This is a genomic window from Spongiivirga sp. MCCC 1A20706, from assembly GCF_046524175.1.
In the GTDB taxonomy this organism is placed as follows: domain Bacteria; phylum Bacteroidota; class Bacteroidia; order Flavobacteriales; family Flavobacteriaceae; genus Spongiivirga.
This window is the reverse complement of record NZ_JBEFZF010000003.1, coordinates 230,687-288,357: the sequence shown is the minus strand read 5'-3', so window position 1 is coordinate 288,357 and position 57,671 is coordinate 230,687. Positions and strand designations below refer to the sequence as shown.

Genomic DNA, 57,671 nt, shown 5'->3' with positions numbered 1-57,671 from the left:
AAAAATTAGTCCTGTAAAGGCCATTCGGTTTGACTAAAAAGCTTCTGCTAATGTGCTTCTTTATTGTAAAGATTACAAGTATCTTTGCAGCCTGAATATTGATACATGGAATACGCTAATAATATTTTGGAAACCATTGGCAATACGCCTATGGTTAAAATGAATAAACTGGTAGAAGAAGTTGATGCCTTAGTACTTGCAAAATATGAGACTTTTAACCCGGGCAATTCGGTTAAAGATCGCATGGCATTACAAATGATTGAAGATGCTGAAGCAGATGGGCGGTTGAAACCAGGAGGAACGATCATAGAAGGCACTTCCGGAAACACCGGAATGGGTTTGGCACTTGCAGCCATTATCAAAGGCTATAAAATGGTCTGTGTTATTAGCGATAAACAATCAAAAGAAAAAATGGATATTCTTCGAGCTGTAGGAAGCGAAGTGGTTGTTTGTCCTACGAATGTTGAGCCCGATGATCCGAGGTCATATTATTCTACTTCGAAGCGTTTAGCTGAAGAAACCCCAAATTCATGGTATGTAAATCAGTATGATAATCCTTCAAATGCTAAGGCACACTACCAAAGTACTGGACCCGAAATTTGGGAGCAAACGGATGGGAAAGTGACTCATTTTATTGTGGGAGTAGGAACAGGAGGTACTATTTCCGGAGTAGGTAAATATCTTAAAGAGCAAAATCCAAATGTGAAAGTTTGGGGAATTGACACGTATGGTTCAGTATTTAAGAAATATCATGAAACAGGAATCTTTGATGAAAATGAGATTTATCCGTATGTGACCGAAGGTATAGGAGAGGACATTCTTCCTGCCAATGTGAATTTTGATGTGATTGATGGGTTTACCAAGGTTACCGATAAAGATGCAGCTATTTACACACGCCGCTTGGCAAAAGAAGAGGGAATGTTTTTAGGTAATTCTGCTGGTGCTGCGATTAAGGGATTATTGCAGTTGAAAGAGCACTTTCAACCTGACGATGTGGTCGTTATTTTATTTCATGATCATGGAAGCCGATATGTAGGTAAAATGTTTAATGATGATTGGATGCGCGATCGAGGATTTTTAGAAGAAGAGGTTACCGTAGCCGTCGATTTAATAAAAGATCATAGTGATAAACCGCTAATTACAGTACGAACTGAGGAATTAGTGCAACATGCGATCGAGCGTATGCGTGAGTTTAAAATATCTCAGATTCCTGTTGAAGATCATGAAGGTTTTGTGGGGTCTCTTGATGAGTCAACACTCTTGCAGGCATATATAGAAAATCATGACATCGCTACAGTTGCGATTAAAGAGGTAATGCAAGATCCTTTTCCTATTGTAAAGGCTAATTCAACCATTGATAAAGTATCTAAGCTAATTACCAAAGAAAATCAAGCCGTTTTGGTTGATCTTGGTAACGGTAATCATCATATTATTACCAAGCACGATATTATTAGTGCGATCTAGCTTTAGGCTCGATTTCGAGTCAAATTGATTACTTTTAGTCTAAAATGAATTTGACATGAAATCGCTCAATTTTTTATTGCTGCTAGTAGTTTCTGCGTTAATCACACAACCTTTGTGTGCCCAAAAAAAGCTTTCTCGAAAAGAACGTAAGATTGTTAAAACAATCGAGCGCAATAACAATGATGCACTTCGGTTGCTCGAGAAAGTGGTCAACATAAATAGTGGTACTCAAAATTTAGCGGGTGTCAAAGAAGTTGGAATGGTGTTCCATAAGGAATTCACCGATATTGGTTTTGCGGCAAATTGGATTGATATGCCAGCAGAAATGAATCGAGCTGGACACCTCTTTGCAGAACATCAAGGAGATATCGGAAAGAAGATCTTGTTAATTGGGCATTTGGATACGGTTTTTGAAAAAGATAGTCCTTTTCAGCAGTTTGAAAAGATAAATGATAGTATAGCCAAAGGACCTGGAGCAAACGATATGAAAGGGGGTAATGTCATTATACTTTATGCATTAAAAGCGCTTCAAGAAAACAAATTGTTAAAGGATGCGCAGATCATTATAGCATTTACCGGAGATGAAGAAAGTACCGGAAAACCGCTAAGTATAAGTCGCAAGCCTTTAATAGATGCAGCAAAAAGAAGTGATATTGCATTAGGTTTTGAAACATCAACAGGTTATAATGATGCAACAACAGCTAGAAGAGGTAGTAGTGGATGGAAGGTGGAGGTATCTGGATTTCGAGCACATTCTGCAGGTGTTTTTAGCGAACGGGTTGGCGCCGGTGCCATTTTCGAAATGTCGCGAATCCTAAATGAATTTTATAATGAAGTAAAGGGTCCTGAATATTTAACATTCAACCCAGGTTTTATAATGGGAGGGACCGATGTATCTGTAGATTACAATGCGAGTAGGGGTAAAGTATTTGGTAAAAGCAATGTAGTAGCACAAAAAACTGTTGTTAAAGGCGGACTAAGATTTATATCAGAAGAACAAAAAGAGGAAGCCAGATCAAAAATGAGAGCAATCGTTTCCAAAAACTTACCTAACACAAGTGCCACTATCGACTTTACTGACAGTTATCCCGCTATGGGACCAACAAAGGGGAATGAAAAATTGTTAAGAGAACTAGATAAAGTGAGTAGAGATTTAGGACAAGGGCGTGTAAAAGCGTATGACCCTGGTGGAAGAGGAGCTGCGGACATTTCTTTCGTCGCTGAATACGTTGATTGTTTAGACGGACTCGGAACTATGGGAACTGGAGCCCACACACCGCAGGAAACGGTGAATTTAAATACTGTTGAAAGCCTTACTAAAAGGGCAGCCCTGTTAATTTATCGTTTAATAAATTTAGCGAACTAGCTTTTTAGCTTTGCAGGTTCTCCGTACAAGTCTTTTTTAAGTTTTCTAAATTTCTTAGTAAGCACATTATTTCTATATAACACATAGATTAATAATGCAATGGCAACTAACACTCCGCTACTAAGCAGAACGGTTATTTCTGTTGAGGATGCCACTTTAGCTGCCCGCTGGACAAATAAAGAAGGTTGAGGAGCTTCCGTTGCAGCGGGGCTGGACAATAATGTAGTAATTAAAGTAACTGCCTTGGCTTCAGCGATATAAGGTAGTGAAATACCAAATGCGCAGAGCAATTGTATGATGCGTTTCATAACAAGTAAGATTTTTGGTTGGGAATACAAATGTAAAACTAAAATCGTAAAAAAAAGTAGGAAAAATACTTCAAATTGTGTATTTCATCGAATTTAATTGCTTTTTGTGAGATTTTTATGCCAAAAACTTAGCGGTCCTAAATTTGTGTATTCGAAAAATATCGGATTAATTTACGCGAATAAACTGCACATAATCGTTATTTTTTGCGGCAATAATATATGACTTGCCATTAACCTTAATGGTTGCCATATCCTTGACATCTCCAGGGACGTAAAATCCGGATTTTAGCGTTGAAATTGGTTCGAACTTACCGTTGATCTTTCCTTTCAATAATAGGCCATTAGAAGCATCGTTTCTAGGAGTTTCAACTTCAGATGCATGAAGATTACCCGCTACTAAAATATCAAGTACATTATCGCCATCGTAATCGTCGATAAGGGTTTTATTAATTGATGAAATTTGTGCAAAACTTGGTAATTCATGCTGTATAAATCCATTCTCTGTATTCTCTAAATAGATACTGGCAAATGATTTTACCTGATAATGGAGTGACTTCTCAAGTTTGTCCTCTGAATAAATGTCATCCATTGTGGCTAACGAAAAAGATTCATAATCTTTGAATTTAGACTTAATTACCGGCATTTGTTGCGAGGTACATTCCCGACCTCTAACCGGAAATTTCTCACCATCATTATAATAACTTAAAACAATATCCTTCTTGTTATTTCCATCAAAATCATCAAAATAAATGTCAAAAGTTTCATCTTTTTGAGCTTTGTATTTGTAATTAAGTCCAAGATTGCCTACTACGTAATCATCGTCACCGTCATTGTCAAAATCAGCCTTTTCTATGGTAAACCACCAGCCGTTTGATGTTGATAAATTCATGTTGACAGTCTCATCCTCAAATACACCATTCTTATTTTTCAGAATGGTGATAGGCATCCATTCTCCAACAACTATTAAGTCAATATTGCCATCTTGATTGTAATCTGTCCATGTGGCATCAGTAACCATTCCTATTTTTGTAAGCATAGGGGCAATTTCCGGAGTTACATTTTTAAACCTAACATTTCCTTTTTCGCTTATGTTTTCTAATATATAGCTGTTTGCTGGAGAAGGATAATTGCCTGGAATAAGGCGGCCTCCAACAAAAAGATCAAGGTCTCCATCTTTATCATAATCATATGGCTTTACACGAGATCCACTGGTGATCATTTTAGGTAAGGCAGTAGTGGCTTTTTCAAACATACCTTTTCCGTTGTTTATATATAAACGATCTTGTAAATAATCAGAATCATGATCGAACTCATTACCGCCACTTACCATATAGATATCACGGTCACCATCACCATCGGCATCAAATAGTATAGTACCTAAGTCTTCATAGCCTTTATCCTTTTCCAACGCATTTATGGTCTGCAATTCAAATCCCTTTTCTTTTTGGAAATAGATAGCTGCGGTTTGATCTTTTGCTCCACCCACTATAAAGTCATCTTTTTGATCTCCATTAAGATCACCAACTGCGAGCCCAGGTCCGAACATAGAGGTACGATGTGGAAGCAGAATTTCATTGAGGAAATCATCAAAGTAATTTTCGACATGAAGATGTTTCGGTACTAAGAGGCTGTCATTAATAGTCGTGAATAGCGGTTTACGGTAATTAATTGATTCCCTTTTTTTTATGCTATTTGTATAGTCGAATGTAAGCGTGGTATTAATCGATGGTTTTGTTATCAGTTGAAAATTACCATCAGGCCAGACAATTTTAATAGAATCTACTTGTTTGGCTTGACCGAGCCCGAAATGTAACTGCGGAGCTACGGAAGATTGAAAACCTCTGGTAAGGGTTAGTTCTTGTAGCTGTGCTTGGTTATTTACAAACACATAGGCCTTAGCGCCCAATCCGTTTTTATTTTTTTCAGAACCATTTAATTTTACCGTAAGATGGTTGTTAGAATTTGCACTTTTATTTTCAAAAACTACCGCTTTATCATCTATATTATTAATGACAATTTCCAGGTCCCCATCATTATCGAGATCAGCATAAACAGCGCCGTTCGAAAATCCTTTAAAACTAATTCCCCAACGGTCGTTTGCTTTCTCGAAGCTTAGGTCTTTGTTATTTCTAAAGACGAAGTTGTCTATTTTTTCGGACGGAATGGCTAAACTTTTTGCTAAGAAGCTGTCTTTGGGTATTTTTCTGCCTTCAAGCGCCAAAAAGTAATCGCGATTATTGATTTCCCTTCTTGTGCCATTTGATACAAAAATATCTTTCCAGCCATCATTATCAAGATCAGCGAAAAGGGGACCCCAGCTCCAGTCTGTTGACGATACTCCGGAAAGACGTGAAATATTGCTAAAGTCGGGAAGGGAGTCATTAACCGCCCCATTATTTAATTGCAAACTGTTTTGCATGTATTGATAATGAAAACCTGAATTAACCGTACCCCAAAATAGGGCTGGGTTCATACTGGCCATATTTGCTTTTGCCCGACGGTTGTTTTTCGGGCTCATATCTACTTGAAAAATATCTGGAAGAAGGTCGTTGTTAAAATCAGCAATATCGACTCCCATGCCGTAGAAAGAGGTGTTTTTGGTTACTTTTTTTACGCTTTCCGAAAAGGTTCCGTCCTGATTGTTGATAAAGAAATAGTCAGGTGTACTAAAGTCATTAGACACGTAAATATCTGGCCAGCCATCACCATTGATGTCAGATATCGTTGCGCTTAATGAAAGCCCAAAATTGCGGATGCCTGATGTTCTAGTAACATTGGTAAATGTATTGCCATCATTTCTATACAATCTATCTGATTCAACATTTTTCAAATTTTGTTGCTTAAACCGATAAAAACTATTAGGAGCATTAAATGGGGTTGGTGGGTAATTCGCCACATACAGGTCCAAGTCACCATCTAGATCATAATCAAAAAAAGTGGCTTGAACACTGTTGCCAACATCGGCAATACCATATTCTTGTGATTTTTCTATAAAAGTATTGTCTCCATTGTTTATGAAAAGTTGATTTTTTTTATCCCCATCTTTACCTCCTACAGAACAATAAATATCCAGATAACCATCACCATTTATGTCTGCCATGGTAGATCCAGTATACCAACGTTTGTCACCCGATACTTTGGCGGTCTCTGTTATATCTTCAAATTTTAAATCCCCTTTGTTCAGGTATAGTTTATTTGAAACCATATTTCCGGTGAAAAAAAGGTCTATAAGTCCGTCATTATTGATATCCCCAGCGGAAACACCACCACCCATGTAGATATAGGCATAGGTAAAGTAGTTTATAGAATCATTTTCGGTAAGTGTATTCGTGAAATTGATTCCGGTAGTTTGTGCAGATAGTTTTTTAAATATTTTTTCATTATTCTGGTCGTCCTCTTCAATACACGAAGAAAAAACAAGAAAAAGGAACAATGAGAATAAACTAATTCTATTCATTTATGAGTAATACTTAATATAGACAAGATACTAATTAGGTAAAATATAATAGCTATAAAAAAGCGGGGTATTTGAAAAATACCCCGCTTAATATGTTAAATATTCTATGGGTTAAAAACCAGTATTTTGGTTCAAAACACCACCACTAAGGTCGATTGCGTTGATAGGAATAGGCAACATATCGTGTTTAGCTTCATAAGCATTTGGTTTACCGGCAAAAGAAGTTATTACTCTTCCTTCGTTCGTGAAATAGGTATTCATAACATCAACTCCGTTACCCCAACGTCTTAGGTCAAAAAGTCTATGCCCTTCCATTGCTAGCTCTAGTCTTCTTTCGAAGCGAACAGCTTTTCTAGCTTCTGTTTGATCTGCAAAAGCTGCATAAGGCTCTATTTGATAATTTGCTGCAGCACCACTTCCATCTAATGCTTGAACGGGAGTACTACCTTTTGCCCGATTACGAACTTGGTTAACATAATCTAATGCAAGTCCTAAGTCAGGAGCAGATTTTTCAACTGCTGCTTCAGCGGCCATTAGCAATACATCGGCGAAACGCATAATGTGGTAGTTAATACCAGAGTGTTGCTGTCCCCAAGCGCCAGTACCTTGATTCGCTCCTTCACCATTTTGATAAATGTTCTTTTTTGGTAAATACGGTCCAGAGATATCAGCGAAACTCGCTCTTATCCAATCTTTACCCACCATTCTCCCGTAACCATTGTAATCAATATCACGTCTTCCAACTGTATAATCTAATCTTGGATCTAAAGTTCCTGTATGTGCAGTGAAAGGAGTTGGAATTGGTTCATAGCCGTCTGGAACGGGATCTGGTGCGGGTTCAAAAGAATCCAATCCATAATCGTTGGTTACGTCGGTTTGATTAAAAGTGTCTAATAAAGGAAGACCACTACCATCAGTCTGAAAGGCATTAACTAAATCTTGAGTAGGCTGATAAAACCCGCAGCAAGATCCAAAAGGACCGCCTCCGGGAAAGTTCAACGTTCCACCTCTGTTTCCATTAAAGGATTGACCTGTATCTGCAGTAAATTGTATAGAAAAAACTGATTCACTACTGTTGTCGCCAGCAACCCTGAAGTTATCGGCATACTCACTAAGTAAAGAATAAGGTCCCATTGTAACAACTTCATTCAGTAGGGTAAATGCTTGATCCCATTCTGATTGAAATAAGTGGGCTTTACCTAAAAATGCTCGGGCGGTCCATGAGTTAGGTCTTCCTGGTTCTCCTTGGGAATCTGGCAAATTGTCAACAGCAAATTGAAAATCTGCTTCAATTTGATCCCAAATTGGCCCAGGATTAGGCTGATTAAATTCTACGTCAGAATAATTTTGCTCTGAAATGTATGGTACATTTCCATAAATCTTCTGAAGCTCCATATTAAAATGACCTCTCAAAAACCTTGCTTCTGCCAGCTTCGCTGATAAATCAACTCCTTCAATAGTGGCAATTAACGCAATAACAGCATTTGATCTGTTTACACCTGCGAACAGACCATTCCATTTTCCAAACACATAAGGATTGCTGCTTGTCCAGTCATAGGTTTCCAGTAAAAACAGATCCGCCTGATCTCCATCTGTACTTCCTTTGTGTGCATCATCTGCTAAAACATCAAACCACCAGTTGTCCCCAGAAACAGTCCAATCAGCAGCTCCCTGATTATTTCTAATCCCATCAAGGGCTGAGTAAGCGCCGGTAAGCAAGACGTTGACCCCTTGTTCATTTGCCAAATCGTCATCGCTTAATGCGCCAATAGCAGGTTGTTCAGTAAAGTCATCACTGCAAGCAAAGACCGCAATGAATGCTGTGAATAAATAAATTAATCTCTTTTTCATTTTTTAAAGTTTTAAGTTAACACCAAGTGTTAATATTTGTGCGTTGGGATAAATATTGCTATCTACACCAAGTGTTAGGTTGTCTCCTGTTGCAATTTCAGGATTTAAACCTTGATAATCAGTTATAGTAAATAAATTAGTTCCCTGAATAAAGAAGCGTAAACTATCAAACCCTGCTTTTTCAACAATACTAGATGGTAGGGTGTACCCTATTTGTAAGTTTTTAAGTCTGAAGAAAGAGCCGTCTTCCACAAAATATGAATTTGGTTGCGTTTCACTATTTGTAATAGTTTGACTAAGTGCAGGTAGTGTTGCATTTGTGTTCGTGGGCGTCCAAGAATCGAGTACCCTAGCGCTTCTATTTCCATTAAAGAACGTAGGGAAATCAGTAAATATTTTTTCGTAATTATAAATATCGTTTCCTTGACTTCCTGTAAAAAAGGCTGAGATATCAAATCCTTTAAATGCTGCATTAAGGTTTAAACCATAAGTGAAATCAGGATGAGGCGACCCGATGAAAGTACGGTCATCATCATTGATGTTTCCATCATTATTAACGTCTCTATAGGTAAATCTTCCGTTACCATCAAATCCTGTTACTTCACGTCCATAGAAAAATGAAATGGGCTGTCCTACTTCAGTTCTAGTGATTGCTCCTCCTCTAAATCCTGAATTACCAACTTGAAAATCACTTATTAATTCGGTAACCTCATTTTTATATCTAGATAGATTTAATTGGACTCCATAAGAAAATCCAGAATCTGTCTGATCATTATAACCGATAGCGAGATCGAAACCAGTATTCTTTACTGACCCTAAATTAACTAAAGGAGCAGAAGCATCAATTGCAGTTGTACTAATTTGACTGAAATCTCTAGTAATAAGATCTTTCGTTTCAATATTGAAGAACTCAAGGCCTAACGATAATTTATCGGATAAAAAACCCATTTCAAATCCAACATTCGTAGTAACACTAGTTTCCCATCTCAAATCAGGATTACCTACTTGATTAAGTATTACACCAGTTGAAATGGAACTTCCATCGAAAGAATAATTAGCTAAAGTTTCGCTTAACAAAGATATATTGAAGGTAGGATTACCAACTGGTAGAGATTGGTTACCAAGTTCTCCATAGGAAGCCTTCACTTTTAGTCTACTTATGAACGAGTCTTGTGGGAAAAAGTCTTCTCCACTAACTAACCATCCACCACTAAATGAAGGAAAAACATCAGACTTATTCTCTCCAGAAAATCGTGAAGTTTCATCTCTTCTTAAAGTTGCAGTTGCAAAGTATTTACCCCCATATGAATAATTAGCAGTTCCGAAAATTGAAAATAAGGAGGTTGCGCCATCAAAGGCAAAGTCCACATTTGGAGTTCCGGTACCATTACTTAATAAATAAAATTCTGGGGTTTCAAAAATATAACCAGATCGACTTACACCATTTCCTTTACTACCATCCTCTACCGCTTCAATACCAATTAGAGCATTCAATGAATGTTCTCCAAAATTTTTATTGAAGTTAAGCGTGTTAGTCCAAGTCCAATTAAAATTACTGAAATTTTGTTCGAAAAGCGTATTGGTAGCTAATGGCTCAGAATGTTCAGGGTCTAAAGCTTGGAACCTTCTTACGTTTCTAGATTCAATATTTCCTGAAAAATTCGTTTTAAAAGTTAGTTCTTCCATAATCTTTGCAGAAAGATATACATCACCGAAAACTCTGAAAAGTTTATTGAAATTATCCTTACCTCTCAATAACTGAGCGACAGGACTTCTAGCATTACCTAAACCAGCAGCAGCAGCATATGTTCCAGCTAATGCACCATCATCATCTCTAACAGGAATTAACGGGCTACTTCTAAGAGCGCCGTTTATTTGATTACCATCAACAGTATTAGAAAAGGAACCGTTTAAATGTTGACCAATAGTAACGTAATCACCAATTTTAAACTCTGAGTTTACCTGAGTATTTACTTGTTTAAAGCCCGTTGTGATTTGAACACCTTCTCTATTGACAAATCCTGCAGACATGAAATACTTTCCAGTTTCATTACCATTTGATAATGACATAGAAACGTTTTGAGTAAGTGCATTTTGCAAAATTGCGTCTAACCAATTAGTTCCTCCTGGCGCCACAGTTGCACTTACCGGAACTCCATTTAATGTTCCTGGAACCACAGGGGTAGCTCCCGAACCATATTGTGGATGTGTTACGGTAGCACCATCGTTACGTAAACTTTCGAAAATCATCTCACCATGTTGCTGCGCGCTAAGAAGCTCTGGTAAATCTACTGCTTTTGAAAAACCGGTAAATGCATCAAAAGAAATCTTAGCTCCTTGTTGGTTGTAACTTCCACTTTTAGTAGTTACAATGACTACACCATTAGATGCTCTTGCACCATAAATTGCAGCAGCACCATCTTTAAGCACATTCATTTGTGCAATATCATTTGGATTTATACTATTAAGGATGGAAGGATTGTCAGTTTGTACACCATCTATAATAAATAAAGGATTAGTATTGTTACTAGTTCCAAATCCACGGATATTGATTTGTGGTGCAGCACCAGGATTACCGTTATTAATTACGGTTACACCTGTTACTCGACCCTCTAAAACTTCTGCAGCATTAGTAACTGGTAGTTTTACCGCTTCAGAAATATCGACAGAAGCGACAGACCCAGTGATATCACCTCTGGTTTGGGTACTATACCCAGTAACAACTACTTCACTTAATTGATTTTCAGCTTCGGCAAGTGTTACGTCAATTGTACTTTGACCATTTACTGGAATTTCTTGAGTGGCAAACCCAACATAACTAAATACTAGGGTTGCATCACTTGCTGCTGAAATTGTGTATTTACCATCAAAGTCTGTTTGAGTACCAGTTGTTGTTCCTTTAACAACAACGCTCGCCCCAGGTAAAGGAGCGCCATCAGAATCATAAACGGTACCAGAGATCGATTGCTGGGCAAAAGCTGATACCGATAAGAACAACATCAAAAAAACACTCAAGAGTGCTTTCTTAATACTGCTCCGTTCAGGAGGGCAGAGTTTGTTAAGTTGTAAATCGTTGGTTTTCTTCATAATAGAGTTGTTTGAAATAAATTATGGTTGTTTGAAAAAATTAACTATTCTTATGAGGTTTTTGCATTTTTGATCAACTTGTTTTGCACTTCTCATAAGGATTAATACTTAACACTAATTTAACCTAAAGATTGTCTACTCAATTAGTACTATTTTGTCATAATTATGTGGTATCCTAAACCTTTTTAAGAGTTTTTGTCTAACGTTGAATGGTGTGGATATGCCCAAAAGGCTTTAAAAAACACACCCAAAACATTCAAAAGTTGATGTTTTGGGTGCTTAATAAGCATCTTTATTACGATAGATATCGCCTTAAAAACTATATTAATCAGTAAAACAGTGTTTTACTTTTATTCAAACCTTATAGCTGGTGTGATGCTTAATTTAGTATGCTAATTCAGTCTAGAGTGGTGGGTGATTTTCTATTTATAAACAAAACTCTTCAAATGTAATTTTTTTGTTAATATTGCGATGATATAATATTGTCATTTCTTAATAAGAAAATTAACATTTAATGATTGGTTACGGAAAAGCGCATCGGGAAATTACCCAGCTTAAAGCACAGGATAGTTTTTTGGTATTTGATAGGAGGAAAGACCATTTTGATTTTCCCTTACATTATCACCCAGAATATGAGTTGGTGCTAGTTTCAAATGCAAAAGGAATTAATCAATTTATTGGTGATAGTATGGACGAGATAGGTAATTTGAATATGATTCTTATCGGGCCAAATCTTCCTCATGGTTGGACCAATGGTAATTTTGAAGGTGGTGAAATTCACGAGGTAATGGTTCAATTTCATGAAAATTTATTTAATGAAGATTTGTTGTCTAAAACAATCATGAAGCCCATTAAGGATATGCTTGCCAGATCAGTTTACGGAATTTCGTTTTCTGAAAAAATCATCAATGAAATCAAACCTCGAATGATTCGCGTGTCCAAACTTGATGGCATGGACTATTTTTTAGAACTGATTTCTATTTTACATGACCTTGCGATATCCCGTAATCAGCGCTTAATCTCCTCTAGTGTTGGTTATAGAGGGAATTTTGAAAATAGTGAAAAGATCAAACAGGTTTACGATTATGTTCAAGAAAATTATTCGAAAAAAATTAGCCTTAAAGATGTCTCAGACCTCGTGAATATGAGTAGTGTTTCATTCAATAGGTTTATCAAAAAACGAACAGGTAAGACATTAGTTGATTACGTTAATGAGGTCAGAATTGGGTATGCAACCCGATTTTTAATCGAGAAAGATCTTAGTATCTCTGAAATAGCTTTTTTATGTGGCTTCAATAATATTGCCAACTTTAATAGAATATTTAAACGAAACAAAGGCCGCACTCCCACCCAATATCGTCAGGAATTGTCAGGTATAAGAAGAGTGCTTTAACAATAATAATTATGAAAAGAATAGGAGTAAAACGAGTTTTTCTATTAATGGTTTTGACGATTATGGGCTGTAAAGAAAAAAGAGTTGCAACAAAAATGGATTTGTCAGAGGCAGTTTTAATTCCGAAACCTGTGCAACTTAATGCTACTGGGAGTTCTTTCCTGCTAAACTCAGAAAGTAAAATATATGTTGATTCTGCTAATGACCAATTTATGAATCAAGGCCAACTTTTAGCAGCGACAATCAAAGAAAGTATGGGGATTGAAGTTTCTGTATCAGCTTTTAACGAAGAGTTTGATTCAGGTAACATAATACTGACTGAAAAAAATACGCTGTCAAATGATGAAATGTATGAAATAGCTATTGATGAAGATCTTGTCTATTTAAGGGCCAAAAATGCCACTGGCTTGTTTCGGGCTATCCAAACATTTAAGCAATTGTTACCTGTAAGTACTGGAGAAGAATCCCGTATGGTTGAAATTGCATCTGGCGAAATAATTGACTATCCTAACTACTCATTTAGAGGTGCAATGTTGGATGTGTCGCGTCATTTTTTTAGTGTGGACGATGTGAAACAATACATTGATTATTTAGCAATGTTTAAAATGAATGTATTGCATTTACATTTATCAGACGATCAAGGTTGGCGAATTGAAATAAGATCATGGCCTAAGCTTACAGAAATTGGAGGGAAAACAGAAGTAGGTGGAACGGATGGTGGATTCTACACCCAAGAAGATTACAAGGAAATCGTACAATATGCTGCTGATCGTTTTATCACGGTGATTCCTGAAATAGATATGCCGGGTCACACCAATGCTGCACTTGCATCATATCCTGAATTAAATTGTGATGGAAAAGCTCCCAAACTGTATACCGGGATGAAAGTAGGGTTTAGTACTTTTTGTGTTGACAAAGAGATAACCTATACGTTTATCGACGACGTTGTAAGAGAGATATCGGCAATTACTCCTGGGAAGTACTTCCATATTGGTGGTGACGAGTCGCATGCAACTAAAAAAGAAGATTACATCGTTTTTGTTGATAAAGTTCAGGAAATAGTTGCTAAGCATGGTAAAACATTGATTGGATGGGATGAAGTGGTTACAGCTAACATTAAATCATCTTCCATAGCACAGTTTTGGGCAAGTGAAGAGAATGCCCAAAAAGGGGTTGATAAAAATGTGAAGCTCATCATGTCACCTGCAAAAAAAGCTTACCTCGATATGAAATATGATTCCATCACTAAACTTGGATTAAAATGGGCGGGTTACATTGAAGTTGATACCGGTTATGACTGGAATCCTGCAAATTATGTTGAAGGAATAAACAAAGAACATATATTGGGTATTGAAGCTCCATTATGGACGGAGACAGTGACCAATATGGAAGAACTGGAATATTTAGTTTTTCCTAGATTATTAGGCTATGCCGAAATAGGATGGAGTCAAGATTCACTTCGCTCTTGGCAGGAATACAAGAGTAGGTTAGCAAAATTCAAACCTCGTCTCGAAAAAATGAATGTTAATTATTACAAATCACCTAAAGTAGACTGGTAATGTTAATATTTTGTCGATTGCATGTTGAATTATGTCAATTACATTTTTAGTTGCTGAATAATTTGTAATTTTTAACTTTCAATTAAATACACTTCTAAAACACAACCAAAACACTATGCAAATAAAAGAATCTTCTGAGGTATACGATGTCATAATTGTAGGCTCAGGTGCAGGAGGTGGTATGGCTACCAAGCAGCTAGCAGATGCGGGCTATAAGGTGGCCGTTGTAGAGGCTGGACCCTACTTTGATCCTGCGGATCCTAAAACAATGACCCAATTAAAAAACCCTTATGATTCACCTAGAAGAGGTGCTGGCACCGATAGAGCTTTCGGTGAATGGGATATGTCCTGGGGTGATTGGGAAGTGGAAGGAGAACCATATACAGTTGAAGAAGGTACGACATTTAAATGGTGGCGTTCTAGAATGTTAGGAGGACGTACTAATCATTGGGGGCGCATTTCGTTGCGTTTCGGGCCTAAAGATTTTAAAGGTAAAACAAGAGATGGTTACGGTGAGGATTGGCCTATTGGGTACGAAGATGTAAAACCATATTATGATAAGGTAGATAAGTTGATTGGTGTTTTTGGTACTAATGAGGGTTTAGAAAACGATCCAGATGGTTTTTTCCTACCTCCACCCAAACCCCGTTTGCATGAATTATTCTATATAAAAGGTGCAAAAAAATCAGGAATTCCTGTGATTCCGAGTCGCATGTCGATGTTAACCAAGAAGATAAATGATGACCGAGGTGTCTGCTTTTATTGTGGCCAATGTGCGCGTTCCTGTAGTGTTTATGCTGATTTTTCTTCGGGGAGTTGTTTAATATTTCCTGCTCAAAAAAATGGAGGTCAAGTAAAAATTTATGTAAACTCTATGGTTCGTGAGGTAACTACTAATGAGGAAGGAAAAGCTACCGGAGTATCGTACATAAACAAAGAAGATAGAAAAGAATATAAGCTAAAAGGACGAGTTGTTGTTTTAGCTGCTTCCGCATGTAGCTCGGCAAGAATTTTACTAAACTCAAAAAGTAAACAACATCCAAATGGTTTAGGAAATAGCAGTGATCTTGTAGGTAAGTATTTGCATGATTCTACGGGTGCCAGTGCAGCAGGTTTTATTCCTGGCTTGATGAATAGAAAGACAAGTTATAACGAAGATGGTGTAGGTGGGATGCATGTATATTCACCTTGGTGGGGAGAAAATTCTAAATTAGATTTTCCCCGTGGGTACCATATTGAAGTATGGGGCGGAATGGGCCAACCTAATTATGGTTTTGGTTTTGATGCCAATGCTTTTAATGAGTTTTTCGGCACTAAAGTCGGAGGATATGGAGATACGCTTCGAGACGATGTTAAAAAGTACTATGGTTCAGTAATTGGTTTTGGAGGCCGAGGTGAAGGGATAGCTAGAAAAGAAAATTATTGCGAGATTGACCCCACTACGGTTGATGATTATGGAATTCCTGTTCTAAAATTCAACTATAAATGGTCAGACCTCGAAGTGAGACAAGCTAAACATATGCAAGATACTTTTGAAGAGCTTATTCATAACATGGGAGGTCATCAACTATGGGGCGGCAAACCCGGAAATGATAGTAAATATGGTCTTCATGCACCAGGTGAGATTATCCATGAAGTAGGTACAACACGTATGGGGAATGATCCTAAAACATCAGTAACCAATAAGTTCAATCAATTACATGATGCCGATAATGTTTTTGTTGTAGATGCAGGACCTTTTGTGTCGCAAGCTGATAAAAACTGTACATGGACCATCTTAGCTTTATCATGGAGGGCTTCTGATTACATAATTGAACAATTAAAGGCTCAAAATATTTAAGAAATGGATAGAAGAAAAAGTATTCAAACAATTATTCTTGGTGCTGGAGCTTCGGCACTTGCATTTCATGGTTGTAAAGTTGATGGAGAAAAAACGGCCGAAGAGCTCCCGGCGGTTGAAGAAACCAAATATTTTGGTCGTACTCCGGCTGAGCTTGAACGACTCGAAAAACTAAAGGCGGAACAAGTTTTTAATGAGCATGAAATGGAAACTATAGGAGTATTAAGTACAGTGATTCTTCCTCCAAAAGAACCTTATGGCGGTCCAATCGAAGCAGAAGTGCCAGAGCTCGTTGAATTTATGGCAAAAGACATTCCCGAAATGCAAAATACCTTGTTAGGTGGTTTAATGTGGATGGATCATAAAAGCAATACGGAGTTCGGGGTTGAGTTTAAAGCTGCAACGCTGGAGCAGCAAAAACAGATTTGTGACCAGATATGCTGGCATGATATGGAAGTTCCTTTAGATGAGCAACCCTTAGAAATTCAGTTCTTTGCATTGATGCGTAATCTTACGCTTACGGGATATTATACGTCTAAAGTAGGTATTGCTGACCTTGGTTATAAAGGCAATCAGCCCAACGTATGGGATGGTGTTCCTCAAGATGTATTAGATCAACACGGTGTGGCCTATGATCCGGAATGGATTGCCAAATGTGTGGATCAAAGTAAACGTGGTATCCAAGCAGAATGGGATGATCAGGGCAACTTGCTTACGTGATTGTGAGCTGAATAGTTTTTAATTAACATTTAACGTTTTTTGCGAGTAATACTATTATATTTGTTTTTCACCTGTACTAATGAATAAAAAGTATATAGTTATATTCTCATTCTTTTTGATTGGCGCTATGTTAACGCCAAATGTAATTTCATTATGCTGTGATCATGGGGTGATATGCGTTGATTTTTCTGAGGAAGAGGAAAGTCAAGAATCTAATATCGAGCACGAATGTGACGATATTGTCTTATATCATGATACAGATTCAGAATTTCCCCTCTCTCTAGAAGTTGATATGTTCAACTTGCATCAAAACAAAACTAAGGACACAATATACTTCGATATTTGTATTCCGCCTCCGGAATCTTACTCTTAGCTAATTATTTCAATTTTTTTATAACGGAGTCTCTTAAAATGAAAGACTTCAAATTCTATTAAGTATGTTTAAAAATTTAAAAAGCGACTTACCTGCAAGTATTGTCGTATTTTTTGTTGCCTTACCACTTTGTTTGGGAATAGCCTTAGCCAGTGGCGTTGGAGCTGCTAACTTGTTTTCGGGTTTAATTGCCGGTATTATTGGTGGTATCATTGTTGGTCTTATTAGTGGGTCTCAAATTGGTGTAAGTGGTCCAGCAGCCGGTCTAGCAGCTATAGTTGCCGCAGCTGTTGCTAGCCTTGGGTTTGAAAATTTTCTAGTTGCTGTTGTACTTGCAGGAGCGATCCAAATTTTATTCGGTATTCTACGACTGGGTATCATTGGTTATTTCTTCCCATCATCTGTAATTAAAGGAATGCTAACAGGTATTGGAGTAATTATTATTCTGAAACAAATACCTTATTTTTTCGGACTTGACGACAACCCAGAGGGCGATTTTGCTTTTCTTCAAGTAGATGGTGAAAATACCCTTTCAGAGCTTTTAAAAGCAATAAATGCTTTGATAAGTGGGAATCTAGATACGGGAGCAACGCTTATAGCCTTTATAGCCATGGGTATTTTGATACTTTGGAGTATGGTACTTTCTAAAAAGGCAAAAATATTTCAGCTGGTTCAGGGCCCACTAGTTGCTGTAGTGGTGGGAATTATTTTTTATTTTCTAACTAAGGACTCGAACCTAGAACTTTTAAAACAGCACTTAGTATCTGTACCTGTACCAGACAGTTTTGATAGTTTTATCGGTCAGTTTAGTTTTCCAAACTTTGCCGTAATAGGACAGACGGAGATATGGATTACAGCCTTCACCATTGCGCTAGTTGCTTCTCTAGAAACCCTACTTTGTGTAGAAGCTACTGATAAGTTAGATCCTGAGAAACGGGTAACGCCTACGAATAGAGAATTATTTGCTCAAGGAACCGGAAACATGATTTCAGGCTTCATCGGTGGGCTTCCTATCACACAAGTAATTGTAAGAAGTTCTGCAAATATTCAATCAGGTGGTAAAACTAAAGCCAGTGCCATTATACATGGGTTTTTGTTATTAATTTCTGTATATACAATCCCTCAAATACTTAATTACATTCCATTATCTGTATTGGCGGCAATACTGTTTATTGTAGGGTATAAATTAGCGAAGCCTTCTACTTTTAAAGCAATGTGGAATGCTGGATGGACACAGTTTGTTCCTTTTATAGTTACCGTACTTATTATTGTATTTAAAGATTTACTTTGGGGTATTGGTATTGGTCTTGCCGTTGGTGTTATTATTGTACTTTACAAAAGCTACAAGAACTCACATTTCTTACACAAAGAAAACGAAGATCCAACCGATGGTCAGGTTAAAATGACTCTTGCAGAAGAGGTAACTTTCTTTAACAAAGGTGCCATTTTGAAAGAACTAGATGACTTACCTGAAAATTCTTACTTAGAACTTGATGTTCGTAAAACTCGTTACTTAGATAATGATATCATTGAGATTTTGGAAGACTTTGCAATCAAAGCAAAAGCCAAAAATATTGATATTAAGCTTATTTCGGAGAGAGGTGAAATCAAAAATCCGGATAGCTATATTGAGTTTTTCAAATTAGATAAAAAAAACATACATAGATTATGAAAGCACATACAAAAGAAACACAAGCGGCCATGACCCCAGTAACGGCCATCGAAGCGCTAAAAGCTGGGAACCAACGATTTGTTGAAAACAAACAGGTTGCTAGAGATTTACTAGATCAAGTAAATGATACATCAACGGGTCAATATCCTTTTGCTACCATCTTGAGTTGTATTGACAGCCGTGTTTCAGCGGAATTAGTGTTTGATCAAGGGGTAGGTGATATCTTTAGTGCACGTGTTGCTGGTAATTTTGTTAATGAAGATATTCTAGGTAGTATGGAGTTTGCCTGCAAACTTGCAGGTACTAAAGTAATTGTGGTGTTGGGTCACACAGCCTGTGGCGCCGTAAAAGGCGCATGCGATGATGCCAAATTAGGAAACCTTACTGCACTGCTAAGCAAAATTAAACCAGCTGTTGAAGCGGTTAAAGAACCTTCTAACCCGGCTGATCGCACCTCAAAAAACATCAGTTTTGTAAATGAGGTTGCTGAGAAAAATGTACATATGACAATTGATAATATTAGAAAAGAAAGCCCTGTTTTGAAAGAAATGGAAGATATGGGGCAGATTAATATTGTTGGTGCTATGTATGACATTAATGATGGAAAAGTTACTTTTATGTAACTGCGCATAAACAAAAAGAAAAGTCGGTGGTGAGCCGACTTTTTTTATGTGTTAAAATAAAGACAAAGTAGTATCTTGTAGGGGTAATCTTATTTTTGATGAACAACTTTTTTAAACATTTTAAGGTAGATGCTTTAGGGGGTATAACCGCAGGCATCGTTGCACTACCGCTTGCATTAGCATTTGGTGTAAGCTCAGGTTTAGGTCCAAGTGCTGGACTTTATGGAGCTATTTTTATTAGTTTTTTTGCTGCACTCTTTGGTGGAACCAACACACAAATATCCGGGCCAACGGCTCCTATGACGGCATTAAGTATTACCATAGTAGCAGGCATAGTTGGTACTTTTGACGGTGATGTTAACAAGGCTTTACCTGCCATATTAATGGTGTTTTTATTGGCTGGTTTGATACAAGTTGTGTTAGGTATCGTTGGTTTTGGTAAGTACATCAAATATATTCCGTACCCTGTTGTATCGGGTTTCATGACTGCTATTGGCGTCATGATTCTGTTTACCCAAATACTTCCTGCATTAGGATATTACCCAGGTGAGGATCAAGAACTGGCACAACAATTTGTGCCCCAAGCTGAAGATCAGTTACTTAATAAAATACTAAATAAGCAATCAACCGAAGGGATTTTAATATTAGACAATTTTGCCAAAACCCAAACAGCTGCGGCTGCTGTTACTGATGACGACATCGAAGCCGAAGCCAAATCATTGGCAGCAAAAAAAGGGAAAAGTGTAGTTGGTGCTATTGGTTATTTTCCCCGTGCATTTAACAATATAAACTGGCTTGAATTAGCACTTTGTCTTGCCACTATAGCCATTATATATGGATTCAAAAAAATAACCACCAAAGTACCAAGCACATTAGTTGCCTTACTGGTAGTATCGGCGGTAGCTATTTTTGCTGGATTAAACTACCGGCCAATTAACGAAATCCCAAGTGGTTTTCCCACTTTTAGAGGTGATGATATTATTGCTAATTTTAGTTTCGCAGCAATTAAGCCTTACTTTTTTACAGCAATATCGCTGGCTTTTCTTGGTGCCATCGACTCTTTGCTAACCTCGGTTGTTGCCGATAATATGACTAAAACCAAGCATAAACCAAATAAAGAACTAATTGGTCAAGGTATAGGTAACACCATTGGTTCGTTGTTTGGCGGACTCCCAGGCGCAGGTGCTACGATACGAACAGTTGTCAATATTAAAGCAGGTGGTAAAACAAGATTGTCAGGTATGATAGCGGGTGTATTATTACTAACTATTTTACTAGCGCTAGGCCCCATCGCTTCTAAAATTCCTGCTGCAGTACTAGCTGGTATTTTGATTACTGTTGGTATAGGTGTAATGGATTATAAGGGACTAAAGGCAATTCCTGATATGCATAAGGATGTCGATTTGAAAATTTTTAAACTCAGCTCTGAAGTAGTGATCATGTTGGTCGTTTTAGTGTTGTCAGTTGTTTGGGATCTGGTTGCTGCAGTAGGAGTTGGTCTTGTATTGGCATCACTAGCATTTATGAAAAAAATGGGTGATTTTACTGCTGATGTATCCAAGGTGACGAATTTAAAAGAAACAAATGCGAAAGAACCATTATGGAATGACGAACGTACTTTTCCGGACCGTTTTTCAGAAGAAGTATATATAAAGCATCTCAATGGCCCATTGTTTTTCGGTTATACCAGCGACTTTCAAGCTTTGGCTAAACAAATTCCAAAAACGGCTTCTCACGTTATACTTCGTATGGATAAAGTCCCCTACATTGACCAATCAGGGTTATACACTCTAGAAGACGTATTACTAGACCTGGAAAGAAGAGATGTACACACTTTGCTGATTAATCCTCAAAAGCAACCGTTAATGATGTTACAGCAAATAGATATAGTACCGGATCTTATATCTCAGGATCGTATTTTTGAAGATTTTGATGCTTGTATTGCCTACATTGAGAAAAACGTAAGAGATATACACTAGTAAAAATGTATCCTCAGTATAAACTTTTTAGCAACTAGATATTCAGCTTAACTTTTAATGGATTGGTATGGAATGGATCGGGACCGTTGCTGCTGTATTTACAACAGCTAGTTTTTTGCCTCAGGCAATCAAAACTATAAGAACAAAAGATACCTCAGGAATTTCTTTATGGATGTATGCGATGTTTTGCTTTGGTATTTTATTGTGGACAACCTATGGGATTATCATAAAAGACAATCCGATAATATTTTCAAACCTAATTACCTCCTTATTTGCATGGACAGTTCTTGTTTATAAGATTCGAAATACAATAAAGAAAGATTGACTTTAGCATTTTCATCTTTTATCTTTAACACTATAAATAAGTGCCATGAATCGAAGAGAAGCAATCAAACATACAGCCTTGGCGACAGGAGCATTAGCCATGACACCCAGCCTACAGGCAATTGAAAATTTGACATCAATGACAATTAAAAACATCAATTTTGGGGTACAGCTGTTCACAATCCCTTCAATGGTTGAGAAAGACCTAAAGGGAACACTGCAATTACTTTCTGATATTGGCTATAAAGAAATTGAGTTTTTTGGCCCTTACCCTTTTAGTTCCGATGTAGCAAAGCAAGGTTTCGATCAAATGAAACAGATGTTGAATGTGCAGCAACATGCTTTCTATGGATATGAAACAAAAGTGGTTAAAACCATGCTAGATGATTTTGGTTTAAGTGCTCCTTCTGTTCATGTGAATATCGATTCACTTCGTACTCATATGACGGCTTTGCTCGATGGCTTAGCTCCTCTTGACACAAAATATGTGGTACTACCCATTTTGATGGATGGAAGAGCCTCATTGGATGACTACAAAAAACGTGTCGACGAATTTAATGGTTTTGGTGAGCAAATGGCCAAATACAACATGAAATTTGTATACCACAACCATGGTTATGAACATAAAGAGATGAATGGTCAAGTGCCTCTTCAATATCTTATAGATCATACTGATCAAGAAACGGTTCAGTTTGAGCTAGATATTTTTTGGATGGCGGCAGCTGGAGCCGATCCTGTTGAGTTTTTAAAAGCCAACCCCGGTCGTTTTAAAATGTTGCATTTAAAAGATGCTGCTTCGTCTTATCGTTTTTCTAAAGACGGGGGTACACCCGATCAATGGATGGCAGGTTTTCCTAAAATGGCAGATCCCGGTGATGGTATTTTTGATATAAAATTAATATTGGAAGAAGCGATCAAATCAGGAGTTGATCATTTTTATCTGGAGCGTGACCTTACACCAACTCCTATGGACACTCTTAAGAACTCATTTAAGAATTTATCTAGTTTGCAGTAGATAGGACCTTAAATCGTCATAACTTTTAATAGCAATTTTGGTTTTCTTTTTGTTCAATACAGCTTGTATTTGACTAGGAATGTCGACATCAATATGTAGGGTGTTTTGTACTACATCAAGAAATTTTACAGGATGGGCAGTTTCCAAAAACACGCCAACAGTTTCTGGCTCGTTTTTTAGATAGTCTTTTAATCCAAGGTAACCTACTGCACCATGTGGATCGGCAACATAGCCTGATTTATTATAAACTTCCTTCATAGTTTTTCTAGTCGCATCATCCGTATAACTCGTCGATGAGAATATCTCTTTTAATGCTGATAGGTCATTGTCGTATAATTCTTGTATTCTAACAAAGTTACTGGGGTTACCAACATCCATGGCATTCGATATCGTCTGCTTTGATGCAACGGGATTAAAATTTCCTGTTTCCATAAACTTTGGTATCACATCATTCACATTAGTAGATGCAATAAATTGCTTTGCTGGCATGCCAAGTTTATGGGCTAAGATTCCGGCACAGATGTTTCCAAAATTGCCGCTAGGTACTGAAAACGCAATTTCTTTCCCTTTACTTTTTAGTGCTTTATATGCGAATAGATAATAGAACAGCTGTGGCATCCATCGCGCCACATTAATAGAATTGGCTGAGGTAAGCTTTCTACTATCTGTAATACCAGTATCTAAAAAAGCCGACTTGACCATATCCTGACAATCGTCAAAAACACCATCTACTTCTAGGGCGGTAATGTTTTGTCCTAAAGTGGTTAATTGCCGTTCTTGAATATCACTTACTTTTCCTTTAGGATATAAAATAACCACGTCAACACCTTTAACTCCCAAGAAACCACTTGCTACGGCCCCACCAGTATCACCTGATGTGGCGACTAACACTGTTACTTTATCATCACTATTTCTATTAAAATACTGAAGGCATCTTGCCATGAAACGGGCGCCAACATCTTTAAATGCCATTGTAGGGCCGTGATAAAGTTCTAAGGAATAGACATTTTTTTCCACTTTCACTAACGGAAAATGAAATTGTAAGGTGTCTTCTACTATGGTCTTTAAATCATTTTCAGGAATGTCATTACCTACAAATTGTTTGATCGCTCTAAATGCGATTTCGGTATTGTCTAAGTGCTCGATTTCATTAAAAAAAGAATCGGGTAGGGGTGTGATCGATTCTGGAAAATACAAACCACGATCAGGGGCAATACCATTAATTACGGCATTCTTGAAATTGGTGTTCGGTGCTTTATGGTGAAGACTATAAAAGTTCATTGTGTTTGGTTAAATAAGGATGGTTCCTTTAGTATTGATAGGTGAAATATGAATATCATGCGCAACATCAAATTCTTGATAAATCGCAGCCATACGCATGGCAACTTTTTTAGCTGTTTGTTCTCCTCTTGTTAATGCAAAAACTGAAGGCCCTGAACCAGATATTCCACAACCCAATGCCCCTTCCTGCAGCGAGGCTTTTTTAATGGCATCAAATCCTGGAATGAGCACAGACCTGTGGGGTTCAATAATCTCATCATGTAATGACCTACTTAAAAGCTCATAATCGTTGGAGTATAACGCGGCCACCAAGGCACCCAGATTACCCCACTGCGTTATCGCTTTTTTTAATGGGATCGTACTTTTTAATACCGCCCGTGCATCTTGGGTTCTTATTTCTATTTGTGGATGTATTACTACTGCTACCAATTCGTCAGGCACAGGAATCGATACTACATCTAGCGGTTGACAACTTCTTACTAGCGTAAAGCCTCCTAAAAGAGCAGGGGCGACGTTATCAGCATGTACAACACCACTTGCAATCTTTTCACCCTCGGCTGCAAATGCGATTAATTCCTTTTTTGTAAAAGGGTTGTCAAGTAATTCATTAATACCAAAAACCGCTCCTGCTGCACTTGCAGCACTGCTGCCAATACCACTTCCGGCTTTTATTTTTTTGTGAATTTCGATCTCGAAGCCGTCATTACTTTGTACTGCATTTAAAAGTGCGAGTGCAGCTACACCGGCAACATTTTTATCAGTTTCTAAAGGAAGATGTTGACCTGTTATTTTCGTTATGGTAACTCCCGGGGTATCTACTTTTCTGATAATCATTTCATCTCCAACTGCATCTAGACAGAGGCCTAAGACATCAAAACCGCATGAAACATTGGCTATTGTTGCCGGACAAAATACTCGAACTTCAGTCATAATTAATTCTTTCCTATTCTAATGATATCAGCAAAGATACCGGAAGCAGTAACATCAGCACCAGCACCAGCACCTTTTATGATTAAGGGTTGCTCACTATATCGGTTGGTGTAAAACAGCACAATATTATCACTTCCTTGAAGATCATAAAAAGGGTGGTCTTCTGGAATTTGTTGTAAACCAACATTCGCCTTCCCATTCTCAAATTGCGCAACATACTTTAGTCGACAGTTATTTGTCTTTGCATTTGCCAGTAGTTGATTAAATGATGCTTCATGGGTTATTAGTGATTTGAAGAAGGAATCATTGTCTTTTGTATGCAGTGATTCTTCTGGTAAGAATGATTCGTTGTTAATGTCAGATAATTCTAATCGGTATCCGCTTTCACGGGCGAGGATAAGTATTTTTCTGGCTACATCAACTCCGCTTAGATCAATTTTAGGATCTGGTTCTGTGTACCCTTCTTCTTGTGCTTGCTTGACAACATCATGAAAAGAAGTGTTGTCATCAAAATTATTGAAAACGAAGTTTAAACTTCCGGATAATACAGCTTGTATTTTATTTACCTGATCTCCAGATGCGACTAAATTATTCAGCGTATCGATTATGGGAAGCCCGGCACCTACATTAGTCTCATATAAAAATGAGCCACCGTATTTTCTCGATAGGCGCTGCAATTCTTCATAGTTCTCATATTCATCAGCACAGGCAATCTTATTACAAGTAACGACACCAATACTATTCCTTAAATAGTCTGAATACTTTCTTGAAATAAAATCAGTGGCGGTGTTATCAACAAAAATGCTATTTCTAATATTCAGGTTGGTAGTTCGTTCTAAAAATACATCTGGACTTGCTTTTTCTCCTTTTTCAAGCAATGCTTCCCAATTTTCAAGGGCTATCCCTTTTTCATCAAAAACCATCGTCCTAGAATTTGATAGGGCAATAACCCGAATATTTAGGCGTAGTTTTTCATTTAAATATGACTGTTGTTGTTTAATTTGTTGCAACAATTTTCCACCTACGTTTCCAACTCCGGTAATAAATAAATTAAGTTGTTTCAATCGGTCTTCAAAAAACTCTTCATGAAGAATGTTCAATCCTTTCTTTACATCGGTCTTTGCAATAACAGCAGAAATATTTTTCTCTGATGCGCCCTGCGCAATAGCACGAATGTTCACATTGTTTTTTCCGAGAGCACTAAACATTTTTCCTGAAAGTCCTTGGTGACTTTTCATTCTATCGCCAACCAAAGCCAATATGGCAAGGTCTTTTTCAACTTGAACCGGTTCGATTCGCTTCCTGACGATTTCTAGTTCAAAAGCTTCGTTGATGGCAGTTTCAATGGTATCTGCATCAGCTTGATTCACTCCCACGCAAATTGATTGCTCTGATGATGCTTGGGTGATCATGATGACATTGGTATTTTTTTGATGGAAGACTTCCAAAAACCGCTTTGAAACACCGGGTATACCAATCATGCCACTACCTTCTAAAGTGATTAATGCAATATTTTCAATATGCGAAATACCTTTTACTGGTCGATTTTTCCCATTAGGCTGATTAGTAATTAACGTACCTTCATCATCGGGAGAAAAGGTGTTTTTGATCCAAATTGGTATTTCTTTTTCTAAGACGGGTTGTATCGTTGGCGGATAGATCACTTTAGCCCCAAAATGAGATAACTCCATTGCTTCGCGATACGAGATACGTTTAATTGGGAATGCTTGTTTTACAATTCTTGGATTTGCAGTATACATCCCACTAACATCGGTCCAGATTTGTAATTCGTTAGCATTCACCAGGGATGCCAATATTGCGGCAGTATAATCAGATCCTCCGCGACCTAGGGTTGTTGTGTTCCCATCAATGGTTGAAGCAACAAAACCGGGTAGGATATTAACTTGAGCCCTATTCGTTTTCAGAAATTCAGTAATGCGCTTTTCGGTTTCATTAAAATCAACAGAAGCTTTGCCATACGCATCACTGGTGATAATAAGTGTTCTACTGTCCTTATACTCGGCATCTAAATCGCTGTATTTTGCCGTTTCTGAAATAATATATGAGCTCAATAACTCTCCGTGGCCAGCTATTAAGTCAGCTGTTTTAGGCGAAAGTTCACTTAATAAAAATGCCCCTTCAAATAAGGTTTCAAGTCCGTTTAGTCTTGTTTTTACTCCACTTAAAACAGCACTTTGTTTGGTGACCGGAATTAATGCTTTCACTGCGTCGATATGCCGCAGTTCAATTTCTTGAAAAATAGTATGATAGGCTTCGTCTCTTTTTGAAGCAAGATCTGCTGCTTTTAATAAAAGATCGGTTACACCTCCAAAAGCAGACACTACTACGAGTATGTTGCTGTCTTTAGAATTTGTTCGTACAACAGCTAAAGTTTTTCTTATGTTTTCTGGATTGGCAACTGATGTGCCTCCAAATTTTAAAACGTTCATGATTGTAATAAGTCAGAAATAAAATGCCAATAGACTTACTAATTGGCAGTAAAAAATTGTTGTGGTATCAAAAAAATAGATATATGCCTGTGGTGATATGTAATAGAATAAACCCCTAGGGGGTCATAGTGATGATAGCCATAATAATCGTGCCTCCCATTGGGAAGATCGTTGATCCGATATGTGAAGTCATTGTATTCACGATTACTATTTACTCGATCATTGAGATTTAATGCTTGTAGGCTTTTAGCGAACCTACCTTATTTTTCAATTGTATACCTCATGGCTTAATGTTGAGGTACAATCTGTGACAAACTTATAATTTTTATTTTTACAAATGAATACTTTTCGGCAGATATTCAATATTTATATCATATTGATAATAAAGCCTATAAAAATCCTAAAAATTAATAAATGAAGATATTTTCAGCACCCCAAATTTACGAAGCTGACAAAATTACAACGGAGCGCCAAGGCATTTCCTCTTTAGAATTAATGGAACGTGCAGCAACACAGATTTTTAATTGGCTGCATCATCGTATGCAGGGTGCTCAGGTCAAGATTCATATTTTTTGTGGTATTGGTAATAATGGCGGTGACGGATTAGTTTTAGCGCGGCAATTGGTAATTCACGGGTATAATGTAGATACCTATGTGGTGAATTGTAGTGACAAAAGGTCAAAGAATTTTTTGGCAAACTATGACCGAATGAAAACCGATACGAAGTCGTGGCCTACCTTATTAAAAGAGGGTGATGCACTTCCTGAAATTGGTAAAGATGATATTATTGTTGATGCTATTTTTGGGATCGGGATTAATCGTTGTCCTGCCGATTGGGTGATTCATTTAATGCAGGGCTTAAATAATACCGGAGCTTATATTGTTTCGATTGATATTCCTTCGGGCTTGTTTCCTGATAAAATGCCTGAAAACCCTGATGCAGTCATAAAGGCGGGGTATACCCTTTCTTTTCAAACACCCAAACTAGTATTTTTTCTGCCGCAAACCGGACATTATACCGAACAATGGGAAGTATTAGATATTGGTCTGGACAGGCAGTATTTGGTAGAAACCAAAACAGCTCATGAACTTATTGGCAAACATGAAGTACTACCCATTTATCAACCCAGAAAAAAATACGCTCATAAAGGCGATTACGGCCATAGTTTAATCGTAGGAGGTAGTTATGGTAAAATAGGAGCAGTACAACTGGCTTCAAGAGCTGCGTTGACCACCGGTGCCGGATTGGTTACCGCGTATGTTCCTAAATGTGGGTATGATAGTCTACAAACGGCGTTACCGGAAGCTATGGTAATTACCGATAAAGAGGAAGAAGAAATTACCCAGATAAAATACAAGATCGACCCCATAGTAATTGGGATAGGTATGGGAATAGGTACCGGTAAAAAAACAAAAATTGCCTTAGCGGGTTTTTTAAAGGAAAATAGAAAGCCATTGGTTGTCGATGCGGATGCCTTAAATATCATGGGGGCTGATAAGACCTTGTTGGATTTACTGCCTGCGAATTCAGTGTTAACCCCCCATCCCGGAGAGCTGGAACGGCTTGTTGGCAAATGGAAAGACGATTTTGATAAATTGGAAAAGACTCAGGCTTTTGCTAAAAAGTATCAGTTGATTATCACTATAAAGGGAGCGAATACCATTACGGTAAGCCCCAGTAGCATGTATATAAATGTTACAGGAAATCCTGGTATGGCAACAGCGGGTAGTGGTGATGTGTTGACAGGAATGATTACGGGCTTGGTCTCTCAGGGCTACGACCCATTACAGGCTGCGGTTTTTGGGGTGTATTTACACGGAGCAGCGGGAGATTTAGCGCTAGAAGGTCGGGGCTACCAAGCGGTTATTGCTGGTGATATAATTGGCCATATTGGTGCTGCCTATGTTAATTTGTTTAAACAACCGGAGCAGGAACAGCAGCCAAACGGAGGAGAAGAACAAACCGGATAAAGCGCATTGTTTTATACGGATATCCGGAAACTGGTAACCGGATATCAGTATATTTGGTTTTGATATAACAAGTTCAAGCACATTAGCTAGTCTGCTTCGCAGCCGTCGTGTGTTCGCTTCGCTCGGAACGGCTAAAGCCGATCCATGTTGCTACGCTTAGAGTTGCAAGCAACACAAAGCTCCCGCCCCATGAAGAAATGTGCTTGAACAGCAGCGCTAAACCAAATTACTACTGCTACTATACCAGAAAAACAACGGCTTTAACCGGGCATCGAGCCAAAACGTGCACGAACTTGTCCCTAAACGTAATTTGGTACTGTTTCTTAAACTCTCAAGATAATGAATTCATCGATCCACGATGGCTGCGCCATCTGATCGGCAAACTATAATTTGAGAGTATAAGGAAGTCTACATTCTCAAATTATAATTACATAAATTCATTATCTTTTCGTTCGCAAAACAGCACTACGTTTAGCGCTGCTGTTGCCTGCAATTATGGAAATCGAACAATTAATAACAAGTCTAACGGAATTAGAAAAACTGAAAACAGTTGAACGAGGACTAAATGTAGGAGCTAGAAAGGAAAGTAGCGCAGAACATTCTTGGAGCTGTCTATTAATAGCTGACTTGGTAATTGACTATGTGAATGAACCGCTCGATAGACTCAAAGTTTTTGAATACCTGCTCTATCATGATGTGGTAGAGGTTTATGCTGGAGATGCTAAATTTAACAACCCGGAGGAAATGAAATTAAAGGTGGAAAAAGAAGAAAAAGCAATGAAAAAGATTTCTTCATTTCTACCAAATTCCAGTAGATTTCAAAAAATAATGAATGAATATGAACATCGAAAAACGCGGGAATCGGAATTTGCAAAAGCAATTGACTGTATCGACTCATGTATTCGCAATTTGAATGATGAAAATGCATCAAATAAAGACGGATTTACAGAAAGTTTAATTCGGTCAAAATATGAACCACACGTTTCTAAATTTACCATTACTCAAGAACTATTTGAAACTTTAATGGAAAAATTGGTTGAATTAGAAAAAGTATAACAGCAGGTAACAATGGCTATAAACAATTGCTTTTACAGGCTTATCCTGAAAATTCCGCAGGAATTTTCAGCTTATAGTTTACTTGCAAAATTCCGTGCCAACACACGCAACTGCTCATAGCCGAGACCGTTGTAAACAATTATGAAAAAAATCCTGACGATATTTCTGATTTCCGTTTTTATAGGTAGTTGCAAGACTTCCGAAAGAAAACCTAAATCAAATTCGGATGAATTACAACAACGGATTTTAGGAAACGTAATGGGATTAAATCGATTGGAACTATCTGCTAGTTTTGATGAATGCGGAGAATGGGGTGGACACGATGAAAAATTTGACATTTATCGTGAAAATAAAATACTCTTTGCGGAATACGTAGAGGACATTGTTGACTGTAAAGACCCATATTCGGAAAACAGAAAAATAGCGGAACGGAAAACTTTACGTCTGAATGAAACGCACGAAAAAGCCATCGTGAATTATCTAAATTCTTTACTAGAAATCGGATTAAAAATGGAACTGCCATTTCACGCTGGAACGTATTATAGTGCTGTAATGAATGACTCAACAATGATATTAAAGTATCACTCTGTGAAAAGCAGTTGGAATGAATACGAAAAACTAAAAGCTGAATTATTAAAATAACTGTTTACAACAAAGGCTATGAGTAATTGCTCGTTCTCGTTTAGTTCTGAAAATCCTCACGGATTTTCAGTTTGGTGTGCTTGCAAAGTTTAGTGCTAAACCACGCAACTACGCATAGCCGAAACAGTTGGCAATAATTAGAGGAATGAATAAACTCAGAATTATCTTAATACTTACAATTGGCTTTTTGAGTTGCAAAAGTGAAACAGAAAATACTAAAACTCAGTTTTTGACCGAAATAATACCTAATGATATCCCGATTGAATTTAAGCAGGATCTAATTCCTCAAAACAAAATTATTCACAAGGGAATATTTAGTCCAGACTTAGAAGAATACTACTATACTTTATCAGATAAGAATTTTGACAACTTTGATGTATTTAAAATAGAGAAAGATAATGGAGTTTGGACAGAACCCAAAAAAGCCTTCTTTACCACTGAACATAATGAGCATGGAATGAGTTTTTCGCCTAGTGGAAATACTATTTATTTTAGTTCAACAAGACCAGTTGAAATCGATAGTATTCCAAAAACTTGGCATATTTGGAAATCGGATAAGATTAACGGAAATTGGACTGAACCTGTTTTTGTCGATATCCCCAATTTGAGAAATAAACTAGTTTCTCATCCAACAATTACTAATTCTGGAACTTTATATTTTCACTCAAGCAATTTGGATTACAGTGAGATGGATATTTATCGATCAAAAAATATCAACGGAGAATTTAAAGATGCAGAAAGAATTAAAATAAATGATAGACTAGAAAAATGTACACCATATATTTCACCAAAAGAGGATTACTTGATTTTCGCTTCGATTGGAAATGAACTAGACTTAATGATTAGTAATAATAATGAAAATGGTAAGTGGACCAACACAAAAAAACTCAATAACAAAATAAATAATAAAGGACAAGGTAACCCATATGTTACACCTGATAATAAATTTCTATTCTTTACAACTGGAGACCACTTGGAAAAAAAATGGAAAGTGAAATGGGTGAATATTGATTCTGATATTAAGAATAACTAATGCCAACAACGTATATAAAACATTGCCTGCCGAATCAATAAAAATGGAACTTTTGGCAAGCTCGAAAATCCCATTTTTTAATTAAATTTAGAACAAAACCGACGGCAACGTTTCATATATAAGCCCGTCATCTGCAATTTCTGAAACAGCTTTTTTTAAAAAATATTTATGTAACCAAAAAGTTTCATATATTTGCGTAACCAAAAAGTTACTTAAATATTAAGTATGAAATTTAAAAATTTACTATTCGGAACTATAATCGGAACCTTAGTTATGTTCTTTTGGGGAGCAACAGAATGGTTTAATCCAATTCTGCAAATACCATATAAAACAGTTGAGAACACAAACAAGGTAAATATGACTTTAAATGAAAATATGCCTGAGAATGGTATGTACATTTGGCCAAATGGTATTGAAACCAAAACTAATGATGGAAAAGCTAAAGACATTGTCTATTTCATAGCAAAAAATGAAGCGGACTTTTATAATCCTTCTAAATTTATGCCTGTGGAATTAGTAACTCAACTCATCATATGGTTTACTATTACCTATCTACTCTTCTTAGTCAACTTCACAAATCATTGGAAAAGAGTAAAATTTATCCTCATTATTGGGCTTTTAGTAGGATTAACATTTTTTCTACCTCTATGGAATTGGTGGGGCTTCTCAACAGAATATGTGGTTATAAGAGGACTAAACCTTCTTGTAGGTTGGTTTTTGGCAGGAACAACTGTTTCCTATTTACTAAGAAATAAATTCATTAATATAAATACATAATACTATGGCACTCGGACCAAAACAAATGGGCGAAGCAATAATTCGCAACCTGAAAGAAAAGACAGGAAAATCTATCGAACAATGGATTTCGCTAGTTGAACAATCAAAACTAACAGAAAAAAAGGAAGTTATCTCATTTTTAAAAATTGATAATGGACTTGGCCATTTTCAAGCACAAAAAATATTTGAAAACTTTAATGGTAAAGACAAATATGCCGACCCATCTACTTTTATTGATAAAATTTTTAATTCAGATAAATCTCAGGAACTATATGAGTTCGTTAAAATTCAAATTCTTAAGCAGGGTAACGACACTAAGATACAACCCTGTGAAACATATGTCCCCTTTTACAGAAAAAATCAATTTGCTTTACTTTCTAAAGGTGCAAACGACAGTATTATTTTAGGATTAAATCTTCCTGAGAACTACAGTTCTTCAATCTTTTCAGACAATTCTACCAAAGGAAGTGTTCGTATTAATTCACAAACCGAAATAAAGAATAAATCTGATTTCAACGAAGAAGTATTGACAGCTTTAAATACTGCATACAAAAACAACTAAAATGAGTAAATCAATAAAACTAACAAAGGTATATGACTTCCCTGTTGATCAAGTTTGGTATGCTTTAACTGATCCAGAGGCAATGAGCGAATGGCTAATGCCCTGTGACTTTAAACCCGAAATAGGTCACAAATTTCGATTCACAACAAAGCCTTATCCCGGATTTGATGGTATTACTCATTGCGAAGTGCTCGAGTTGGTAGAAAACCAATTATTATCATTTAGTTGGAGCGGTGGTTCTTTGAAAAACACTAAGGTAACTTTTAAACTAACAGCGCAAGGCTCAAAAACAAGGTTAGACTTTGAACATAGCGGATTCCAAGGATTTATTAACAGTGTTATCGTCAAGAGAATACTATCTAACGGATGGAAAAAGAAGATTCTTTCCATTCAACTTCCAAAATACCTTTCGAAATGAGTGATGTTTTTAAGGCAATTGCCGACCCCACAAGACGACAAATATTACTTTCTCTTACCAAAAAACCTGAAAATGTAAATACCATTTCAGAGAGATTTGATATGTCAAGACCAGCCGTTTCTAAACATATTAAAATATTGGTTGAAAGTAACCTTGTAAGAATAGAAACAGATAGCATTGATACAAGACAGCGAAACTGTCATGCCCAATTGGAAGCTCTAAATGAAATAACTCAATTTCTTAATCAATTGGAGGCTTTCTGGAAAGACAAACTTGACGGACTTGAAAGTTATTTAAAAAAAGAGAAAAACAGCAGATAACATCGTATATAAGCAATAGCGGTTTGGGTGACAACTCAAACCATTTTTACGTTTATTTAAGTATTTTGTAATCCGAAAAGTAGCGGATTTTAATGCGCTAATGCTCATACAAAAAACCGTTGTAGTGCATTAAAGGATATAAATAGTTTTAGAAATTATGAATGAGCAAGACAATTCTTTCAAATCCCAGTTTGAAAAAGAATATGAGGAAATTAGGTCAGTAGAATTGCTTTCACCTGAATTTAGGCGCAAGAAATTTTTGTTATGGTCTTTACGAACCTTAGTCGCTTTGATTTTATATATTATTTTTTGGAAACACTCTTGGGTACGTTGGACTTTGGTAATTTACATACCTCTTACTTTAATTAGCCTTTTCTCTATTTATGGCTGGAACTATGCAATCAAAAAAAAGATGGAAAGAGTGGAAAAAAAAGTCGAAGCAGTGGAGCAATTTATAAAGGAATCAGAGGAGAATGAATAAACGCACCATAACAATGTGTATAGTTTATTGTTCCAATTTAGTTAACCCCAACTTTCTATAATCTTTGTATATTTCGTTAGCGGAGTAATCCTGCTGATGATTCCACAACGAAATCATAGCCGAGACCTTTAGATTGCATTAAAAAATGAGATATACAATAATCCTCTTATTCGTAATTATCCTAAGTGGATGCAATACAAAATTCCCAAGTGAATATGTTCTTGAAGAAAAAGAGCTAGTACCAGAAGGGATTGCATACTCGAAAAAAAAAGATGCATTTTATTTAACAAGTGTAGCTAAATCCAAAATAGTAGAAGTAGACAGAAAATCAGGTAAACAAAAGGACTTTATTGATGAACGAGAGTTTGGATATAGCCCAGGAGTTGGAATTTTCGTAGATGATGAACGAGGTCATCTACATGCCATCGGAGGGTACTACATGATAAAAGACTCGCTCTCATCGTTATATACTTTTGATATTAATACCAAAAAGTTAATTAAAAGATATGACGTAACAGGCGAACATTTCTTGAATGACATGGTGATGGATAAAAAAGGGAATATATATCTTACCGATTCAAAAGATGCCTCAATATACCTATTAAAATGCCAAAGTGATTCCCTAGAATTGTTTTACAAGTCTTCTGAAATTGAATTTCCTAATGGAATTGCCATTTCAGATGATAATTCAAAATTATATATTGCCTCCATCCCAAAAGGAATCCGAATTATGGATATTGCTTCAAAAAGTATTCTCAACAAACAAGATACCTTAGGACTTTCTCAGGGAATTGATGGGTTAGAATTTTATACGGGTAATCTTTATGGCATTCAAAATAGTAAGGCGGGTAACCCGTTTAATTTTAGGAAATTAATTCTCAATGAATCTCAAGACGCAATAGTTAATGTTGACATTATAGATAGTGGTACACCAGATTTAGATGTGCCACTCACTTTTTGTTTCGCAGGCAGTAGAGCAATTGTTATTGGGAACTCCAATCTTCAACATTTAAATCAAGAAACTTTCAATTTTAAAGACACCAATGTATTTTCAAACACCAGATTACTGGTATATGAAATTAAATAAATAAAAAACGTAAGCTAACAATGGCTATAAGTAATTGGGGCGAAAGTGATAAAACGAAATTATATACATAAAACAAAGGTCAAAGCTAAATAGAAAAGTTGGTGTGTAAAATCCCCAACTACCCATAGCCGAGACCGTTGGCAACTAGCCGAAAAATGAATTAGAATAATTCTGATAAGTAATGCCTAAAGCACAATATAGAGTATATGTTATAGAATTATCCAAACGGGTATTTTCTGAAAATTCAAGGTTTAGAGCTGCAAACCCACAATTTAATGGAGTGTTACAATGCCTATATGTTGGAATGACGAGTAAAACTCCCAAAGAAAGGTTTCTGCAACACAAAACGGGATATAGAAATAAAAAAGGTCATAAGCTCTCTTCAAACATAGTCCAAAAATATGGTATGTATTTAAGACCTAGTCTTTATAATCACATTGACCCATTGGCTACAAGATCAGAAGCAATAAAAATGGAAGAAAGGCTTGCACTAACGTTGAGAAGACAACGATATGCGGTATGGTTTAATTAAGTATGTAAATAAATATTTATAAAAGCCAGTTGCAAACAATGCCTATAATTCATTGCGGGCTGTCGGTCAAAAACAGGATTATTTCCTACTTTTAAACAAAACAACTAGGCTAGAAATTTAGTGCTAAGCGGTTTTGCTGGCACCAAAAGTGCCTCAGTAAGTTTGCGGTTCGGTGTCGGCACGCTAAGAGCGCAAAACCACTCAACCACAACGAAATCATAGCCTAGACCGTTAAGGGTAATTCAAACAATCAGAACTATGATGAAAACGATATTATTATGTGCCAGTATTTTAATTTTAAGTTGTAATAATGGAACGAAAATAGCTTCCACAAAAACGATAAATCGTATACAAATAGCAATTGAAAAAAATGGAAATTCTTTGCTTTCTGATCCTAAAATAAATGCTATTTCAATTGGTGTTTATAAAGACGGGAAAATTTATACGAGACATTTTGGAGAATTGGACAAAGGCAAGAAAAATGTGCCATCAGATTCAACAATCTATGAAATTGCTTCTGTAAGTAAATCTTTCACTGGAACATTAGTAGCTCAAGCAGTTCTGGACAAAAAACTGGACTTGGAAGACGATATCAGAAAATTTTTAAAAGGGAACTATTCAAATCTAGAATATAAAGGTAATCCCATAAAGGTTAAACACTTGATTACACATACTGCTGGCTTACCTCGGTTTTTTCCAACTAGAATAAACGACTTGTTCAATAATATTGATGAGAATCTACCTTTTAGAATTTATGATATTGAAAAAGATTACAATAAAGTAAAATTTCTTAATGATTTAGAATCTATATCAATAAATATTATCCCTGGAACGAGTTATGCTTACTCAAATGCTGATGTGGAATTAATGGCTCACATATTAGAGAATGTTTATCAAACTTCCTTTGAACAGTTATTACAAAAATACATTTGTGAAAAAGCAGATATGAAAAACACCAAAGTACATTTATCACCAACAGAAGTTAAACACTTGGCGAATGGATATGGAGAAATAAATAATCCAGTCCCACATTTTGCTAATACGTTATGGGGAGCAGGTGGAGGTTTAAAATCCACTACTTCAGATTTGGTAAATTACATGAAATTCCAATTTGAAAACAACAATCAAGTAGTAGCAGAATCACACAAACTTATTTATTCAGACGAAAATATTGAAATGGCTTATTTGTGGCCTATTTCTAATGATTCTGAAGACGGTACTTACTATAATATTCATGGAGGTGCTTTTGGCACACAAAATTTCTTAATTATTCTTCCGAAGTATGATTTAGGAATCTCAATAATCACTAATCAAAGCGGTCCTGAAACACAAGGAAAACTTTGGAACACTTTAAGTACTCTACTATCTGAAATCAAAAACAACTCATAACATTGTGTATAAGTAATAGCGGTTTAAGTGATAAAACGAAAGTATAAATATAAAATAAAGGTCAGTGCTAAACTGAAAGGTTAGTGCGTAAAAACCCAATACTACTCATACGCGAGACCGTTGGCAGTAATTTAAAAAAACAATGTATCAAGAGATAAATCCATCAAAAGGAATTGATAATGTAATAGATACATTTTGGGCTTTCTCGAATAATAAATCGAGTGAGGATTTCAAAGTACTTCCCGATACTTGTGTGGATTTAATTTTTGACCTTAACCAAAATGAGGGATTCCTCTCAGGAATTATGACAAATTACCAAGTTAGGGAATTAGCGACCGAATCGGATGTAATTGGAGTTCGTTTTAAAACCGAAAAGTTTGGTTCTCTATCCAAAATACCACTTGACCAAACCAAAAACTTACGTATTGAATTAGCTGAGATATTTCCAACGAAAAACCTTAAAGTTCTAAATCAACTAGCGGATATAGAAAAACTAACGGATAAAATATACTTTCTCGAAAACTTTGTTGCAACATTGTTTAAACAAAATATTAAAAGTCAAGACCAAATGATTTTAACAGTTGTAGAAAAAATAAGAACTTTTCACGGAATTGTAAATGTCGGAGATTTAGCAGAATTGCATCATATAAGTATAAGACAATTGGAAAGGCGTTTCAAGAGTTATATGGGTGTGACAGTTAAGGAATTTTCCAACATTGTACGTTTCAACAATGCAAAGAAATCGATAGCAACTTTCACCAAAACGAGCCTTTTGGAAATAGCATTTGATATGGGATTTTTTGACCATTCCCATATGACTTATGAATTTAAACGTATTTCGGGCGACAGTCCAAGCTTCTTTAGATAATGTCGTTTTTTTACAAAGCAAGATTCTAACAGCCGAGTAACTTTGTATAAAACAACGATATGAAAATTTGGCTTTTATCAATCAGTATAATGTTGGTCCTCTCTTGTAAAAACGAGGTTCATAATCCAGAAAAAAGCATCGTTGGTAATTATGAACATAAAAATAAAGAAATGGACATTCAATATGCATATACAATTCTCTATGTAAAAGACGTTCCGACAACACTGGAATTCTATAAAAATTCATTTGGATTTGAGCAAAAATTCCTAACACCCGAAAGTGATTACGGAGAATTGATTTCAGGAAATACCACAATAGCATTTGCGAATCTTGAACTTGGTAATTCAAACTTTAAAAAGGGATTGACGGTAAGTAAACCAAGTGCAAAACCATTTGGAATTGAATTAGCCTTTACGACTTCATCAGTTGAAACAGTTATGGAAAATGCTATTAAAAATGGAGCGAAACTGTTAGAAGAAACGGTTACAAAACCTTGGGGACAACAAGTTGGTTATGTAAGAGATTTGAACGGATTTATAATTGAAATATGTACACCTATTCAAAGTCAGGAATAAAAAAACTACCGTTAACAACGTATATAAGCAATAGCGGTTTGGGTGACAACTCAAACCGTTTTTACGTTTATTTAAGTATTTTGTAATCCGAAAAGTAGTGCATTAAAATCCGCTACTGTTCATACACAAAACCGTTATCTGCTATAGAAAAATCTTAAATACAAATGAAGCTTAAATCAATTTTGATATTGTTCTTAATCATCATAGTTCAGGATTATGCGTTTTCACAAATATCTTATCCTTCACTAAGTCCAAAGGGAATAATAACACAGAAGGTAGGAAATACAAATCTAAAAATCGAATACGAGAGACCTTCGGCCAGAAATCGTAAAATATTTGGTGAACTGGTTCCATGGAATGAGGTTTGGAGAACTGGAGCAGGTTATTGCACAAAAATTAGCTTTGATAAAAATGTAAAGATTGGCAAACAATCAATCGATGCTGGCACATATTCTCTGTTTACAATTCCTAACAAAGAAGAATGGATTGTAATCCTAAATTTAGATACATCTTTATATGGATCTTACGATTATAATCCAGAGAAGGATGTTGCAAGATTTGTTGTATACCCACAGCATTCCAATCGATATTATGAGACCTTGACAATTGATGTTGATCTAATTCCAAATAATGCTATGATCTATGTTTCATGGGGAAACATTTCAATTGGTTTTGAATTCGAAACATCTATAGATCAGGAAATTGAAAACTATATCAATGAGGAATTATTGACAGGAAATGTAAAAGAATATGATGAAATGTCTAATGCGATAGACTATTTGTATTTCCAAGGCAGTGATTATAAGAAAATTGAATGGTTAGCTAAAGAGTCAATTAAGTTAAACAAAAGCGAGTTCGCATACCGGCTATTGATGGAAACTTATGAAAGGCAACATTACTATAAGAAGGCTATAGAGGCCGGAGAGAAAGCCATTGAAGTAAGAAAGGAAAAAGCAGATGAATATCTCCCCAGAGACATCAAGCAATGGGAAAAGCATTTAGATAGAATAAAAACAAAGGCAAACAAAAAAAGCAGATAACACCGTGTATAATTAATTGCTACGGAATTTCCGGTGAGGAAATTCACTCGAATTAATTAACTTGTTAGTACAGCGGAAAATCGTAATTGATTTCCCGCAACTAACCATACACAAACCATTGCATTTTACAAACAAATGAATCTCAAGTTTACGATACTCCTTTTATTAACTCCACTTTTGGTTTATTTGCAGGATCCAGGATGTGAAACAACCGTTAAGCTTTATGATGTGCAGGAAGAAAAATATGATTATTGCATTATCATCGATTATGACCATAACACGAGTACGATTGAACAGATTGAAACAGAATTAAACAATAGATGGTACGATTGGCATGGAACAAAAACAATATTATTGAGATCTAATTCAAACAAGAAACTATTAATAGGATTTAGATCGGGCTATTGTTATCCTGGTGGAATGAATAAAGATCAACTTCGCGTTATCATTGCACGCAAAAGAAAGAAAGATAGCAAGTTAGAGTTAATGCACAGCCGAGTAGCACTTATTGCAGAGGAAAGAACAGAATTTAGTGTTCGAAAGTTTAAAGCGGGAAACAGGGAATTTGAAATCTTAGAATACGATGAAGACTATGGATATAACAAAAATTTAGTGCCTCAACATGATCGCTATTCGTATTTAAGAACCAGAGTTATTTATCTCAAATAAACGCAACACAACAAAAGCCATAGGGCATTAAACCGTCCCATAGTCAAACCGTTGTAAAACATTTACTGTAACAAATTAATTTAGAACGCCTCTTTAAGAATAAAAGATGCATATTAAAATTAATTTGCTCGGTTGCTTCCTTTTTCTGTCATTAATAGGATTTTCTCAAAACATAAAAATCACTGAACCTAAACTTGTATTTGTCGAAGCAGGTGATGTTCTAATAGGTTGCTTGCCTGATGACGATGCTTGTCTCAGTGACGAAAAACCAGCTAAAAATGTTACGCTTTATGATTATTGGATTGGAAAATATGAAATAACAAACAAACAATATGCAGAATTCCTTTCGGAAAAAGGAAATCAGATTGAAGGAAATCAACCCTGGTATATAATGGATAAATACGCATTGATTAAAGAAACGGAGAATGGAAGATTTATATCAAAAAAAGGCTTTGAAAATTACCCTGTTAATAATATCAATTGGTACGGTGCAAAAGCTTATACCGTTTGGTTGTCTAAAAAAACAAATAAGTTATATCGATTACCTACAGAAGCTGAATGGGAATTTGCGGCTAGAGGTGGTAAAAAAAGCAAAGGATATATTTTTTCCGGTAGCAACAATTTAAACGAAGTAAGTTGGAACTATGAAAATGCTCTAAATTCCAAAGTGGAATGGTACGAAGATAAAATAGGAACATTTCCTGTTGGTCTTAAAAAGCCAAATGAGTTAGGTATCTACGATATGACGGGCAACCTTAGTGAATGGGTTTTTGATGTTTATGACTATAAATATAAAGGTGGGATAAATCCAAGCGGTCCAAAAATAGGAGCTATTAGAATTTTACGCGGTGGTAGCTGGGATCATGGAAATCCAGAATCAAGAAATACGGCTAGAACTCGATCTACACCAATAAGTTCATTTACGGCCAATAAAGGCTTTAGGGTGGTGATGGAAAAAGATCATTTATCAAAAATAGATACCGTTGCAAAAAAATATGATTTTAATGGAGTTGTCTTGGTAAAAAAACGAGATGATATTGTCTACCATAAAAATTTTGGCGTTACTAATCGTGAACAGGGTATTCCCATGACAAATGAAACTCCTTTTCCTATCATGTCAATAACTAAACTTTTTACATCAACTATTATTCTTCAATTAATGGAAGAAGGAAAAATAGATTTAAATCATACAATTGCCAAATATCTTCCTGATTACAAAGGATCCGCCGCCAATTTAGTCACTATACACCAACTACTTAATCATACATCAGGAATACAATCTTCAGAGAACATCAAATCAAAAGAAAATGGAATACCCAATATTTATTTGAATAAGTATTCAACCGATGAATTAATGGATAAGTATTGTAGTGGTCCGTTAGTCTATAAACCCGGAACGAAGTTTTATTATGATAACCAAGATTACATCATCTTAGGTAAAATAATAGAACATCTAGAAGATGATAGCTATGAGAATGTTTTGAATCGTAGACTATTAGAACCTTTAGGTATGAACAATAGTGGACTTATAACAAACTCTAATTATGTTGAAAAGAGTTTTCCGAAAGGATATTCATGGGACAAAAAAGCTAAAGTGCTTAATGAGGACAAACAAGTTTTTATACAAAATTACTTCTCTGGTGGTGGAATGTACGCCACAGCCAGAGATTTATTAAAGTTTTCTGATGCTTTATTCTTGGAAAAAACACTCTTAAGTAAATCTTCAATGGAATTACTATTGCAAACATATCCCGAAGGAAATCAATACGGATATGGTCTTTGGAGTAGATTCTATGAGCGGGGTAAGTATATAATTAAAGTAGCTCATCGCCCTGGTAGAAATATGGGTATCAATACTATATTTAATTATGTTCTAGATCATGATGTAAGTATAATTATATTTTCAAATACAGATAAAGTCAGTGTTGACGGTCTAACTGATTTTATTCAGAAGCAATTACTTGAAAAATAAGTTAAGGCGGAGTCAGAAAACGTTTTACGACAATGCATAACCGCAATTACGGTGGATTTGACTACCCTTCGACTGCGCCCAGGGTAAGCTGAATCCGTTCGGAATTGCTAAAGTCTGTGCTAAACCGAAAAGTCTGCGTATATTAACTCGTAACTGACAGTTGCACGAGACCGTTGGCTGTAAGCTGGACGAATGAATAAATTAATAACGAAAATATTAATCGGAATTTCAGTTCTACTAATTATATTCGCTTTAAGTGAGTCGATTGGAAGAATAAGTGATTTACAATTAGCAAAAGATAATCCCGAAGTATTTGAACCAGATTCTCACGATTTACATTACGCCGAAAACCCCTTAATTATGTACATTCACGTAATTGCAGGAATGATATTTTTGTTGACGGGTTCTTTTCAACTTATACCTTACTTAAGGAAAAAATTTATCCATATACATAGGTTTGTTGGAAAAATATTTTTGGCTATTAGCTTTATTGTATCCATATCGGCTATTTCACTCGCAGTGCTATTCCCTTTTGGAGATATATTAGAAACAATTTCTAATTTGATTTTTGGAATTTATATCCTATATGCAACAGTAAGAGGATATACAACCATTAGAGCAAAGAACGTCACAGAACATAGTTATTGGGTTCGAAGGATATTCTTTCTATCACTCTCAATAGCTACCATAAGACTCATCATGATTGCTGGAATAATAATCAATGGGCTAAGTGTAAAAGAAGTAATGGGAATTTCATTTTTAATTGGTTTCTTGTTACACTATATAATTATAGAACTTTGGATATCAAAACAGAGGAAATTAAAATATAATAAAGCCAGCGGCTAACAATGACTATAATTCATTGTGGTTTTGTACCACACCAACCCGCCCGAACGTACCGGTCGGTACGGGCGGGAATAAAAGTATTAATCAATAGCTGATTTCTCAACGGAATAATCCTGCCTTGACTGACGCTGTAGCTTGCCGATGGTAGTGCCATGTCCTCACAACGAAATCATAGCCGAGACCGTAGGCGAGCGCTTAAAACCTTTGATATGAAAACACAAATTATAATAGTCTTATTGGTTGTATTTGTACTTGGATGCAATTCGAATACAGAAGAAGTGAAAATGGACAAGGATATAGAATCGGAAAAAATAATTCGGACGATTGATAACTGGAATGAAGGATGGAATAAAAAAGATGTTGAATTAGCGATTTCGGACTATTCTGAAGATACTGATTGGACCAATGCCTTTGGTGACAGAATGCAATCAAAGTCGGAGTTGAGAGCATTACTTAAAGAAATTTTTGCCATGGACTTTGTCATGGAAGGTATTGATAATTATCAAAATGATGATGTTCAATTTCTTACTGATAACATTGCATTGTTGCGCTCAACAAATATAAGAACGGGCCAGAAATGGAGTGATGGTACTGTGATGAATGACCGATACATTCACCACTTGAGAGTTTATCAAAAAATAAATAATGAATGGAAAATAACTGACCATATGATCAGTCAAGCGCAAGAAAAAAAATAAAACGACTCGCCAGCAATGACCGTAATTCAATGCTAACTCTAAAACTAATAACCATGAACCACCTTGATTTCTAACCGACAAGTTCCTGCCGGAAATCGCCGTAACAAAATCATAGCCGAGACCGTTGTGTATAAGGTTCAAACAAAACGTAGAAATGAAATTAAACGAAAAAACTACCGAAAAACTTGAAGGAGAATTAAGAGGATTGAAAATTATAAATGGAGCATTAATAGGGGTGTTAGGAGTGCTATTTATAGTGTGTGTTTATGGACTATTGAAAAAAGATGAAAATGGAGTTTTCAGCGCTTTAATTGTGGTGCCAATAGCTTTAAGTGCAATAATTCCGTTGAACTTTAGTAATATGAAAAAAATAAAAGCAGAATTAGAATCCAGAAAATGAACAAACTCTGAATTTAAAATTACGGATTGAATTACGAAAATGGAATTCATAAAGCTTTGATGAAAAATCAAAACCGAGTTACATGGTGAACTGAATAAAATATTGGTTACAACAATGTATAATCGTCTTAATTAACCTAAAAACCATCACTGACAGTCATACGAGACCGTTGCAAATACTTAAATGATGACAAGAGAAGAATTTATAAAAATGTGTGGAATTTTTGGGATTGGATTACCTCTTCAATTCTCATTAATGTCTTGTGCTTCTGACAACAGTCCCAATAATGAGCCTTTTAGTGGTAAAGTAATAGTAATAGGTGCGGGCGCTGGTGGATTATCAGCGGGATACCTATTACAGCAACAAGGAGTTGATTTTGAAATATTGGAAGCTTCTGCAAATTATGGGGGTAGAATGAAAATAAATACAAGTTTTGCTGATTTCCCAATACCATTAGGAGCCGAATGGTTGGAAACCGGAACAAATATCTTTCAAGAAATTGTGAATGATTCAACTATTCAAGTAGATATCGAAACAGTACCTGATAATCCTGATAGGAAATTTGTAAACTATTCTTGGTATAGCTTCTATCAAGAGTATATTGTCCCATCTATTTCAAGCAAAATTTCATATAATACTATTGTTCAATCCATTGATTATTCAGGTGATCAAGTTAGAGTGAATACTCAAAATGAAGAATATGTGGCTGACAAAGTAATTATTGCGGTTCCACTTAAAATGCTTCAAGATGGAGCTATTAATTTTACTCCAAGCCTACCTCAAAGTAAATTAGACACAATAAATAGTCCTGTAATTTGGGACGGATTTAAAGCGTTTTTCGAATTTTCGACCAAGTTTTACAATGATGAATATACCTTTGAAATTACACCGGAGACGGACGGCCAGAAATTGTATTATGATGCGACCTTAGGACAAAACACATCCAAAAGCATTCTTGGATTATTTACAGTTGGAACGCCTGCTCTAGATTACATTAACAGATCTGGTGACGATTTAAGGAATTTTATGTTGAACGAACTAGATGGAATTTTTTCAAACCAAGCTACACCAAATTATATTAATCATATTACTCAAAATTGGAACAACGAACCTTTTATCAAGTCAGGTTATATGTCTGATTATGCCGATTGGAAAGTGGTAAGAGAACTTGGTAAATCCGTTGCTGGTAAACTATTTTTCGCTGGAGGTGCCTTCACAGATGGAAATGACTGGGTGTCTGTTCACACAGCAGCGCAATCTGCAAAAAAAGCCATTCAAGAATTGAACAACTAAAATCTGCTTACAACAAGGTGTAGTTTATAGCGGCTTAATTTTTATAACGCTGTTCATGGCAATTTGCTATCTTCGGGTTCAGGAGGAAAATACTTGTGGATTTTCTGATACTAGGCCATAAACATTACTTTCCTAGCTTTTAACGAACGAATTACCTATTACGCAACATATGGCTTAATTCTTGACCTGAATACCAAAAAATAACATGAAACATACTTTAATCTTTACATCTCTTTTTTCAATTGTTTCATTTGGAACATCATTTTCTCAGGATCAAAATTCAGACAATATTATTGATGGGATTATCCAAAAAAATGGGCAAAAGTTTGTAAAAAGTAAGAACATAAATGCCGCTTCAATAGGGATCTATAAAGACGGTCAAGTGTACACAAAACACTTTGGGGAACTGGTAAAAGGAAAAGGAAACCCGCCTAATGACCAAACTATTTATGAAGTTGGTTCTGTTTCAAAAACCATTACTGGCTATCTTGTTGCTAAAGCGGTACTAGAAGAAAAAATTACACTAGAAGATGATGTTAGAATTTATTTAAAAGGAAATTATTCCAACTTAGCATATAACGGTACACCGATTACAATAAAGGACTTACTTACACACACAAGCGGATTACCAACATTTCTTCCTTCCAAAATGAACGGATTATATGAAAAACTTACTAAAGAAGTACCCAACGAGTATTTGGCCTTAGAAAAATCATATAACAAAGAAAAATTCTTAAAGGACTTATCCAGCATATCCATCACCACAGAACCAGGTGTTAATTATTTGTATTCCAATACCGGGGCAGAATTAGTGGGGTATATCCTAGAAACAGTTTATGAAAAAAGTATAGGCCAGTTATTAAAGGAAAATTTCGCTGATCGCTATACGATGTCAGCTACAGGAATTAAATTGGACTCCATACAACGTAAAAAACTCGTTCGTGGATATTGGATGAATAGCCAAACACTTGCGCCTAATAACTTGAACCCCCTTTGGGGAACCGCGGGCGGGATTAAAATGACCATTACAGATATGATGCGGTATATTGAATTACAGCTCGATGATAAAAACCCAGTAGTTGCTGAATCTCATAAAGCACTTCATGAGGTGCGCTACCCGTTACAAATGGCATATTACTGGCGAGTTTGGAAAGATAAATATGGGACTTCATATAATCATCACGGAGGAACCAGTGGTACTCAAAACTGGTTATTCATTTATCCAAAGTACAATCTAGGGATTTCAATTATAACGAATCAAAGTGGACCTAAAACACCCAACCTGTTAAATAAAACCGCTCAAAAAATGCTGAGGGAATTAATAAAAGAATAAACGGTTGGGGAACATCGCGTAACTGCATTGGGGTTGAATTTTCTACTAAAAGACATTACATTTTTCCTTATTCAAACGCCAAACTGTCTTAAATGTTGATTCATGCCGATTGGCAATGATTATCGGAAAAAATAATATTCATCTCATCCAACATATCATTAAGGGGGTATATAAAAGAAACTGAGTTCATGTTTAATTGCTAAACTCCATCCAATGAAAAATAGCTTCTTCTACTTCACTTTATTGTCCTTATTTTTGGTAGTTTCTTGTAAACAAAACGCTACTGAAAGTACGTCAAACCTAGAATCAAATTCTGGCTCTGTGGTACTGGCCAAGGTCATAGAAGAAAATTATGATATTAAAAGTGATTCAACAGTTTTTAAATCTGCCAACATCGAGAACTTCGATCAAGACGGTAAATCAATTGATGTGTTTTGGTTGGGGCAAGAAAAAGATACCGTCCTTAGGTTTTACAGAAAGTATGATAAAAATAACAAACTAGTGGGTGCCGAATATTACGAGCAAGGAGATATAGAACCAAGTAGGGATACGGTCTTTTTAAATTCTAATGGATTGAAAGTTGAAGCTGCACTTAACGCAGAAAACCAAATCTCATGGAAATCTACCATTACAACAGACGCAAAAGGAAATCCGATACTGAAGACGTATGAGAATGGTAAAGGAGAATATCGCGGTTTAGATAGTTTATTTTTTGACGATCAAAATCGTATTATAAAAGGATTTTATGAAAATTCCAAAGGAAAACGCTATGGAATAAAAACGTATCAATATCTTAAATCAGACGAGAAGGGGAATTGGACCGAAAGAAATATGTTTGTTAATGACACCTTAAGACAAAAACAAACACGGATTTTGACATATCACGAATAAAAACTGTGTATAACAATCTGTATCATTTCTGCTTTTAAGATAATAGATATATCGATCTATAGGTTTTGACGTCTAATCATTGAAAATATAATTTTAGAATAAAGGAAAGTCCGCATTTTGAAATGGTACTTACCTAGGATTTATTATCTTTTAGTATTCAGAGCAGGATGCTGTTGAGCATTGCTGTTGGGTGCAATCTGAAAAATCAATTCTATGAAGTTGAATACAATAATATTTTTGATAGTACTTTTTACCCAATCAGTATTATATGGGCAACGTTTAAAAATGAAGCCATACGAGTTTGTATCAAAAGCAAAGGACACGGTGCAGGCCGAATTGGGAACTTTTAAAGTTTTGGAAGACAGAAGTACTAATACTAACGACTCCATAAGACTATCCTTTATTAGATTTAAAAGTACAAACCCAAATCCCGGAAAACCAATAGTGTATCTTTCAGGCGGACCTGGCGGTTCAGGAACTGGCACTGCTAAACGCGGTAGGTTTGAATTGTTTATGAAGTTACGAGAAGTGGCAGACGTTATCGCCTTCGATCAACGTGGAACAGGATTGTCTAACAAACTTCCAAACTGTCCATATAGGGTCGAATTCAAACTTGAGGCGGCAATAGACAGGCCAGAATATAATAAAAAGACCACTGAAAACATTTTAAAATGCTTAGAGTTTTGGAAAAAAGAGAATGTAAACCTAAACGCATACAACACAACCGAAAGTGCAAAAGATATTGATGAACTAAGAAAAGTACTCAATACGGACAAAATTTCAATTTGGGCGATTAGCTATGGTTCGCACCTTGCGTTTGAATATATAAGGCTTTTTGAAGAAAACATCGATAAAATGGTATTGGCAAGTCTTGAGGGTTCTGACGAAACAATCAAACTTCCAAAAGATACCGAGAATTTTGTTTTTAAAATAGCTGAGTTGGCGAAAGACAACTATGGTTCCGAAAAAAAATACCCAGGCCTTAAACAAAAAATCATTGAGGTACACGAAAGACTAAAGATAAAGCCCATAATAAGTTCTTACAGAAACAGGCGTGGAGGAATAGACACTGTCGGGATTTCAAATTTTGAACTACAATCAGCAATTGCAACTTTTTATTTGAAAAACCCTGATGATTCAAAAAAGCTTCCAAAAGTTTATTCAGAAATGTTTAATGGAGATTTTTCAGGTATTGCAGCGGATGTGATGGTTATGAAGCGCTACGTTCTAAACGGATTGAGACCAATGGCTTTTGCAATGGACATGCAAAGCGGAATTTCTGAAGAACGACAGAAAAAAGTTGGCGAACAGATAAATCAATCTATTCTAGGAAGTTCTATTAACTTTTTGCTTTATGAATGGATGACAAATGTAGACTTTCCACAACTACCAAATAAATTTCGAGAGTTAAAATCGAATAAAACGAAGGCTTTACTTTTAAGTGGCACGTTAGACGGTAGAACATATGTTAATAGCGGTATTGAAATCGCCAAACAATTCAAGAATGGAAAGCACGTAATTATCGAAAATGCTGGACATGACTTATACATGCAGTCGCCAGTGATTGGCGATATGGTTCTTGATTTTTTCAAAGGAAAAAAATTAAATATGAACAGAATAGTGCTCGAACCAACAAAATTTGAATGAAAAACTACGATCTAAACCAACATACATCCTAATTATAAAAATTGAATGTTATTGGAAAAACTACATAGCGTATTTCTTTCAGAAAATACGAAAAGGCGAATTGAAAAATTAATATTGTACGTTGCGCTTTTCAGTTTTTTTGCGCATCTGATATTAATATACCTTTCAGAATTTGAAATACTAAAATCATTTTCTGGATCCTATTTGTTAAAAAATCCAATATCAGCTATTTACACCCCCTTTTCTTTTATTCTTATCTACGAGGTTTACCTGTTGATCTACTATTTACCAAAGTCTTTTACCACATATATTACAAAACAATATGAAATCATAACATTAATAATAATCCGAAAACTGTTTAAAGATCTTTCATCCTTGGAGCTGACAACCAATTGGTTCGAAATCAAAGGTGATTTACAATTTACTTATGATATCGTAGCGTCATTGGTTTTATTTTATCTGATTTTTCAATTTCAAAAGCAAGGCAAACGAATCTCAAGTAAACAAAAGGATATGGATTCAAAAATTCAAAGTTTTATAAAAAGAAAAAAAATGATCGCAACTATTTTGGTGCCGCTTTTTTTCGCTATGGCCTTGATTACACTTATAAAATGGTCAGTTGAAATATCTTTTTCAACAAATAAATTACCTTCATTTGAAGGAATTAATAACTTGTTTTTTGATGAATTCTTTACCGTCTTGATTTTGGTAGATGTTATACTGTTATTGGTATCCTTCTTTTACACTGATAAATTTCACAAGATTATAAGAAACTCCGGATTTATCGTATCTACAATTCTAATTAGATTATCTTTTGGGGTTTCTGGATTAATTAGTACAATTCTAATCGTTTTTGCGGTTCTGTTCGGGTTGTTAATTATTTTGATACACAACCAGTATGAAAAAAATATGCTGCTTAACAAGATCAATAATCCGTAGCTTCTTTAGTTTTTTAAATAATATTTGTTGCTTTTAATTCGTATTGATTTCCTGAAAAGGAATCATGAATCAAATTTCTTCTTCTACGGTATAGAAGTCGTGGCTTTAGCGTGAGCACAACCGTGTACGAACTTTTTCATAATTGTTATTAGAGATATTATCCAGTCAGGGTATTATAATTGGATAGTTATTGCAGGCCTTACTATTAAATTATACTTACATAAATTCATTATCTTTTGGTATTCAAAACAGCTTTGCTGACAATGCTGTTTCCAATAATTATAAGATAAGCTAAATGAGGAAAATACTAGTCTTATTGGTACTATTATCTCAAACCTTATTCGGACAGAAAAATTCTGAGATAACCGAAAAACTAATTGGGTATTGGGAAGGTGCATTCATAAAAAACAATTCTTATCAAAAAATTGAAATAGAAATTTCAGAAAGAGAAGGAAAAATTTATGGACTTCAAATAATGGACGAATGGCATCCTACTTTCGGAGAATTTGAAGTTCCCGTGAAAATAGATTCAACAGGCTTAATAAGTTTTGGAACAGGATATGGAAAAGCAAAATTAAAATTAGACAAACAAAACTTGGAAATTATTGGTCAGCTTGAAGGTATGAATCCATCAGTTTACCTACACCTTAAGAAAACTGCTGATAAACCAAAACCCAATTACAGAATTGAACAAGTTTCAATAACATCTCAAGATGTTGAATTGTATGCGCATTTACATATACCATTATTAAATCCTACAAGGACAGCTGTAATATTTGTTGGTGGTAGAGGTTGCGAAGCAGATCAAACGCAGTATAACCTTTATGCTAAATTTTTAAGAAAATATGGAATAGCCGTACTTACTTATCAAAAAAGGGGAACAGGAAATTCAACAGGAGAATGTATTACAGCTACTATTGAAGATTTAGCAAATGATTTAAATAATGTCAAAGCATTTTTAAAAGCACATAAGAGTAATTTTGATACCATTGGTGTGTTGGGTGTAAGTGCTGGCGGATGGACAATGGTAAAAGCTCAACAAAGTGATGACTATGACTTTATGATCAGTATTGTTGGGCCTTCTACGTCCGTTAGAGAACAGCAAATTCAATCTGCTACCTATGGATCGGAATTTTACAAGTTAGCACCTACTGCGAAACAAAACTTACTTAATTATACAAATCTCTTGTTTGATGTGAAGCAAACGAAAAAGGGTTACCGAAAATTGACAAGTTTATTGCAGTTAGCCAAAAAAGAAGGATGGAATCAGCTCTTAGAAAGTACAGATATCGTGCAATCTGAAAATGATATAAATAAATTGTGGGTAAAACGGCACAATTTTAATCCAGAGAATGTTCTGAAAAACTACAAAAACCCATTTTTAGGAATTTACGGGCAAAGAGATTGGATTGTTCCTCCCAAAGAGAATATTGAAAAACTGAATGAGTGCTTCAAGAACAATCTGGAAAATCTAACAACCGTAGTTGCTTATAACGCTGAGCATGGAATGGAAATGGAAGATAAATGGATCGATTTGGGACGAAATATTAGTTATTGGCATTTTTATAGAATTTCTCCACAAGTGCGAATAGCTATTGTAGATTTTTTGAATAAACATGGAATAATAAAATAATTGCTGGTAACGTAGGCTATGAGTAATGAATTATACACTATAGTATTGATAATTTCGTATGAATCGCTAACTCATTAGTTGGAAGGTTAATAATTAATTAAAGAAAATACTCATTGTCAAGTTCTCCGTACTAAGTAGAAACAACGAGCAGATGGCAAGACCTAAATTTGAAGAGATAAAAACTGGAAATGAATTTAATCAATGGTATTGGTTGAAGGAAGAAATGGTGAACATTTGCAAGCGTTCTGGATTACCAACAAATGGAAGAAAATTTGACTTAAGAGATAGAATTATGTTTGCTCTTGATAATGATGGTCAGGTTAAACCAAAACCTAAAGAAGAAAAAAAGCAATCTAAATTCAATTGGGCAAAGTCTGAATTATCACTTGACACCACAATCACCGACAACGTATCATTCGGTCCTAACTTCAGGCGCTTTATGAAGAGTCAGATTGGAAAAAAGTTTTCTTGCCATAGTGATTTTATGGATTGGGTTAAGTCAAATAAGGGGAAATCTTTATTTGACGCCGTGAATAAATGGAACGAACTCGAAAAAAGAAAAGTTGATCCTACTTTTAAAAGAACAATTGCAGATAACAACATGCTTGCTCAGTATACTAGAGATTTTTTGGAGGATAATAGAAATAAAACTTTAAAGGATGCCAAAAAATTTTGGAATTTGAAAAAGCAGTTGCCTACTAAAAATGGATTTGTAAGATATGAAAGGTCAGATTTAAAGTTGAAATAAGAAAAACGCGTTTACATAAGAATGTATATTGCCAACTAGTAGGGTACGAGACACATATAAAGTATCAAAATCTTGATTCGCTATGAGTGACAACGTTATTGAGATTGAAAGTTTTGAGAAACTCAATAGTTTAATGAAAAGCATGGAATTTTCTGTTCGATGGTTGGTTCGTTCTGAAATAGGCCCGGGTTGGATAGGAAGCTCAAGAACCATCGATTTTTATTTAGATAATTATATCCTTAGTGAGAACGAATTTTGTACGGTATTAAAAAAGAGACTCATTGAGTCTATTCCAATCCCAAATAAAAGTAAGGACCATGTCATTAATGGTTACGGTGATATTACTCTAAAGAATAACCAACTTGAAATAGCGTATGAATGGGATTCCACCATACCCTATCAACATCCCAGTGAATTCAAAGAAGGAAAGACCATATTTTTCCCGTAGTGTAAGTGAAGCATAAAAAGCTACGCCTACAATGTATATTAGGACATTGCCAGAATTTGGCTAACTTTATAAATCCCCCTAACATAACAATTACAACGTTTCACATGCAATCTCGCTAGAACCGTTCTACATAAAATCAACTAAAAAATGAAAGTTACAGCTGAAAAAAATGAACAGATTGCTAATTTGATATTTGCATCTATTTATCCTCATTACTTAAATAGGGTGGAGAAAAATGGTAGAACCAAAGAAGACCTTGACCAGGTAATTAAATGGTTTACCGGTTTTGACCAAGATGCTTTACAAGCGCTTATTGATGAAAAAACGACCTTTAGAACATTTTTTGAAAAGGCTAAAATACATCCCAACGCATACTTGATTAAAGGCGTTGTTTGTGGGTATCGAATTGAAGAAATCGAGGATGAATTTGAATTGTATAAGCAATGCAGACAGATGGAAAAGTTGATAGATGAATTGGCAAGAGGTCGTAAAATGGAAAAGATTTTACGAGAAGAAAAAAAGTAGAAATTACCCCGCTTTGGTACCTTCGTTGAAAAATAGTAAATGGCTTTAGTAACAAGTTATTGACGATTGTTATGGAACTAAAAGGATATTTAATTAATAGGTAGAATCATCAAATGGCAAAGAATAAAACCACTGTTACCGAAGTCGACGTATTTGATTTTATCAATTCATATGTCGAAAATGAACAAAAGAAATCTGATAGCCTCGAACTCATCAAATTGATGAGGAAGTGGTCTGGGTTCGAACCAAAGATGTGGGGGCCTACCATAATTGGTTTTGGTAGTTATCACTATACCTATTCAAGTGGTCACGAAGGGGATGCGCCAATGCTGGGATTCTCTCCAAGAAAAGCGCAGTTTTCATTATATATCTACTCCAAAACAGAAAAAAGTGATGCGTTATTGAAAGAATTCGGAAAATTTAAAATGGGGAAGGCATGTATCTATATTAAAAAACTTGCTGATATTGATATTTCAATCTTAGAGCAAATCTGTAAAGAATCAATCGCATACCTTTATGAAAATCATGAATGTGGTGCATGCAGAACTTAATATCAACTTTGATATTAGCGATAATTCCGTGTCATTTTTTAGCTAACTTCAAATCTGTTAATCAGTAACTCGCATTGGTTTCTGTGATTCGAAATTTTTAGAATTTCAAGTCTGCAAGGAAATTACTGCCTAGACCTTAGAATACTAAAAAGGAAATGAATATGATTTTACAGCTCTTTAAATACGTAATCACCCTTAATATTGTTATAACATCTAGTATATGAGGCAATTGTTATTCTTTTTCGCTTGCTTTTGGTTTACTACTTTATCTATAGCACAAGAAAGTAGTTCTCAAATTGCAGTTGGAGTTAATTATACTATTAAGTCAACCATTTTAAGTGAAGAAAAAACACTTCAGGTGTACACACCTGACGATTACTTAAAGTCAAATAAAAAGTACCCAGTGTTATACATTCTTGACGGACAACGGTATTTTTTAAGTGGTGTAGGCATTCAAAAGGCCTTACAAAGACCGCTTGCTATACCGGAAATGATCGTCGTAGGGGTTAGCAGTAATGATGCATCAAGATGGACATGGTTTGGTGAGGAAAAAGAGCAATATTCCAATTTTTTAATAGATGAAGTTATTCCTTTTTTAAACACTAACTACAGAACAAACGGTGAGCAGATCATTTTTGGCTGGGAAGCCGCTGCTTACTATGTTAGTGAGTTGATTTTAAAACATCCTAAAGTATTTAACGGTGCAATCTTAACAAATGGTGGCTATGCTTCTAAAGAAATGTTGAAAGACTTCAATGCAACTAGAGCCACATATTTATATATGGCTAACTCCAAAAAAGACATTTATAATATAGGGTATACTGATGAATTTCATGGAATGTTGAAACAACATAGCCCTCAAAGATTGGTTTGGAAATATGACTTATACAATGATGAAGTACATGAAAGTTTAGCGCACCTAGCACTTTACAAAGGCTTGAAGTTCTATTACCACAACTACAATTCATTAGCTTTTGAAAGTATACAGCAGTATGTCGATCTAGGAGGTATGGATTACTTGACCGAATATTTTAAAGAACGAGCGAAACGATTCGGTGGAGACGATACTATCGATGATAGCACGAAAAATACACTGATTTGGTTGTCATGGAATAGGGATAATTTTGAATATTTCAAGCTGTTTATGACTACATTTAAAGATGTTTTGGAGACAAAAAGATATGCTTCTGCATACTGGCAAAATCGTTTTGGGCAGTTCTATTTAAAACATAAAGACTACCAAAATGCTATTAAACATTTTAGTGTTGGATTAACTAAATATCCAAATTCAAGATTTGATGAGAAAATGAAAGAAGGACTGATCAACGCAAAGAATAAGAAAAACTAATCTGCAAAACAGAACCGATAAAACGGTTATCATATATTCATGTTGAAAGTCTTTGATCTGTTCTGACCACCTTCGATGAACTTCCGATGAGGTTAACTCACAAAGGTTCGTAAAGCGTAGTCACAATCATCCCTTTTCCATTTTCTAAATGATGCGCTACTAGCTCCTTTTTTCCTTTTACGTTAAATTCAAACGGAGGCGCCAAAATATCCAATCCGCTTTGCTTTTTTAAGCGGATGCCCTGCCCTGAAATAATGTCTTTGTTCGGTGTGAAATCTCCGGTAGGAATGTGCTCCGTAAGAATGATATATTTAAAATGGGTTAGCTTATTTAATATGGCTTTTACCTCGGCATTGGATAGGTGTTGCAACACTTGTCTTAGAATGGCGCAATCCCCAGTTGGTAAATCATCCTTTGAAATATCTAAACAATAAAATGCTAACTTTTCGTTTTGAAATGCTTGCTTGTTGTGGTCAATTAGCTCCGGTACAATGTCTACAGCAATGTATTTTTTGGTATGCTGAACAAGCCGTTTCGCGACATTGAAATCCCCACAACCAAAATCACAGACCACAGGTGGATTTTCCAACGATTTAAAAAGAGAAATAATAGCTTGCAGATATGGCATGACAATCGATGGATTGTGAGATCCTTCCCCTGAATAGAATTGGGATTCGCCCGCCCCCCAAAGTTTCATTTCATAAATCTGTCGCATTGCATCGACTGTGGGCCAGGGGCTTTTTTTATTATAAGGATTGGTATGTTTCATTTGTGAATTACCCAAACGAATACACATTTGGTTGTATGATGGAAAGATACACAATAAAGGCAAAACCGCTACTTTGCTAATGCCCCTTAGCTGGTTTGATTCTTTACTGATATTTTGAAGAATAGAACAATTCCACCTGACTCCATATTTTTAGTTTTTGTTTGTTTACAATAGCTAAATTGCGTAGTAACATTTTATCATATGGGCAACTATCGAATTTTTAATAACGTTCAAAAGCATATTACGCTTAATGATGTTGAGAAACAATATTTTGAATCATTATTAAAGGTTGAGCGCATTGCTAAAAAGGAACTTATTTTAAAGCAGGGGCAAATATGTAAAAAAATATATTTTGTAGAGTTAGGTAGTTTAAGGGCTTTTAATACTAATGAGGATGGCAAAGAATCCACCATTATGTTCGCATTTCAAAATTGGTGGATTACAGATATGAGTTGCTTTGTAAACCAAAAGCAAGCCTTATTATCAATAGAAGCGCTCGAGGACAGTCAAGTCGTAGG

53 protein-coding genes (2 of these 53 running past the window's edge) are annotated in these 57,671 nt (G+C 35.7%); 45 read left to right on the top strand and 8 right to left on the bottom strand.

All coding sequences use genetic code 11. The features are described from left to right. The 3 genes from ABN763_RS09225 to ABN763_RS09215 form a co-directional block, all read left to right on the top strand. On the top strand, nucleotides 1-37 hold the 3' portion of the coding sequence (locus tag ABN763_RS09225) for an ABC transporter permease (protein ID WP_410485172.1). The gene continues 1,199 nt to the left of window position 1, outside the view; the window shows 37 of its 1,236 coding nt (coding positions 1,200-1,236); the start codon falls outside the window, past its left edge; it ends in the stop codon at nucleotides 35-37. Nucleotides 38-105: 68 nt separating this feature from the next. Further along, entirely contained in the window at nucleotides 106-1,464 is a 1,359-nt protein-coding gene (locus tag ABN763_RS09220) for a pyridoxal-phosphate dependent enzyme (RefSeq protein WP_410485171.1), read from the top strand. A gap of 55 nt (nucleotides 1,465-1,519) precedes the next feature. After that, a complete protein-coding gene (locus tag ABN763_RS09215; protein ID WP_410485170.1) occupies nucleotides 1,520-2,830 on the top strand; it encodes a M20/M25/M40 family metallo-hydrolase in 1,311 nt (436 codons plus the stop codon). Here ABN763_RS09215 and ABN763_RS09210 read toward each other — a convergent pair. From ABN763_RS09210 to ABN763_RS09195, 4 genes are all read right to left on the bottom strand, one after another. After that, on the bottom strand, nucleotides 2,827-3,138 hold the full coding sequence (locus ABN763_RS09210; RefSeq protein ID WP_410485169.1) for a hypothetical protein: 312 nt from the start codon (nucleotides 3,136-3,138) through the stop codon (nucleotides 2,827-2,829). The genes ABN763_RS09215 and ABN763_RS09210 overlap by 4 nt on opposite strands. Before the next feature lie 166 nt (nucleotides 3,139-3,304). Beyond that, nucleotides 3,305-6,595 (bottom strand): VCBS repeat-containing protein, encoded by a 3,291-nt coding sequence (locus ABN763_RS09205; RefSeq protein WP_410485168.1) that lies wholly within the window; start codon nucleotides 6,593-6,595, stop codon nucleotides 3,305-3,307. Nucleotides 6,596-6,706: 111 nt separating this feature from the next. After that, nucleotides 6,707-8,446: a RagB/SusD family nutrient uptake outer membrane protein gene (locus tag ABN763_RS09200; protein WP_410485167.1), complete on the bottom strand. Its 1,740-nt coding sequence runs from the start codon at nucleotides 8,444-8,446 to the stop codon at nucleotides 6,707-6,709. Nucleotides 8,447-8,449: 3 nt separating this feature from the next. Continuing rightward, complete coding sequence (locus ABN763_RS09195; RefSeq protein ID WP_410485166.1) at nucleotides 8,450-11,533, bottom strand: SusC/RagA family TonB-linked outer membrane protein; 3,084 nt, start codon at nucleotides 11,531-11,533, stop codon at nucleotides 8,450-8,452. Nucleotides 11,534-12,047: 514 nt separating this feature from the next. On the opposite strand from ABN763_RS09195, the gene ABN763_RS09190 reads away from it, so the two are divergent. From ABN763_RS09190 to ABN763_RS09145, 10 genes are all read left to right on the top strand, one after another. Beyond that, complete coding sequence (locus tag ABN763_RS09190) at nucleotides 12,048-12,926, top strand: AraC family transcriptional regulator (RefSeq protein ID WP_410485165.1); 879 nt, start codon at nucleotides 12,048-12,050, stop codon at nucleotides 12,924-12,926. 11 nt (nucleotides 12,927-12,937) lie between these two features. After that, nucleotides 12,938-14,485 (top strand): beta-N-acetylhexosaminidase, encoded by a 1,548-nt coding sequence (locus tag ABN763_RS09185; RefSeq protein ID WP_410485164.1) that lies wholly within the window; start codon nucleotides 12,938-12,940, stop codon nucleotides 14,483-14,485. Between the two features lie 115 nt (nucleotides 14,486-14,600). Then, nucleotides 14,601-16,325, top strand: a complete 1,725-nt coding sequence (locus ABN763_RS09180; RefSeq protein WP_410485163.1) for a GMC family oxidoreductase — start codon at nucleotides 14,601-14,603, stop codon at nucleotides 16,323-16,325. Between the two features lie 3 nt (nucleotides 16,326-16,328). Continuing rightward, nucleotides 16,329-17,045: a gluconate 2-dehydrogenase subunit 3 family protein gene (locus ABN763_RS09175; RefSeq protein WP_410485162.1), complete on the top strand. Its 717-nt coding sequence runs from the start codon at nucleotides 16,329-16,331 to the stop codon at nucleotides 17,043-17,045. A gap of 127 nt (nucleotides 17,046-17,172) precedes the next feature. Continuing rightward, nucleotides 17,173-17,418, top strand: coding sequence for a hypothetical protein (locus tag ABN763_RS09170; RefSeq protein WP_410485161.1), 246 nt, complete (start codon nucleotides 17,173-17,175; stop codon nucleotides 17,416-17,418). A 64-nt stretch (nucleotides 17,419-17,482) separates the two neighbouring features. Next, a complete protein-coding gene (locus ABN763_RS09165) occupies nucleotides 17,483-19,090 on the top strand; it encodes a SulP family inorganic anion transporter (RefSeq protein WP_410485160.1) in 1,608 nt (535 codons plus the stop codon). Next, a complete protein-coding gene (locus ABN763_RS09160) occupies nucleotides 19,087-19,713 on the top strand; it encodes a carbonic anhydrase family protein (RefSeq protein WP_410485159.1) in 627 nt (208 codons plus the stop codon). The genes ABN763_RS09165 and ABN763_RS09160 overlap by 4 nt, the downstream gene beginning before the upstream one ends. A gap of 98 nt (nucleotides 19,714-19,811) precedes the next feature. Next, on the top strand, nucleotides 19,812-21,692 hold the full coding sequence (locus tag ABN763_RS09155; protein WP_410485158.1) for a SulP family inorganic anion transporter: 1,881 nt from the start codon (nucleotides 19,812-19,814) through the stop codon (nucleotides 21,690-21,692). 67 nt (nucleotides 21,693-21,759) lie between these two features. After that, entirely contained in the window at nucleotides 21,760-22,017 is a 258-nt protein-coding gene (locus ABN763_RS09150; RefSeq protein WP_410485157.1) for a SemiSWEET family sugar transporter, read from the top strand. 45 nt (nucleotides 22,018-22,062) lie between these two features. Further along, nucleotides 22,063-23,031: a sugar phosphate isomerase/epimerase family protein gene (locus ABN763_RS09145; protein ID WP_410485156.1), complete on the top strand. Its 969-nt coding sequence runs from the start codon at nucleotides 22,063-22,065 to the stop codon at nucleotides 23,029-23,031. On the opposite strand, the gene thrC is transcribed toward ABN763_RS09145, so the two are convergent. From thrC to thrA, 3 genes are read right to left on the bottom strand one after another with little or no spacing between them, the layout of a single operon-like run. Beyond that, nucleotides 23,014-24,312 (bottom strand): threonine synthase, encoded by a 1,299-nt coding sequence (gene thrC / locus ABN763_RS09140; protein ID WP_410485155.1) that lies wholly within the window; start codon nucleotides 24,310-24,312, stop codon nucleotides 23,014-23,016. The genes ABN763_RS09145 and thrC overlap by 18 nt on opposite strands. Before the next feature lie 9 nt (nucleotides 24,313-24,321). After that, nucleotides 24,322-25,242: a homoserine kinase gene (locus ABN763_RS09135; RefSeq protein WP_410485154.1), complete on the bottom strand. Its 921-nt coding sequence runs from the start codon at nucleotides 25,240-25,242 to the stop codon at nucleotides 24,322-24,324. Between the two features lie 2 nt (nucleotides 25,243-25,244). Further along, nucleotides 25,245-27,692, bottom strand: a complete 2,448-nt coding sequence (thrA, locus tag ABN763_RS09130) for a bifunctional aspartate kinase/homoserine dehydrogenase I (protein WP_410485153.1) — start codon at nucleotides 27,690-27,692, stop codon at nucleotides 25,245-25,247. 414 nt (nucleotides 27,693-28,106) lie between these two features. Between thrA and ABN763_RS09125 the strand changes: the two genes are divergently transcribed. The 31 genes from ABN763_RS09125 to ABN763_RS08975 all read left to right on the top strand — a co-directional run bounded on the left by ABN763_RS09125 (nucleotide 28,107) and on the right by ABN763_RS08975 (nucleotide 56,384). Then, nucleotides 28,107-29,663, top strand: coding sequence for an NAD(P)H-hydrate dehydratase (locus ABN763_RS09125; protein ID WP_410485152.1), 1,557 nt, complete (start codon nucleotides 28,107-28,109; stop codon nucleotides 29,661-29,663). 495 nt (nucleotides 29,664-30,158) lie between these two features. Then, nucleotides 30,159-30,719, top strand: a complete 561-nt coding sequence (locus tag ABN763_RS09120; RefSeq protein WP_410485151.1) for an HD domain-containing protein — start codon at nucleotides 30,159-30,161, stop codon at nucleotides 30,717-30,719. Between the two features lie 141 nt (nucleotides 30,720-30,860). Then, the gene (locus tag ABN763_RS09115) at nucleotides 30,861-31,361 is read left to right on the top strand and encodes a hypothetical protein (protein ID WP_410485150.1); all 501 of its coding nucleotides are present in this window, start codon (nucleotides 30,861-30,863) and stop codon (nucleotides 31,359-31,361) included. A 229-nt stretch (nucleotides 31,362-31,590) separates the two neighbouring features. Continuing rightward, a complete protein-coding gene (locus tag ABN763_RS09110) occupies nucleotides 31,591-32,394 on the top strand; it encodes a hypothetical protein (protein WP_410485149.1) in 804 nt (267 codons plus the stop codon). 225 nt (nucleotides 32,395-32,619) lie between these two features. Next, a complete protein-coding gene (locus tag ABN763_RS09105) occupies nucleotides 32,620-33,171 on the top strand; it encodes a hypothetical protein (RefSeq protein ID WP_410485148.1) in 552 nt (183 codons plus the stop codon). Nucleotides 33,172-33,175: 4 nt separating this feature from the next. Next, on the top strand, nucleotides 33,176-33,733 hold the full coding sequence (locus tag ABN763_RS09100; protein ID WP_410485147.1) for a DUF5655 domain-containing protein: 558 nt from the start codon (nucleotides 33,176-33,178) through the stop codon (nucleotides 33,731-33,733). Nucleotide 33,734: 1 nt separating this feature from the next. Further along, nucleotides 33,735-34,151, top strand: a complete 417-nt coding sequence (locus ABN763_RS09095) for an SRPBCC family protein (RefSeq protein ID WP_410485146.1) — start codon at nucleotides 33,735-33,737, stop codon at nucleotides 34,149-34,151. Then, on the top strand, nucleotides 34,148-34,471 hold the full coding sequence (locus ABN763_RS09090; RefSeq protein ID WP_410485145.1) for an ArsR/SmtB family transcription factor: 324 nt from the start codon (nucleotides 34,148-34,150) through the stop codon (nucleotides 34,469-34,471). The genes ABN763_RS09095 and ABN763_RS09090 overlap by 4 nt, the downstream gene beginning before the upstream one ends. A gap of 157 nt (nucleotides 34,472-34,628) precedes the next feature. Continuing rightward, complete coding sequence (locus ABN763_RS09085; protein ID WP_410485144.1) at nucleotides 34,629-34,952, top strand: hypothetical protein; 324 nt, start codon at nucleotides 34,629-34,631, stop codon at nucleotides 34,950-34,952. A 145-nt stretch (nucleotides 34,953-35,097) separates the two neighbouring features. Then, nucleotides 35,098-36,039: an SMP-30/gluconolactonase/LRE family protein gene (locus ABN763_RS09080; protein WP_410485143.1), complete on the top strand. Its 942-nt coding sequence runs from the start codon at nucleotides 35,098-35,100 to the stop codon at nucleotides 36,037-36,039. A 181-nt stretch (nucleotides 36,040-36,220) separates the two neighbouring features. After that, nucleotides 36,221-36,571 (top strand): ribose-5-phosphate isomerase, encoded by a 351-nt coding sequence (locus ABN763_RS09075; protein ID WP_410485142.1) that lies wholly within the window; start codon nucleotides 36,221-36,223, stop codon nucleotides 36,569-36,571. A 258-nt stretch (nucleotides 36,572-36,829) separates the two neighbouring features. Next, nucleotides 36,830-37,960 (top strand): serine hydrolase domain-containing protein, encoded by a 1,131-nt coding sequence (locus tag ABN763_RS09070; RefSeq protein WP_410485141.1) that lies wholly within the window; start codon nucleotides 36,830-36,832, stop codon nucleotides 37,958-37,960. Nucleotides 37,961-38,102: 142 nt separating this feature from the next. Further along, nucleotides 38,103-38,828 carry a DUF6597 domain-containing transcriptional factor gene (locus ABN763_RS09065; protein WP_410485140.1) on the top strand — a complete coding sequence of 242 codons (726 nt, stop codon included), beginning with the start codon at nucleotides 38,103-38,105 and terminating at the stop codon, nucleotides 38,826-38,828. Between the two features lie 59 nt (nucleotides 38,829-38,887). After that, nucleotides 38,888-39,403 carry a VOC family protein gene (locus ABN763_RS09060; protein WP_410485139.1) on the top strand — a complete coding sequence of 172 codons (516 nt, stop codon included), beginning with the start codon at nucleotides 38,888-38,890 and terminating at the stop codon, nucleotides 39,401-39,403. A 164-nt stretch (nucleotides 39,404-39,567) separates the two neighbouring features. Next, entirely contained in the window at nucleotides 39,568-40,443 is an 876-nt protein-coding gene (locus ABN763_RS09055) for a DUF2911 domain-containing protein (RefSeq protein ID WP_410485138.1), read from the top strand. 177 nt (nucleotides 40,444-40,620) lie between these two features. After that, nucleotides 40,621-41,112, top strand: coding sequence for a hypothetical protein (locus ABN763_RS09050; protein WP_410485137.1), 492 nt, complete (start codon nucleotides 40,621-40,623; stop codon nucleotides 41,110-41,112). Between the two features lie 106 nt (nucleotides 41,113-41,218). Continuing rightward, entirely contained in the window at nucleotides 41,219-43,084 is a 1,866-nt protein-coding gene (locus ABN763_RS09045; RefSeq protein ID WP_410485136.1) for a serine hydrolase, read from the top strand. Between the two features lie 192 nt (nucleotides 43,085-43,276). Continuing rightward, nucleotides 43,277-43,930, top strand: a complete 654-nt coding sequence (locus tag ABN763_RS09040) for a DUF2306 domain-containing protein (protein WP_410485135.1) — start codon at nucleotides 43,277-43,279, stop codon at nucleotides 43,928-43,930. Nucleotides 43,931-44,139: 209 nt separating this feature from the next. Further along, a complete protein-coding gene (locus ABN763_RS09035) occupies nucleotides 44,140-44,628 on the top strand; it encodes a YybH family protein (RefSeq protein WP_410485134.1) in 489 nt (162 codons plus the stop codon). A 154-nt stretch (nucleotides 44,629-44,782) separates the two neighbouring features. After that, nucleotides 44,783-45,028: a redox-active disulfide protein 2 gene (locus ABN763_RS09030; protein WP_410485133.1), complete on the top strand. Its 246-nt coding sequence runs from the start codon at nucleotides 44,783-44,785 to the stop codon at nucleotides 45,026-45,028. A 186-nt stretch (nucleotides 45,029-45,214) separates the two neighbouring features. Beyond that, a complete protein-coding gene (locus ABN763_RS09025) occupies nucleotides 45,215-46,321 on the top strand; it encodes a flavin monoamine oxidase family protein (protein ID WP_410485132.1) in 1,107 nt (368 codons plus the stop codon). A 205-nt stretch (nucleotides 46,322-46,526) separates the two neighbouring features. Further along, a complete protein-coding gene (locus tag ABN763_RS09020) occupies nucleotides 46,527-47,654 on the top strand; it encodes a serine hydrolase domain-containing protein (RefSeq protein ID WP_410485131.1) in 1,128 nt (375 codons plus the stop codon). A 213-nt stretch (nucleotides 47,655-47,867) separates the two neighbouring features. Beyond that, nucleotides 47,868-48,545, top strand: coding sequence for a hypothetical protein (locus ABN763_RS09015; protein WP_410485130.1), 678 nt, complete (start codon nucleotides 47,868-47,870; stop codon nucleotides 48,543-48,545). A gap of 213 nt (nucleotides 48,546-48,758) precedes the next feature. Further along, the gene (locus tag ABN763_RS09010; protein ID WP_410485129.1) at nucleotides 48,759-50,192 is read left to right on the top strand and encodes an alpha/beta hydrolase; all 1,434 of its coding nucleotides are present in this window, start codon (nucleotides 48,759-48,761) and stop codon (nucleotides 50,190-50,192) included. 552 nt (nucleotides 50,193-50,744) lie between these two features. Beyond that, nucleotides 50,745-51,131 carry a hypothetical protein gene (locus tag ABN763_RS09005; protein ID WP_410485128.1) on the top strand — a complete coding sequence of 129 codons (387 nt, stop codon included), beginning with the start codon at nucleotides 50,745-50,747 and terminating at the stop codon, nucleotides 51,129-51,131. Nucleotides 51,132-51,426: 295 nt separating this feature from the next. Further along, nucleotides 51,427-52,764, top strand: coding sequence for an alpha/beta hydrolase (locus ABN763_RS09000; protein ID WP_410485127.1), 1,338 nt, complete (start codon nucleotides 51,427-51,429; stop codon nucleotides 52,762-52,764). Between the two features lie 151 nt (nucleotides 52,765-52,915). Further along, nucleotides 52,916-53,512: a DUF6434 domain-containing protein gene (locus tag ABN763_RS08995; RefSeq protein ID WP_410485126.1), complete on the top strand. Its 597-nt coding sequence runs from the start codon at nucleotides 52,916-52,918 to the stop codon at nucleotides 53,510-53,512. 82 nt (nucleotides 53,513-53,594) lie between these two features. Further along, nucleotides 53,595-53,960, top strand: coding sequence for a hypothetical protein (locus ABN763_RS08990; protein ID WP_410485125.1), 366 nt, complete (start codon nucleotides 53,595-53,597; stop codon nucleotides 53,958-53,960). A gap of 147 nt (nucleotides 53,961-54,107) precedes the next feature. Next, a complete protein-coding gene (locus ABN763_RS08985; RefSeq protein WP_410485124.1) occupies nucleotides 54,108-54,485 on the top strand; it encodes a DUF2200 domain-containing protein in 378 nt (125 codons plus the stop codon). Nucleotides 54,486-54,598: 113 nt separating this feature from the next. Further along, on the top strand, nucleotides 54,599-55,036 hold the full coding sequence (locus tag ABN763_RS08980) for a DUF1801 domain-containing protein (protein ID WP_410485123.1): 438 nt from the start codon (nucleotides 54,599-54,601) through the stop codon (nucleotides 55,034-55,036). A 220-nt stretch (nucleotides 55,037-55,256) separates the two neighbouring features. Next, a complete protein-coding gene (locus tag ABN763_RS08975) occupies nucleotides 55,257-56,384 on the top strand; it encodes an alpha/beta hydrolase-fold protein (protein ID WP_410485122.1) in 1,128 nt (375 codons plus the stop codon). A 97-nt stretch (nucleotides 56,385-56,481) separates the two neighbouring features. On the opposite strand, the gene ABN763_RS08970 is transcribed toward ABN763_RS08975, so the two are convergent. Beyond that, a complete protein-coding gene (locus ABN763_RS08970; RefSeq protein WP_410485121.1) occupies nucleotides 56,482-57,153 on the bottom strand; it encodes a class I SAM-dependent methyltransferase in 672 nt (223 codons plus the stop codon). A 201-nt stretch (nucleotides 57,154-57,354) separates the two neighbouring features. Between ABN763_RS08970 and ABN763_RS08965 the strand changes: the two genes are divergently transcribed. Then, nucleotides 57,355-57,671, top strand: the 5' portion of a protein-coding gene (locus ABN763_RS08965) for a Crp/Fnr family transcriptional regulator (RefSeq protein WP_410485120.1). 253 nt of this gene lie beyond the right edge of the window; the window shows 317 of its 570 coding nt (coding positions 1-317); the start codon lies at nucleotides 57,355-57,357; its stop codon lies beyond the right edge, outside the window.

Excerpts from the sequence above, each read along its gene's own strand:
- ABN763_RS09220 (WP_410485171.1), top strand. The coding sequence starts at position 106 with ATGGAATACGCTAATAATATTTTGGAAACCATTGGCAATACGCCTATG.
- ABN763_RS09215 (WP_410485170.1), top strand. The coding sequence starts at position 1,520 with ATGAAATCGCTCAATTTTTTATTGCTGCTAGTAGTTTCTGCGTTAATC.
- ABN763_RS09210 (WP_410485169.1), bottom strand. The coding sequence starts at position 3,138 with ATGAAACGCATCATACAATTGCTCTGCGCATTTGGTATTTCACTACCT.
- ABN763_RS09205 (WP_410485168.1), bottom strand. The coding sequence starts at position 6,595 with ATGAATAGAATTAGTTTATTCTCATTGTTCCTTTTTCTTGTTTTTTCT.
- ABN763_RS09200 (WP_410485167.1), bottom strand. The coding sequence starts at position 8,446 with ATGAAAAAGAGATTAATTTATTTATTCACAGCATTCATTGCGGTCTTT.
- ABN763_RS09195 (WP_410485166.1), bottom strand. The coding sequence starts at position 11,533 with ATGAAGAAAACCAACGATTTACAACTTAACAAACTCTGCCCTCCTGAA.
- ABN763_RS09190 (WP_410485165.1), top strand. The coding sequence starts at position 12,048 with ATGATTGGTTACGGAAAAGCGCATCGGGAAATTACCCAGCTTAAAGCA.
- ABN763_RS09185 (WP_410485164.1), top strand. The coding sequence starts at position 12,938 with ATGAAAAGAATAGGAGTAAAACGAGTTTTTCTATTAATGGTTTTGACG.
- ABN763_RS09180 (WP_410485163.1), top strand. The coding sequence starts at position 14,601 with ATGCAAATAAAAGAATCTTCTGAGGTATACGATGTCATAATTGTAGGC.
- ABN763_RS09175 (WP_410485162.1), top strand. The coding sequence starts at position 16,329 with ATGGATAGAAGAAAAAGTATTCAAACAATTATTCTTGGTGCTGGAGCT.
- ABN763_RS09170 (WP_410485161.1), top strand. The coding sequence starts at position 17,173 with ATGTTAACGCCAAATGTAATTTCATTATGCTGTGATCATGGGGTGATA.
- ABN763_RS09165 (WP_410485160.1), top strand. The coding sequence starts at position 17,483 with ATGTTTAAAAATTTAAAAAGCGACTTACCTGCAAGTATTGTCGTATTT.
- ABN763_RS09160 (WP_410485159.1), top strand. The coding sequence starts at position 19,087 with ATGAAAGCACATACAAAAGAAACACAAGCGGCCATGACCCCAGTAACG.
- ABN763_RS09155 (WP_410485158.1), top strand. The coding sequence starts at position 19,812 with ATGAACAACTTTTTTAAACATTTTAAGGTAGATGCTTTAGGGGGTATA.
- ABN763_RS09150 (WP_410485157.1), top strand. The coding sequence starts at position 21,760 with ATGGAATGGATCGGGACCGTTGCTGCTGTATTTACAACAGCTAGTTTT.
- ABN763_RS09145 (WP_410485156.1), top strand. The coding sequence starts at position 22,063 with ATGAATCGAAGAGAAGCAATCAAACATACAGCCTTGGCGACAGGAGCA.
- thrC (WP_410485155.1), bottom strand. The coding sequence starts at position 24,312 with ATGAACTTTTATAGTCTTCACCATAAAGCACCGAACACCAATTTCAAG.
- ABN763_RS09135 (WP_410485154.1), bottom strand. The coding sequence starts at position 25,242 with ATGACTGAAGTTCGAGTATTTTGTCCGGCAACAATAGCCAATGTTTCA.
- thrA (WP_410485153.1), bottom strand. The coding sequence starts at position 27,692 with ATGAACGTTTTAAAATTTGGAGGCACATCAGTTGCCAATCCAGAAAAC.
- ABN763_RS09125 (WP_410485152.1), top strand. The coding sequence starts at position 28,107 with ATGAAGATATTTTCAGCACCCCAAATTTACGAAGCTGACAAAATTACA.
- ABN763_RS09120 (WP_410485151.1), top strand. The coding sequence starts at position 30,159 with ATGGAAATCGAACAATTAATAACAAGTCTAACGGAATTAGAAAAACTG.
- ABN763_RS09115 (WP_410485150.1), top strand. The coding sequence starts at position 30,861 with ATGAAAAAAATCCTGACGATATTTCTGATTTCCGTTTTTATAGGTAGT.
- ABN763_RS09105 (WP_410485148.1), top strand. The coding sequence starts at position 32,620 with ATGAAATTTAAAAATTTACTATTCGGAACTATAATCGGAACCTTAGTT.
- ABN763_RS09100 (WP_410485147.1), top strand. The coding sequence starts at position 33,176 with ATGGCACTCGGACCAAAACAAATGGGCGAAGCAATAATTCGCAACCTG.
- ABN763_RS09095 (WP_410485146.1), top strand. The coding sequence starts at position 33,735 with ATGAGTAAATCAATAAAACTAACAAAGGTATATGACTTCCCTGTTGAT.
- ABN763_RS09090 (WP_410485145.1), top strand. The coding sequence starts at position 34,148 with ATGAGTGATGTTTTTAAGGCAATTGCCGACCCCACAAGACGACAAATA.
- ABN763_RS09085 (WP_410485144.1), top strand. The coding sequence starts at position 34,629 with ATGAATGAGCAAGACAATTCTTTCAAATCCCAGTTTGAAAAAGAATAT.
- ABN763_RS09080 (WP_410485143.1), top strand. The coding sequence starts at position 35,098 with ATGAGATATACAATAATCCTCTTATTCGTAATTATCCTAAGTGGATGC.
- ABN763_RS09075 (WP_410485142.1), top strand. The coding sequence starts at position 36,221 with ATGCCTAAAGCACAATATAGAGTATATGTTATAGAATTATCCAAACGG.
- ABN763_RS09070 (WP_410485141.1), top strand. The coding sequence starts at position 36,830 with ATGATGAAAACGATATTATTATGTGCCAGTATTTTAATTTTAAGTTGT.
- ABN763_RS09065 (WP_410485140.1), top strand. The coding sequence starts at position 38,103 with ATGTATCAAGAGATAAATCCATCAAAAGGAATTGATAATGTAATAGAT.
- ABN763_RS09060 (WP_410485139.1), top strand. The coding sequence starts at position 38,888 with ATGAAAATTTGGCTTTTATCAATCAGTATAATGTTGGTCCTCTCTTGT.
- ABN763_RS09055 (WP_410485138.1), top strand. The coding sequence starts at position 39,568 with ATGAAGCTTAAATCAATTTTGATATTGTTCTTAATCATCATAGTTCAG.
- ABN763_RS09045 (WP_410485136.1), top strand. The coding sequence starts at position 41,219 with ATGCATATTAAAATTAATTTGCTCGGTTGCTTCCTTTTTCTGTCATTA.
- ABN763_RS09040 (WP_410485135.1), top strand. The coding sequence starts at position 43,277 with ATGAATAAATTAATAACGAAAATATTAATCGGAATTTCAGTTCTACTA.
- ABN763_RS09035 (WP_410485134.1), top strand. The coding sequence starts at position 44,140 with ATGAAAACACAAATTATAATAGTCTTATTGGTTGTATTTGTACTTGGA.
- ABN763_RS09030 (WP_410485133.1), top strand. The coding sequence starts at position 44,783 with ATGAAATTAAACGAAAAAACTACCGAAAAACTTGAAGGAGAATTAAGA.
- ABN763_RS09025 (WP_410485132.1), top strand. The coding sequence starts at position 45,215 with ATGACAAGAGAAGAATTTATAAAAATGTGTGGAATTTTTGGGATTGGA.
- ABN763_RS09020 (WP_410485131.1), top strand. The coding sequence starts at position 46,527 with ATGAAACATACTTTAATCTTTACATCTCTTTTTTCAATTGTTTCATTT.
- ABN763_RS09015 (WP_410485130.1), top strand. The coding sequence starts at position 47,868 with ATGAAAAATAGCTTCTTCTACTTCACTTTATTGTCCTTATTTTTGGTA.
- ABN763_RS09010 (WP_410485129.1), top strand. The coding sequence starts at position 48,759 with ATGAAGTTGAATACAATAATATTTTTGATAGTACTTTTTACCCAATCA.
- ABN763_RS09005 (WP_410485128.1), top strand. The coding sequence starts at position 50,745 with ATGATCGCAACTATTTTGGTGCCGCTTTTTTTCGCTATGGCCTTGATT.
- ABN763_RS09000 (WP_410485127.1), top strand. The coding sequence starts at position 51,427 with ATGAGGAAAATACTAGTCTTATTGGTACTATTATCTCAAACCTTATTC.
- ABN763_RS08995 (WP_410485126.1), top strand. The coding sequence starts at position 52,916 with ATGGCAAGACCTAAATTTGAAGAGATAAAAACTGGAAATGAATTTAAT.
- ABN763_RS08990 (WP_410485125.1), top strand. The coding sequence starts at position 53,595 with ATGAGTGACAACGTTATTGAGATTGAAAGTTTTGAGAAACTCAATAGT.
- ABN763_RS08985 (WP_410485124.1), top strand. The coding sequence starts at position 54,108 with ATGAAAGTTACAGCTGAAAAAAATGAACAGATTGCTAATTTGATATTT.
- ABN763_RS08980 (WP_410485123.1), top strand. The coding sequence starts at position 54,599 with ATGGCAAAGAATAAAACCACTGTTACCGAAGTCGACGTATTTGATTTT.
- ABN763_RS08975 (WP_410485122.1), top strand. The coding sequence starts at position 55,257 with ATGAGGCAATTGTTATTCTTTTTCGCTTGCTTTTGGTTTACTACTTTA.
- ABN763_RS08970 (WP_410485121.1), bottom strand. The coding sequence starts at position 57,153 with ATGAAACATACCAATCCTTATAATAAAAAAAGCCCCTGGCCCACAGTC.